Source organism: Nonomuraea salmonea, assembly GCF_042428605.1.
GTDB lineage: Bacteria > Actinomycetota > Actinomycetes > Streptosporangiales > Streptosporangiaceae > Nonomuraea > Nonomuraea salmonea.
This window is the reverse complement of sequence record NZ_JBHMCF010000011.1, coordinates 1,246,750-1,302,134: the sequence shown is the minus strand read 5'-3', so window position 1 is coordinate 1,302,134 and position 55,385 is coordinate 1,246,750. Positions and strand designations below refer to the sequence as shown.

54 protein-coding genes and 1 tRNA gene (2 of these 55 only partly in view) are annotated in these 55,385 nt (G+C 70.5%); 28 read left to right on the top strand and 27 right to left on the bottom strand.

Annotated elements, in window-relative coordinates:
• Together ACFFR3_RS16450 and ACFFR3_RS16445 are read left to right on the top strand one after the other, a co-directional pair.
• Nucleotides 1-837, top strand: partial view of an ABC transporter ATP-binding protein gene (locus ACFFR3_RS16450; RefSeq protein WP_345400410.1) — the final stretch only. The gene continues 963 nt to the left of window position 1, outside the view; only the last 837 of its 1,800 coding nucleotides appear in the window; its start codon lies off the left edge, out of view; the stop codon is at nt 835-837.
• On the top strand, nt 834-2,537 hold the full coding sequence (locus tag ACFFR3_RS16445) for an ABC transporter ATP-binding protein (RefSeq protein WP_379483373.1): 1,704 nt from the start codon (nt 834-836) through the stop codon (nt 2,535-2,537). The genes ACFFR3_RS16450 and ACFFR3_RS16445 overlap by 4 nt, the downstream gene beginning before the upstream one ends.
• Here the strand turns inward: ACFFR3_RS16445 and ACFFR3_RS16440 are convergent.
• The gene (locus tag ACFFR3_RS16440; RefSeq protein ID WP_345400413.1) at nt 2,515-3,162 is read right to left on the bottom strand and encodes a TetR/AcrR family transcriptional regulator; all 648 of its coding nucleotides are present in this window, start codon (nt 3,160-3,162) and stop codon (nt 2,515-2,517) included. The genes ACFFR3_RS16445 and ACFFR3_RS16440 overlap by 23 nt on opposite strands.
• Before the next feature lie 127 nt (nt 3,163-3,289).
• Between ACFFR3_RS16440 and ACFFR3_RS16435 the strand changes: the two genes are divergently transcribed.
• The 5 genes from ACFFR3_RS16435 to ACFFR3_RS16415 are packed head-to-tail and all read left to right on the top strand — an operon-like array spanning nt 3,290 to nt 9,116.
• The gene (locus ACFFR3_RS16435) at nt 3,290-4,363 is read left to right on the top strand and encodes a Gfo/Idh/MocA family protein (protein ID WP_345400416.1); all 1,074 of its coding nucleotides are present in this window, start codon (nt 3,290-3,292) and stop codon (nt 4,361-4,363) included.
• 38 nt (nt 4,364-4,401) lie between these two features.
• Nucleotides 4,402-5,160: a phytanoyl-CoA dioxygenase family protein gene (locus ACFFR3_RS16430; RefSeq protein WP_345400419.1), complete on the top strand. Its 759-nt coding sequence runs from the start codon at nt 4,402-4,404 to the stop codon at nt 5,158-5,160.
• Between the two features lie 5 nt (nt 5,161-5,165).
• Entirely contained in the window at nt 5,166-6,083 is a 918-nt protein-coding gene (locus ACFFR3_RS16425) for a sugar phosphate isomerase/epimerase family protein (RefSeq protein ID WP_345400422.1), read from the top strand.
• Between the two features lie 13 nt (nt 6,084-6,096).
• Nucleotides 6,097-8,166 carry a type 1 glutamine amidotransferase family protein gene (locus ACFFR3_RS16420; RefSeq protein ID WP_379483372.1) on the top strand — a complete coding sequence of 690 codons (2,070 nt, stop codon included), beginning with the start codon at nt 6,097-6,099 and terminating at the stop codon, nt 8,164-8,166.
• Nucleotides 8,163-9,116, top strand: coding sequence for a zinc-binding dehydrogenase (locus tag ACFFR3_RS16415; protein WP_364369665.1), 954 nt, complete (start codon nt 8,163-8,165; stop codon nt 9,114-9,116). The genes ACFFR3_RS16420 and ACFFR3_RS16415 overlap by 4 nt, the downstream gene beginning before the upstream one ends.
• 62 nt (nt 9,117-9,178) lie before the next feature.
• Here the strand turns inward: ACFFR3_RS16415 and ACFFR3_RS16410 are convergent, their stop codons facing one another.
• Nucleotides 9,179-10,201 carry a LacI family DNA-binding transcriptional regulator gene (locus tag ACFFR3_RS16410; RefSeq protein WP_364383334.1) on the bottom strand — a complete coding sequence of 341 codons (1,023 nt, stop codon included), beginning with the start codon at nt 10,199-10,201 and terminating at the stop codon, nt 9,179-9,181.
• 220 nt (nt 10,202-10,421) lie between these two features.
• Between ACFFR3_RS16410 and ACFFR3_RS16405 the strand changes: the two genes are divergently transcribed.
• From ACFFR3_RS16405 to ACFFR3_RS16390, 4 genes are read left to right on the top strand one after another with little or no spacing between them, the layout of a single operon-like run.
• On the top strand, nt 10,422-11,735 hold the full coding sequence (locus tag ACFFR3_RS16405) for an ABC transporter substrate-binding protein (protein ID WP_379483371.1): 1,314 nt from the start codon (nt 10,422-10,424) through the stop codon (nt 11,733-11,735).
• 40 nt (nt 11,736-11,775) lie between these two features.
• On the top strand, nt 11,776-12,735 hold the full coding sequence (locus ACFFR3_RS16400; protein WP_345400440.1) for a carbohydrate ABC transporter permease: 960 nt from the start codon (nt 11,776-11,778) through the stop codon (nt 12,733-12,735).
• On the top strand, nt 12,732-13,640 hold the full coding sequence (locus ACFFR3_RS16395; protein WP_364383340.1) for a carbohydrate ABC transporter permease: 909 nt from the start codon (nt 12,732-12,734) through the stop codon (nt 13,638-13,640). The genes ACFFR3_RS16400 and ACFFR3_RS16395 overlap by 4 nt, the downstream gene beginning before the upstream one ends.
• Nucleotides 13,641-13,643: 3 nt before the next feature.
• Complete coding sequence (locus ACFFR3_RS16390) at nt 13,644-14,834, top strand: hypothetical protein (RefSeq protein ID WP_379483370.1); 1,191 nt, start codon at nt 13,644-13,646, stop codon at nt 14,832-14,834.
• A gap of 77 nt (nt 14,835-14,911) precedes the next feature.
• Here ACFFR3_RS16390 and ACFFR3_RS16385 read toward each other — a convergent pair whose 3' ends face one another.
• The gene (locus ACFFR3_RS16385; protein WP_364383346.1) at nt 14,912-15,262 is read right to left on the bottom strand and encodes a Rieske (2Fe-2S) protein; all 351 of its coding nucleotides are present in this window, start codon (nt 15,260-15,262) and stop codon (nt 14,912-14,914) included.
• 87 nt (nt 15,263-15,349) lie between these two features.
• Here ACFFR3_RS16385 and ACFFR3_RS16380 point away from each other — a divergent pair, with 87 nt between their 5' ends.
• On the top strand, nt 15,350-16,480 hold the full coding sequence (locus ACFFR3_RS16380; protein ID WP_345400458.1) for an amidohydrolase family protein: 1,131 nt from the start codon (nt 15,350-15,352) through the stop codon (nt 16,478-16,480).
• A gap of 45 nt (nt 16,481-16,525) precedes the next feature.
• On the opposite strand, the gene ACFFR3_RS16375 is transcribed toward ACFFR3_RS16380, so the two are convergent.
• Nucleotides 16,526-17,773, bottom strand: coding sequence for an endo-1,4-beta-xylanase (locus ACFFR3_RS16375; protein WP_379483369.1), 1,248 nt, complete (start codon nt 17,771-17,773; stop codon nt 16,526-16,528).
• Between the two features lie 117 nt (nt 17,774-17,890).
• On the opposite strand from ACFFR3_RS16375, the gene ACFFR3_RS16370 reads away from it, so the two are divergent.
• Nucleotides 17,891-18,274 carry a DUF6578 domain-containing protein gene (locus tag ACFFR3_RS16370; protein WP_345400470.1) on the top strand — a complete coding sequence of 128 codons (384 nt, stop codon included), beginning with the start codon at nt 17,891-17,893 and terminating at the stop codon, nt 18,272-18,274.
• Nucleotides 18,275-18,336: 62 nt separating this feature from the next.
• On the opposite strand, the gene ACFFR3_RS16365 is transcribed toward ACFFR3_RS16370, so the two are convergent.
• From ACFFR3_RS16365 to ACFFR3_RS16355, 3 genes are all read right to left on the bottom strand, one after another.
• The gene (locus ACFFR3_RS16365; RefSeq protein ID WP_364383355.1) at nt 18,337-18,729 is read right to left on the bottom strand and encodes a hypothetical protein; all 393 of its coding nucleotides are present in this window, start codon (nt 18,727-18,729) and stop codon (nt 18,337-18,339) included.
• A gap of 252 nt (nt 18,730-18,981) precedes the next feature.
• Complete coding sequence (locus ACFFR3_RS16360) at nt 18,982-20,577, bottom strand: AAA family ATPase (RefSeq protein ID WP_379483368.1); 1,596 nt, start codon at nt 20,575-20,577, stop codon at nt 18,982-18,984.
• 2 nt (nt 20,578-20,579) lie between these two features.
• A complete protein-coding gene (locus ACFFR3_RS16355) occupies nt 20,580-20,825 on the bottom strand; it encodes a hypothetical protein (protein WP_379483367.1) in 246 nt (81 codons plus the stop codon).
• A gap of 385 nt (nt 20,826-21,210) precedes the next feature.
• Between ACFFR3_RS16355 and ACFFR3_RS16350 the strand changes: the two genes are divergently transcribed.
• A complete protein-coding gene (locus tag ACFFR3_RS16350; protein ID WP_345400482.1) occupies nt 21,211-21,723 on the top strand; it encodes a DUF305 domain-containing protein in 513 nt (170 codons plus the stop codon).
• A gap of 158 nt (nt 21,724-21,881) precedes the next feature.
• Here the strand turns inward: ACFFR3_RS16350 and ACFFR3_RS16345 are convergent, their stop codons facing one another.
• Nucleotides 21,882-22,976: a hypothetical protein gene (locus tag ACFFR3_RS16345; RefSeq protein ID WP_364383368.1), complete on the bottom strand. Its 1,095-nt coding sequence runs from the start codon at nt 22,974-22,976 to the stop codon at nt 21,882-21,884.
• 194 nt (nt 22,977-23,170) lie between these two features.
• Here ACFFR3_RS16345 and ACFFR3_RS16340 point away from each other — a divergent pair, with 194 nt between their 5' ends.
• Nucleotides 23,171-24,505 (top strand): MGH1-like glycoside hydrolase domain-containing protein, encoded by a 1,335-nt coding sequence (locus ACFFR3_RS16340; RefSeq protein WP_379483366.1) that lies wholly within the window; start codon nt 23,171-23,173, stop codon nt 24,503-24,505.
• A gap of 344 nt (nt 24,506-24,849) precedes the next feature.
• Here the strand turns inward: ACFFR3_RS16340 and ACFFR3_RS16335 are convergent, their stop codons facing one another.
• Nucleotides 24,850-25,740, bottom strand: coding sequence for an MmyB family transcriptional regulator (locus tag ACFFR3_RS16335; RefSeq protein ID WP_345400494.1), 891 nt, complete (start codon nt 25,738-25,740; stop codon nt 24,850-24,852).
• A 157-nt stretch (nt 25,741-25,897) separates the two neighbouring features.
• Here ACFFR3_RS16335 and ACFFR3_RS16330 point away from each other — a divergent pair, with 157 nt between their 5' ends.
• On the top strand, nt 25,898-26,968 hold the full coding sequence (locus ACFFR3_RS16330; protein ID WP_379483365.1) for a Kelch repeat-containing protein: 1,071 nt from the start codon (nt 25,898-25,900) through the stop codon (nt 26,966-26,968).
• 33 nt (nt 26,969-27,001) lie between these two features.
• Here the strand turns inward: ACFFR3_RS16330 and ACFFR3_RS16325 are convergent, their stop codons facing one another.
• From ACFFR3_RS16325 to ACFFR3_RS16305, 5 genes are all read right to left on the bottom strand, one after another.
• Nucleotides 27,002-27,595, bottom strand: coding sequence for a hypothetical protein (locus tag ACFFR3_RS16325; RefSeq protein WP_379483364.1), 594 nt, complete (start codon nt 27,593-27,595; stop codon nt 27,002-27,004).
• A 124-nt stretch (nt 27,596-27,719) separates the two neighbouring features.
• Nucleotides 27,720-28,526, bottom strand: a complete 807-nt coding sequence (locus ACFFR3_RS16320; protein ID WP_379483363.1) for a TIGR03619 family F420-dependent LLM class oxidoreductase — start codon at nt 28,524-28,526, stop codon at nt 27,720-27,722.
• A 440-nt stretch (nt 28,527-28,966) separates the two neighbouring features.
• Complete coding sequence (locus tag ACFFR3_RS16315) at nt 28,967-29,788, bottom strand: alpha/beta fold hydrolase (RefSeq protein WP_379483362.1); 822 nt, start codon at nt 29,786-29,788, stop codon at nt 28,967-28,969.
• 19 nt (nt 29,789-29,807) lie between these two features.
• Nucleotides 29,808-30,377 carry a DJ-1/PfpI family protein gene (locus ACFFR3_RS16310; RefSeq protein ID WP_345400512.1) on the bottom strand — a complete coding sequence of 190 codons (570 nt, stop codon included), beginning with the start codon at nt 30,375-30,377 and terminating at the stop codon, nt 29,808-29,810.
• Nucleotides 30,378-30,470: 93 nt separating this feature from the next.
• Nucleotides 30,471-31,211, bottom strand: a complete 741-nt coding sequence (locus ACFFR3_RS16305; protein WP_379483361.1) for a GntR family transcriptional regulator — start codon at nt 31,209-31,211, stop codon at nt 30,471-30,473.
• A 357-nt stretch (nt 31,212-31,568) separates the two neighbouring features.
• Here ACFFR3_RS16305 and ACFFR3_RS16300 point away from each other — a divergent pair, with 357 nt between their 5' ends.
• The 7 genes from ACFFR3_RS16300 (at nt 31,569) to ACFFR3_RS16270 (ending at nt 39,799) form a co-directional block, all read left to right on the top strand.
• Nucleotides 31,569-32,984: an extracellular solute-binding protein gene (locus tag ACFFR3_RS16300; RefSeq protein ID WP_379483360.1), complete on the top strand. Its 1,416-nt coding sequence runs from the start codon at nt 31,569-31,571 to the stop codon at nt 32,982-32,984.
• The gene (locus ACFFR3_RS16295; RefSeq protein WP_379483359.1) at nt 32,981-33,931 is read left to right on the top strand and encodes a carbohydrate ABC transporter permease; all 951 of its coding nucleotides are present in this window, start codon (nt 32,981-32,983) and stop codon (nt 33,929-33,931) included. Before ACFFR3_RS16300 ends, ACFFR3_RS16295 begins: the two co-directional genes overlap by 4 nt.
• Entirely contained in the window at nt 33,931-34,842 is a 912-nt protein-coding gene (locus ACFFR3_RS16290; RefSeq protein WP_364383399.1) for a carbohydrate ABC transporter permease, read from the top strand. Before ACFFR3_RS16295 ends, ACFFR3_RS16290 begins: the two co-directional genes overlap by 1 nt.
• Complete coding sequence (locus ACFFR3_RS16285; RefSeq protein ID WP_364383402.1) at nt 34,842-35,909, top strand: ABC transporter ATP-binding protein; 1,068 nt, start codon at nt 34,842-34,844, stop codon at nt 35,907-35,909. Before ACFFR3_RS16290 ends, ACFFR3_RS16285 begins: the two co-directional genes overlap by 1 nt.
• Nucleotides 35,909-36,985: an ABC transporter ATP-binding protein gene (locus ACFFR3_RS16280; protein ID WP_345400537.1), complete on the top strand. Its 1,077-nt coding sequence runs from the start codon at nt 35,909-35,911 to the stop codon at nt 36,983-36,985. The genes ACFFR3_RS16285 and ACFFR3_RS16280 overlap by 1 nt, the downstream gene beginning before the upstream one ends.
• Before the next feature lie 71 nt (nt 36,986-37,056).
• Nucleotides 37,057-38,517: an NAD-dependent succinate-semialdehyde dehydrogenase gene (locus tag ACFFR3_RS16275; protein WP_379483358.1), complete on the top strand. Its 1,461-nt coding sequence runs from the start codon at nt 37,057-37,059 to the stop codon at nt 38,515-38,517.
• Nucleotides 38,518-38,560: 43 nt separating this feature from the next.
• Nucleotides 38,561-39,799, top strand: a complete 1,239-nt coding sequence (locus tag ACFFR3_RS16270) for an iron-containing alcohol dehydrogenase (RefSeq protein ID WP_345400540.1) — start codon at nt 38,561-38,563, stop codon at nt 39,797-39,799.
• Between the two features lie 111 nt (nt 39,800-39,910).
• Here ACFFR3_RS16270 and ACFFR3_RS16265 read toward each other — a convergent pair whose 3' ends face one another.
• From ACFFR3_RS16265 to ACFFR3_RS16235, 7 genes are all read right to left on the bottom strand, one after another.
• A complete protein-coding gene (locus ACFFR3_RS16265; RefSeq protein ID WP_379483357.1) occupies nt 39,911-41,455 on the bottom strand; it encodes a cellulose binding domain-containing protein in 1,545 nt (514 codons plus the stop codon).
• 611 nt (nt 41,456-42,066) lie between these two features.
• Nucleotides 42,067-43,464, bottom strand: coding sequence for a serine hydrolase domain-containing protein (locus ACFFR3_RS16260; protein ID WP_364383415.1), 1,398 nt, complete (start codon nt 43,462-43,464; stop codon nt 42,067-42,069).
• 646 nt (nt 43,465-44,110) lie between these two features.
• Nucleotides 44,111-45,310 carry a cytochrome P450 gene (locus tag ACFFR3_RS16255; RefSeq protein WP_345400547.1) on the bottom strand — a complete coding sequence of 400 codons (1,200 nt, stop codon included), beginning with the start codon at nt 45,308-45,310 and terminating at the stop codon, nt 44,111-44,113.
• 9 nt (nt 45,311-45,319) lie between these two features.
• On the bottom strand, nt 45,320-46,084 hold the full coding sequence (locus ACFFR3_RS16250; RefSeq protein WP_345400550.1) for an ABC transporter permease: 765 nt from the start codon (nt 46,082-46,084) through the stop codon (nt 45,320-45,322).
• Between the two features lie 12 nt (nt 46,085-46,096).
• A complete protein-coding gene (locus ACFFR3_RS16245) occupies nt 46,097-46,861 on the bottom strand; it encodes an ABC transporter ATP-binding protein (RefSeq protein WP_364383424.1) in 765 nt (254 codons plus the stop codon).
• Nucleotides 46,861-47,250 carry a DUF1048 domain-containing protein gene (locus ACFFR3_RS16240; RefSeq protein ID WP_364383427.1) on the bottom strand — a complete coding sequence of 130 codons (390 nt, stop codon included), beginning with the start codon at nt 47,248-47,250 and terminating at the stop codon, nt 46,861-46,863. Before ACFFR3_RS16240 ends, ACFFR3_RS16245 begins: the two co-directional genes overlap by 1 nt.
• Before the next feature lie 2 nt (nt 47,251-47,252).
• Entirely contained in the window at nt 47,253-47,582 is a 330-nt protein-coding gene (locus ACFFR3_RS16235; protein WP_364383430.1) for a PadR family transcriptional regulator, read from the bottom strand.
• A gap of 135 nt (nt 47,583-47,717) precedes the next feature.
• On the opposite strand from ACFFR3_RS16235, the gene ACFFR3_RS16230 reads away from it, so the two are divergent.
• A complete protein-coding gene (locus tag ACFFR3_RS16230) occupies nt 47,718-48,245 on the top strand; it encodes a tyrosine-type recombinase/integrase (RefSeq protein ID WP_379483389.1) in 528 nt (175 codons plus the stop codon).
• A 358-nt stretch (nt 48,246-48,603) separates the two neighbouring features.
• Here ACFFR3_RS16230 and ACFFR3_RS16225 read toward each other — a convergent pair.
• Together ACFFR3_RS16225 and ACFFR3_RS16220 are read right to left on the bottom strand one after the other, a co-directional pair.
• A tRNA-Ile gene (locus ACFFR3_RS16225) sits at nt 48,604-48,677 on the bottom strand.
• 280 nt (nt 48,678-48,957) lie between these two features.
• Complete coding sequence (locus ACFFR3_RS16220) at nt 48,958-49,890, bottom strand: LysR family transcriptional regulator (protein ID WP_364383433.1); 933 nt, start codon at nt 49,888-49,890, stop codon at nt 48,958-48,960.
• Between the two features lie 96 nt (nt 49,891-49,986).
• On the opposite strand from ACFFR3_RS16220, the gene ACFFR3_RS16215 reads away from it, so the two are divergent.
• Both ACFFR3_RS16215 and ACFFR3_RS16210 read left to right on the top strand, forming a co-directional pair.
• Nucleotides 49,987-50,214, top strand: a complete 228-nt coding sequence (locus tag ACFFR3_RS16215) for a DUF6158 family protein (RefSeq protein ID WP_345400556.1) — start codon at nt 49,987-49,989, stop codon at nt 50,212-50,214.
• Nucleotides 50,211-50,447 carry a hypothetical protein gene (locus ACFFR3_RS16210; protein ID WP_345400559.1) on the top strand — a complete coding sequence of 79 codons (237 nt, stop codon included), beginning with the start codon at nt 50,211-50,213 and terminating at the stop codon, nt 50,445-50,447. Before ACFFR3_RS16215 ends, ACFFR3_RS16210 begins: the two co-directional genes overlap by 4 nt.
• A 185-nt stretch (nt 50,448-50,632) precedes the next feature.
• Here the strand turns inward: ACFFR3_RS16210 and ACFFR3_RS16205 are convergent, their stop codons facing one another.
• The 3 genes from ACFFR3_RS16205 to ACFFR3_RS16195 are packed head-to-tail and all read right to left on the bottom strand — an operon-like array spanning nt 50,633 to nt 53,531.
• Entirely contained in the window at nt 50,633-51,361 is a 729-nt protein-coding gene (locus tag ACFFR3_RS16205) for a hypothetical protein (RefSeq protein WP_345400562.1), read from the bottom strand.
• Complete coding sequence (locus tag ACFFR3_RS16200) at nt 51,358-52,479, bottom strand: vWA domain-containing protein (RefSeq protein ID WP_379483356.1); 1,122 nt, start codon at nt 52,477-52,479, stop codon at nt 51,358-51,360. The genes ACFFR3_RS16205 and ACFFR3_RS16200 overlap by 4 nt, the downstream gene beginning before the upstream one ends.
• Complete coding sequence (locus tag ACFFR3_RS16195; RefSeq protein ID WP_379483355.1) at nt 52,476-53,531, bottom strand: AAA family ATPase; 1,056 nt, start codon at nt 53,529-53,531, stop codon at nt 52,476-52,478. The genes ACFFR3_RS16200 and ACFFR3_RS16195 overlap by 4 nt, the downstream gene beginning before the upstream one ends.
• Before the next feature lie 116 nt (nt 53,532-53,647).
• Here ACFFR3_RS16195 and ACFFR3_RS16190 point away from each other — a divergent pair, with 116 nt between their 5' ends.
• Nucleotides 53,648-54,427 carry a putative hydro-lyase gene (locus ACFFR3_RS16190; protein ID WP_345400573.1) on the top strand — a complete coding sequence of 260 codons (780 nt, stop codon included), beginning with the start codon at nt 53,648-53,650 and terminating at the stop codon, nt 54,425-54,427.
• On the opposite strand, the gene ACFFR3_RS16185 is transcribed toward ACFFR3_RS16190, so the two are convergent.
• A complete protein-coding gene (locus ACFFR3_RS16185) occupies nt 54,390-54,983 on the bottom strand; it encodes a P-loop nucleotide/nucleoside kinase family protein (RefSeq protein WP_345400576.1) in 594 nt (197 codons plus the stop codon). The genes ACFFR3_RS16190 and ACFFR3_RS16185 overlap by 38 nt on opposite strands.
• Nucleotides 54,984-55,068: 85 nt before the next feature.
• Between ACFFR3_RS16185 and secY the strand changes: the two genes are divergently transcribed.
• A protein-coding gene (gene secY / locus ACFFR3_RS16180) for a preprotein translocase subunit SecY (RefSeq protein WP_379483354.1) crosses the window boundary here: on the top strand, nt 55,069-55,385 show its beginning. It continues 973 nt past the right edge of the window; 317 of the gene's 1,290 nt are visible here — the first part of the coding sequence; the start codon lies at nt 55,069-55,071; its stop codon lies beyond the right edge, outside the window.

The window sequence follows — 55,385 nt, the reverse complement described above, 5'->3', positions numbered from 1 at the left end:
CTGACCGCCGCGGGCCGCGCGCTCGGCCGGGTCAAGGACGTGCTCGCCGTACGCCCCCTGCCCGAGCCCGCCGCCCTCGTCACGCCGCACGGGCACCGGGTGGAGCTGCGCGGCGTGCGCTTCGGCTACGAGCCGGGCCATGAGGTGCTGCGCGGCGTCGACCTGGTGCTGGAGCCCGGCACCACGACCGCCGTGGTGGGCCCGTCGGGCGGCGGGAAGTCCACGCTGGTCCGGCTGCTGCCGCGGTTCTTCGACCCGGAGCACGGCGCGGTCCTGCTGGGCGGCGCCGACCTGCGCGACATCGACGCTGACGAGCTCTACCGGCGGGTCGCGTTCGTCTTCCAGGACGTGCGGCTGCTGCGCGCGCCGGTCGCCGACAACATCGCGCTCGCGGTGCCGTACGCGAGCCGCGACGCCGTCGTCCGCGCCGCCCGGCTGGCCGGCATCCACGACCGGGTCATGGAGCTGCCGCGCGGCTACGACACCGTGATCGGCGAGGAGGCGCGGCTGTCGGGTGGCGAGGCGCAGCGCGTCGCGCTCGCCCGCGCGCTGCTGGCCGACGCGCCCGTCCTGGTGCTCGACGAGGCCACCTCCTTCGCCGACCCGGAGACCGAGCAGGCGGTACGCCGCGCGCTCGCCGGCCTCGGCGGCGACCGGACGATCCTGGTCATCGCCCACCGCCAGGAGACCGTGGCCGGCGCCGACACCGTCGTCCTGCTGGAGGACGGCGTGATCACCGAGCGGGGAGCGCCCGCCGAGCTGCTGGAGCGCGGCGGCAGGTTCGCCGCCTTCTGGCACGCCCGGAATCCCGCGCGCCAAGAGGAGGAGCTGCGATGATCACCACGCTGCTGCGGGTGCTGGGCGACGCCTACGCCCGCCCGATGCGCCGCACCCTGGCCCTGATGACGGTGGCCGCCGTCGCGGAGGGCCTGGCGTACGCGCTGCTCGTCCCCGTCCTGCGGGCGCTGCTCGGGGGCGAGCCGGCCACGCCCTGGCTGGTCGCGTTCGGCGCGGCGGTGGCCGGCTACGCCGTGCTGCGCTACGCCGCCGACCTGTCCGGCATGCGCGTCGGCACCACCCTGCTGCGCGGCATGTACCACCGCCTCGGGGAGCACCTGGCGAGGCTGCCCATCGGCTGGTACGACACCACCCGCGTCGGCGAGGTCTCCGTCATGGCGGGCCGCGGCCTGCTCCAGGCGATGGGCGTGGCCGCGCACCTGCTGGGGCCGTTCGTCTCCGCGCTGGTGACGCCGCTGACGATCGTGGCCGTGATGACCGCGTTCGACTGGCGGATGGGCCTGGCCGCGCTCGCCGCGGCGCCCGCCGTCGCCGTGGTGCAGGCGCGGGCCGCCCGCGCGACGGCGGCCGCCGACGCCGACCGGCACGAGCGCGACAAGGAGGCGACCGGCCGGGTCATCGAGTTCCTCCAGGCCCAGCCGGTGCTGCGGGCGGGCGGCCGGAGCGGTGAGCGGTTCGCGCTGCTCGACGACGCGCTCCGGGGCGTGCGGCGGGCCTCCCGCGCCACGGTGCTGGCCACGGTGCCCGCCGCCGTGGGCCTGACGCTCACCGTGCAGGTGGTCTTCACCGCGCTGCTGGCACTCGGTGCCTACCTGGCGCTGGGCGGGAGCATCGGCGCCGCCGAGCTGCTGGCGATCCTGGTGCTGGCGGCCCGCTGCGCCGACCCGCTGCTGTCGCTGTCGGAGATCGGCGGCAAGTTGCGCGCCGCGCGCGCCGAGCTGGACCGGCTGGACGCCGTGCTGCGCACCGAACCGCTGCCCGAGCCCGCGACGCCGGTCCTCCCCGACCGGCATGACCTGGAGCTCGAGGCGGTCACCTTCAGGCATGGCGGCCGCACGGTGCTGGACGGCGTGTCGCTGACCGTGGCGCAGGGCGAGCGGCTCGCCGTGGTCGGGCCGTCGGGCGCGGGCAAGAGCACGCTGCTGCACCTGCTCGCCCGCTTCTACGACGTGGACGCGGGCGCCGTACGGGTCGGCGGCGTGGACGTGCGCGACATCGGCGCCGAGGCTCTCGTGTCCCGCGTCGCCATCGTCTTCCAGGACGTCTACCTCTTCGACGGCACCATCGAGGAGAACGTCAGGCTCGGCCGCCCCGGCGCCACCGACGCCGAGGTCAGGGCGGCGGCGCGGGCGGCCCGGCTGGACGAGGTCGTCGAACGCCTGCCCGGCGGCTGGTCGGCGCACGTCGGCGAGGGCGGCGCGCTGCTGTCCGGCGGCGAGCGCCAGCGCGTCTCGATCGCGCGGGCGCTGCTCAAGGACGCCCCCATCGTGCTGCTCGACGAGGTGACCTCCGCGCTCGACCCGGTCAGCGAGGCCGCGGTGCACGCGGGCATCGAGCGGCTGATGGCCGGCCGCACGGTGGTGATGGTCGCGCACCGCATGCGGACGGTACGGCGGGCCGACCGCATCGTGGTCCTCGACGGCGGCCGGGTGGCGGAGGAAGGCGGCCACGACGAGCTGGTGCGCCTGGGCGGCCGGTACGCCGCGTTCTGGGCGGTCAGCGCAGCAGACCGTCGATGAGCGCCGCCAGCGCCTCCCGGTGCGTGTCGCGGGCGTTGAGCTCGGCCCAGCGCCCGGCCAGCGCCGCCAGCCTCGGATGCGTGCCGCCGCGCAGCCCGGCGACCACCCGGTCCTCGTACGCGGGGACGCCGGCCCGGCGGCGCGCGCCCTTCACCCGGATCGTCAGGTCGCCGACGATGTAGAACCAGATCGACCGGTAGACGAACAGCGCGCGTTCAGGCGGGTTGCCGCACTCGACGGCGGCGTCGATCATCTCTTCGACGAACCACAGCGCGGAGGGCGCGATGAGGTCGCCGCCCGCCAGCACCTCGACGATCCAGAGCCGCTCGGCGAGCTCCTCGTACAGCAGGGCCGCCACCGCCAGCAGCCGCTCGCGCGGATCCGCCGGCAGCTCGGGGCGGGGGAGGGCCTTGGCCTGCTCCTCCATCAGGAGCAGCAGCAGCTCGTCCTTGTCGCGTACGTGGTAGTAGAGCGTCATCGGCGCGCTGCCCAGCTCCTGGGCCAGCCGGCGCATCGACAGCTTCTCCGGGCCCTCCGAGCGCAGGATGCGGTCGGCCGCCGCCAGGATCGCCTCGAGGGTGAGGCGCGGCGGGCGGCCGACGCCCTTCGCGCGGTCCTGTGCCATGGTCACCAGCCTATGGGGGGCGGTCCCGCCCGTCGCACGGGCGTTGACCCGACGGTGCGCGTCCCTTTACCGTGGCCTTGCAAACCGATTTGCGTCACTGGGGGACACCACACCGAAAGGCGAAGAGTTGAGCAAACTGCGCGTCGGCGTCATCGGGCTGGGCGAGGTCGCCCAGGTCATCCACCTGCCCGTCCTCGAATCGCTGCCCGACCGCTACGAGCTCGCCGCGATCTGCGACATCTCGCCCGGCCTGCTGGAGCGGATGGGCGAACGCCATCGGGTCGGGCGCCGCCACACCGACTACCGGGAGATGATCGCCGCCGGCGGCCTCGACTGCGTGATCGTGCTGAACAGCGACGAATACCACGCCGACTGCACGATCGCGGCACTCGACGCGGGCCTCGACGTGCTCGTCGAGAAGCCCATGTGCCTCAGCCCCCGCGAGGCGCAGGACATCATCGCCGCCCGCGACCGGTCGGGCAGGACCGTGATGGTCGCCTACATGCGGCGCTTCGCCCCGGCGTTCACCGAGGCGGTCGAGCGGCTGCCCGAGCTCGGCCCGATCCGCTACGCCCGGGTGCACGACGTGATCGGCGAGAACCGGCTCATCGTCGACCAGACCTCCTACGTCGACCGCCCGGACGACGTCCCCCAGGAGGCGATCGACGACAAGTGGACGCGCAGGTCCGCGCTGGTGAAGGAGGCGATCGGGGACGTCCCGCAGGAGCTGGAGTGGACGTACGGGCTGCTGTGCGGCCTCGGCAGCCACGACCTGTCGGCCATGCGCGAGCTGCTCGGCCGCCCCGAGGAGGTCTCGGCGGCCAAGATGTGGCGCAGCGGCGGCTACGTCGTCGCCCTGCTCGATTACGGCGACTTCGCCGTCACGTACGAGACGGGCGTGGACCAGCAGCTGCGCTACGACACCTACATCGAGGTGTACGGCGCGAGCGGCACGATGAAGGTGCGCTACGACACCCCGTACGTGCGGCACTTCCCGACGACGCTGCACCTGGAGCTGACCGACGGCGACTCCTACGAGCGCTCGGTGCGCCGCCCGCACCTCAAGGACCCCTACACCTATGAGCTCGAGTACTTCCACGAGGTCGTCACCACCGGCGCGACGCCGAAGACGACCCCCGAGGACTACCTGCAGGACATGGAGCTCTTCATCGACATCATCCGGGCCCTGGACAAGAGCTGACCCCCCGTGACCGCAACCCCCGGAAAGGGGCCACCGCGATGACCGACACCCTGACCGACACCGACGTCGCCTTCTTCCGCGCGAACGGCTACCTGCTGCCCGGCCGTCAGCTGCTCACCGAGGAGCGCCTGGCCCGGCTCGAACTGATCTTCAACGAGCACCTGAGCGCCAAGGGCGACAAGCTCTCCGACGAGCTGGACACGCCGCACTACCGCGACGCCCGGCTGCTGGACTTCCTGCTCTGCGACGAGGTGCTCGACTGGATCGAGCCGCTCATCGGCCCCGACATCGCGCTGTGGTCGAGCCACTTCATCTCGAAGGACCCCTTCACCGGCCGGGCGACCCCCTGGCACGAGGACAGCGCGTTCTGGGAGGGCCGTTTCGACACGTACGACAGCATCGTCACGATCTGGCTGGCGCTGGAGGAGGGCTCGTTCAAGGAGAACGGCTGCATGCGCGTCATCCCCGGCTCGCACCTCAACGGCGGCTTCTCCGACGGCTACCGGCCGACCGACATGACCGAGCAGACCTTCCACGCCGAGCTGTCGGGCGTGGACGAGTCGAAGGCGGTCTCCTTCGAGCTGCGGCGCGGCGAGTTCTCCATGCACGACGGCCGCATCGTGCACGGCGCCCGCGCCAACACCAGCGCCACCCGCCGCACCGGCTACACCATGCGCTACTTCCCGAGCTCGGTGAAGATGCAGGACGTCCCGCAGAACGAGGGCTGGAAGATCTGGCTGGCCAGGGGACGTGACCTGGCCGGCAACGACTACGCCAACGTCCCGGCCGGCCGGTGAGCCGGATGAGACTGGGGCTGCTGACCGCCTGCCTGCCTGGCGAGCCGCTGGAGGACATCGCCCGCTGGGCCGGCGGCCACGGCTACGCCGCGCTGGAGATCGCCGCCTGGCCCGACCGGCCCGGCCGCGACTGGGAGGCCAGTCACCTGGACGTCGAGTCGTTCGGGAAGGACGACGCCGCCCGGGTGAGCGCGATGCTCGACCGGCACGGCCTGAGCGTGTCGGCGGTCGCGTACTACGAGAACAACCTGCACGCCGACCTCGAGGTCAGGGAGGCGACGCACGAGCACCTGCGCCGCTGCGTAGACGCCGCGCAGCTGCTCGGCGTGGGGCTGGTCGGCACCTTCGTGGGCCGCGACGTGACGCTGACCGTGGCGGAGAACCTGCGGCTCGCCGAGCGGGTGCTGCCGCCGCTGGTCGAGTACGCCGCGGCCAGGGACGTCCGGCTCGTCATCGAGAACTGCCCGATGGAGGGCTGGCACCCCGACGGCTACCCGGCCAACCTCGCCTACTCGCCCGAGCTGTGGGGCCGGCTGGCCGAGCTCGGCCTGTGGCTCAACTACGACCCCTCGCACCTGGTCTGGCTCGGCATCGACCCGCTGGCCGCGCTGGAGGCGCACGCGGACAGGATCCTGCACGTGCAGGCCAAGGACGTCGAGGTGCAGGCCGCCGCCCGCGACAGGTACGGCGTCTTCGGCCGGGTGCTCGACCGGCGGCCCTGGGAGAGCGGCTGGTGGCGCTACCGCATCCCCGGGCTCGGCGAGGTGGACTGGCGGCGCCTGATCGACGCGCTGCATCAGCACGGGTACGACGGCGTCGTCTCCGTCGAGCACGAGGACCCGGTCTGGAGCGGCAGCCCCGAGCGGGTCCGCCAGGGCCTGACCATCGCGCAGCGCACCCTCGACCCGCACGTCAACGTCTAGGAGGGCCCTGCCCATGCACCGCGGTGTCTACTTCGACGCCTGGTTCCCCCGCCAGCACTGCTATCACCCGAGCCTGCCGCCCCGCCGCCTGCGCATGATCGACGACCTTGAGGACTACCGCGCGACCGTGCTGGTGTGGGCGTCCATGGGCGGCGGCTCGCTGTCCCTGCCCTACCTCGAACAGGAGGCGTTCGGCCCGGTCGACGCCCGCTCGCGCTTCTACGGCTTCGTCAACGACAGCGAGTTCGTCGCCGCCTGCCACGAGCGGGGCATCAAGGTGCTCGGCATCGTCTTCGAGGCTCAGGGCTGGGAGTTCCCCGTCGAGCTGACCGAGGAGGAGGACGCCGTCCTCGCCATCAACGAGCTGCGCGGCGCGGGCAGGCGCGGCTGGATGGGGCTGCGCGAGTTCAGCGCCAACCGCTACCCGAAGCTGTGGAAGCCGGTCGAGCACTACTTCCCCGGCGGGCTGGTCAACTCCGACGGCGAGCCGGTCACCGACCTCATCGAGGAGTGCGTGGCCCGCGACATCCACGGCGAGCCCTGCCACGCCCACTGGGTGGAGTGCCCCGACCGCGAGCACCAGTGCTTCTACATGGACCGCAACAACCCGGTCTGGCGCGAGTACCTCAAGGCCGTGATCAGGATCCAGATCGACGCCGGTGTGGACGGCATCCAGCTCGACGAGGCCGAGCTGCCCATGGGGGCCTTCCAGTACGGCGCCTGCTTCTGCAAGGACTGCATGAAGGGCTTCCGCGCCCACCTGCAACGGCTCCCCGAGGCGGACCCGGCGCTCGACGGGGTGGACCTGGAGACCTTCCACTACGGCGAATGGCTGCTCGCCCAGGGCCACGACTTCAAGACCGGCCGCGAGTCCACGCCGCTGTTCGGCGAGTACTACGCCTTCCAGTGCCTGTCGATCAAGAAGTACTTCGCCGAGCTGGCCGGCTACGCCCGCGACCACGCCCGTTCGCGGGGCCGGGAGATCATCGTCTCCGGCAACTTCTTCAACTGCGAGCCGATGTACCTCGCGCTCGCCGACGACGTCGATCTCGTCATCACCGAGATGCGGAACACGACGTACCGGCAGCCGGAGTGGTACCGCTACGTCGCGGCGTTCGCCGGCGACAAGGACGTCGTCGTGGTCGAGAACCCGTACGGCGGGGTCGTCCCCGAGCTGATCGGCCTGCTCGGGGAGGGCAAGGGCTACGACCTGTTCCGGCTGTCGCTGTACGAGGCGGCGGCGATGGGCGTCAACATGTCGGTGCCGTACGGCTCGTGGATGGGCAGCGTCATCGAGGACTCCTTCTCCGCGCCGCACGGCCTGGCCGTCGAGATCCAGGACTTCCTGGCCGGGCACGAGGGGCTGTTCGCGCGCCGGACGGCCAACGAGGTCGCGGTGGTCTTCAGCGTCGCCAGCACGCGCGAGCTGATCGGCAAGGCGGACGTCAGCGACAACACGGCCAACGCCCGCGACGAGTCGGTGGTGGTGCCGTACCGCGTGGTGACGGGGACGCTGTCGGAGTCCGCGGTGCCGTACGACGTGGTGATCTGGGCGGACGGCGTCACCGCGCCCGACCGGGCGGACGGGAGCGGGCTGCTGCGCTACTCGACCGTCATCCTGCCGGACGTCTTCGCGCTGACCGAGGGCCAGGCCGCCGCCGTCCGGCGCTACCTGGCGGCCGGCGGGACGGTCGTCGTCACCGATCGGGTGGCGGACGCGCTGTCGCGGCACGACAACGTCCGCACCGCGCGCCACGACGTGCTCGGCGAACTGCTGCCGCACGGGCGGCAGGTGGAGACCCCGGCGCCGGTGGCCGCGAACCTGCACCGCCTGGCCGGCGGCTCCTACGCGCTGCACCTGGTCAACTACGACTACGACCGCTCTGAGGACGCCGTGCGGGTGCGGACCGGCGTGCCGCTGCGCGTGCGGCTGCCCGAGTCCAGGCCGCACGCGACCGCGGTGGCGAGCGACGGGACGCGGACGCCGCTGGAGGTGACGCAGGAGGACGGCGTGCACGTCGTCCGGGTGGACACGCTGGGCGTCTACACGATCGTCGTCTTCCACGACGGGGAGCCGGCATGAGGATCGCGGCGCTGCGCGGGCGCGAGAAGTGGGTGGTCGAGGAGGCTCCCGTGCCGGTGATCGGGCCTGACGAGGTGCTGGTCAGGGTCGTGGCGTCGGGCGTGTGCGCCTCGGAGCTGGAGCCGTGGCTGACCGGCCCGCCGCAGGGCGCGGCGCGCTACCTGGGCCACGAGGTCAGCGGCGTCGTCGCCGAGGCCGGCGCCGACGTGAGCGCGTTCTCTGCCGGTGACCGGGTCGGCGTGTGGGTGACCGAGCGCGGTTTCGCCGAGTACGTCGCGGTACGCGCCGAGCACTGCTTCCCCGCCGGGTCGGGGCCGCTCGACGAGGCACTGGCCGAGCCCCTCGCCTGCGCGGTCAACGCCGTGGAGGCCGCCGGCGTCCGGCTCGGCGACGACGTGGTGGTCATCGGGGCCGGGTTCATGGGGAACCTGGTACAGAAGCTGGCAGCCCTGCGCGGGCCACGGCAGCTCATCGTGGCGGACGCGCGCGCCGACGCCCTGGAGCGGGCCGCCCGGCTCGGCGCGACCAGGACCGTGGACGTGACCAGGGAGTCGCTGCCCGACGTCGTACACGCGCTCACCGGCGGGCGCGGCGCCGACGTCACCTTCGAGTGCACCGGCACCCAGCGCGCGCTCACGGCGTGCGGCGACACCACCCGCATGAGCGGCACGATCGCGATCGTCGGCTTCCACCAGGGGGCCGACCGGTCGGTCCCGCTGGCGTACTGGAACTGGATGGCCTTCACCCTCGTCAACGCCCACTTCAGGGACGTGAACGTCATCATGCGCGGCATGGCGACCGGCATGCGCCTGCTCGCCGGCGGGGTGCTGTCGATGGACGGGCTGGTCAGCCACCGGTTCCCGCTGGAGGAGATCAACGCCGCGTTCGCCGCGCTGCGCGACAAGCCCGACGGCTTCGTCAAGGCGGTGGTGACGTTCCCCGAGGAGTGACGCCGGCGCGGCCTGCGCGCCCGCGCGCGCCGACGCGGGCGGGCGCGCGCGGCCGCCCCGGCTCAGGCGGTGCCGCGCTCGACCAGGGGGCAGGGCAGCACGACCGTGCGGCCGGTGCCGGTGTAGCGGCCGGACATGCGGCTCAGCAGCAGGTCGCCGGCCGTGCCGCCGGCCTCGTACGCCGGGTTGCGCACGGTCGTCAGGAGGGGCGTCACGATGGTCGCGGCGTCGACGTCGTCGAAGCCCACGATGGCCACGTCATCGGGCACCGACAGCCCCAGCTCGTGGGCCACGTCGAGCGCGCCGATCGCCATCAGGTCGTTGGCGCAGAAGACGGCGTCGGGCCGGGAGTTGAGCGCCATGAGGGCCTTCATCGCGGTGTAGCCGCCCCTGCGGGTCCAGTCGCCGCGCACCATGCGCTCGGCCGGCACCTTCCGCTTGGCGGCCTGCATCGCCGAGCGGAAGCCCGCGGTGCGGGTCACGCCGTAGTGGGGCGGGCCCTGGATCATCGCGATGCGCTTGTAGCCGCGCGCGGCGAGGAAGGCGCCCGCCGCGCGCGAGCCGGTCTCGTCGTCGGGGATGACCGCGTCGCACAGCGGATGGTCGAGCTGCGCGCCGATGCAGACGATGGGCGTCTGCTGGTCGACCTCCGCGAGCTGGACCTGCGAGGCGGTCTCGCCGGAGGCGAAGACGATGCCGTCGACCCCGCGGTCCATCGCGTCCTGGAAGAACTTCAGCTCCCTGTCGTGCTGGCCGTCGGTGTTGCAGACGTACGTGCCGAGCCCGGCGGCGTCGACCGCGTCGGCCAGGCCGCGGGTGAGCACGGCGTAGAACGGGTTGGTGATGTCGGGGACGACCACCGCGATCATGTGCGAGCGCCGGGTCCGCAGGTTGCGGGCCACGATGTTCGGCCGGTAGCCGAGCTCGCGGATGGCCGCCAGCACCGTGCCCCTGGTCGCCGCTCCGACCGCACGCTTGCCCGACAGCACGTGGGAGACGGTCGTGGGGCTCACTCCTGCGTGGCTGGCGACCTGGGCGATCGTCACGCGGGAGGGTGGGCCGGACTCAACCTCGCTCCTCGACATGGGGAGCATTCTACTGAGATTCCTGAGGCAAAACGATTTGACGGCGTACTTCGCCGTGACCGGCGGGCGTGGTCTCGGGGCCGTCACAATGTGACGCGAGCCACTGTGCATCCATTGACAACCCGCCCGGACGTTGGCAAGACTTCCCGCCAGGCGCCAATCGATTTGCATCAGTCGAAGCTCCGGACCTTCCACTGAGCGAGCAGCAGGGAGCGGTGTGATGAGAATCCATGGATCCTGGACGGCCCCGGCCGTCATCGTGATGGCGCTCGCGACGACCATGAGCCTGACCGCCTGCGGAAGCGACGCCCCGCCGCAGAACACCGGCATCGGCAAGGGCACGGGCCCGGTCAAGGACCCGGCCTCGCCGCAGACCGTGACGTTCTTCTCCTGGGTCGGCAACGAGCCGCAGATGAAGAAGATGGCCGCCGAGTTCAGCAAGCAGCACCCCAACATCACCATCAAGTTCGAGAACGCCCCCGCCGAGCAGGCGCAGCAGGTGCTCAGCACCCGCATCGCCGGCAACACCGCCCCCGACGTCGCCTACATCAACGCCAGCGACACCAGCGACTACGCCGCCCGCGGCGCGCTCGTCGACCTCGGCGAGTACATGGGCCGCAGCGAGGTCGTCAAGCCGGACGACTACGTCGACGGCTTCAAGACGTTCGTCACCTGGAACGGCAAGATGTGGGGCCTGCCCTTCGACGGCGAGACGACCGGCCTGTTCTACCGCACCGACCGCTTCAAGGAGGCCGGCCTCGCCGGCCCGCCGAAGACCTGGGAGGAGTTCAGGGCCGCGGCGGAGAAGCTCACCGCGAACGGCAAGTACGGCTTCGAGATGTTCGCCTCCGAGGCGGCCTACTACTTCTACCCCTGGCTCTACCAGGCCGGCGGCGAGCCGGTGAGCGCGGACGGCAAGGACATCGCCTTCGACAGCGAGGCCGGCAAGACCGCCGCCGCCTTCTACGTGGACCTCGCCGAATACTCGCCGCGCGACTACCTCAACTCCAACTCCTACGACGGCCGGGTGGCCTTCGCCAGGGGCGACGTCGCGATGTACGTGGCGGGCGCCTGGTTCGCCGGCACGCTGGCCGACGAGTACCCCAAGCTCGAAGGCAAGTGGGCCGCCGCGCCGCTGCCCGAGGGGAGCGCCGGATGCAAGACGACCATCGCCGGCGACTCGCTGGTGATGTTCAGCCAGACGAAGGTCTCCGACGCCGCGTGGCTCTGGATGGAGTTCCTGTCGCGGCCCGAGAACCTGGCCGACTGGACGTACAAGACCGAGGGCACGCTGCTGCCTCCGACGAAGTCGCTGCTCGAAGGCGAGGACCTCGCCAAGGAGAAGCCCGTACTCAAGCCCTTCGCCGACCTGATGGCCTGCGGCGTCGCGAGCGCGGTCGCCAACCCCAAGTATCCGCGGGTCGAGACCATCCTCAACGAGGAGCTCAGCAAGGCCATCTACGGCGACCAGACCGCCGCCGAGGCGCTGGACAACGCCGCCCAGCAGGGCAGGGCGATCCTCGGCCGGGGCTGAGCGGCGGCGCGCGGCGGCGTACGGAGGAAGGAAGAGACAGATGGCGCAGCCGCTGATGACGACCGAGACGGACGCGGCGCCGGCGCGGAGCGGTCCCCGGCCGCCCGGCCGGCCCGGCCTGCCGGCCCGGATGTGGCGGGAACGCTCGGCGTACGTCTTCCTGATGCCCGGCATGCTGATCTTCTCGGTCTTCACGCTGGCCGCCCTGATCTTCGCCGTCTACCTGACGTTCCACCGGTGGAGCATCATCGAGCCGGACAAGCCGTTCGTCGGCCTGACGAACTACCGCGACATGATCCACGACGAGCGGTTCGTCGAGTCGGTGCTGAACACCATCTACTTCAGCGGCGCCTCGGTGCCGCTGTCGATGGCGACGGGCCTGCTGCTCGCGCTGCTGCTCAACCTGCCGCTGCGGCTGCGCGGCCTGTTCAGGGCGGCGTTCTACCTGCCGGTCATCACGCCGTTCGTGGTCTCGGCCATCCTCTGGAAGTGGCTCTACAACGGTGACTACGGCCTGTTCAACTACTACCTGCTGCAGGCGCACCTCATCGACGAGCCGCTGCTGTGGCTGTCGGACAAGAACCTCGCGATGCCGGCGGTCGTGCTGATGAGCGTGTGGGCGGGCGCCGGGTTCTCGATGGTGGTCTACCTCGCCGGGCTGCAGGCCATCCCCAGGGAGCTGTACGAGGCCGCCCGCATCGACGGCGCGGGCCCCTGGCAGCGCCTGCGCTACGTGACGATCCCCAGCCTGCGGCCCACCACCCTGTTCCTGCTGGTCATGGGCATCATCAGCTCCCTGCAGGTCTTCACCCAGATCTTCGTGATGACCAACGGCGGGCCGGTCAACAAGACGACGACGATGGTCTATTACATGTATCTCTGGGCGTTCAAGTACTTCGACATGGGCTACGCCAGCACGCTGGCGTTCGCGCTCTTCCTCATGCTGCTCGTGTTCACGGCGCTCCAGCTGCGCCTCGCCCGGCGGGGCTCCGCCGTATGACCGGCAACCGGTTCGGGCTGCGGCAGAAGCTGCTGACGTACCTGGTGCTCGCGCCGCTCGCGATCCTGTTCCTGGCGCCGTTCGCGTGGCTGGTCAGCGCGTCGTTCCAGCCGATGGGGGAGATCTTCTCCACGACGCCGCACTGGATCCCGCAGGACGGGACGCTGGAGGGCTACCAGGGTTTCCTGAACGTCGGCGACCTCACCAAGGCGCAGCAGGCCCAGGGGCACGGCGACTGGCGGTGGTTCGCCAACAGCGCGTTCGTCGCGCTGTCGATCACCGTGCTGCAGACGTTCTTCAACGCGCTGTGCGCCTACTCCTTCGCCAAGCGCCGCTTTCCCGGACGTAACGGGATTTTCGTCCTCTTCCTGGCGACGATGATGGTGCCGGGGCAGGTCACGCTCATCCCGAACTACCTCATCATCCAGCACATCCCCTTCTTCGGCGGGAACGACTGGACGGGCAGCGGCGGGCACGGCTGGCTCGACTCCTACTGGGGGCTGATCATGCCGGGCATCGTGTCGGCGTTCGGCATCTTCCTGCTGCGCCAGTACATGCTCTCGATCCCCGACCAGCTGCTGGAGGCCGCCCGCATCGACGGGGCCGGCGAGTTCCGGATCTTCCGCTCGGTGGTGCTGCCGCTGTGCGGGCCCGCGCTGGCGGCGAACGCGATCTTCACCTTCCAGGGGGCGTGGGAGGACTTCTTCTGGCCGCTGATCATCATGTCCAGCCCGGACAAGATCACCGCACCGGTGGGTCTTGCCCTGTTCGTGGTGCAGAACCGTACATCCTGGACCTTGTTGTTCGCCGGGTCGGTGATCGCGGTGCTGCCGATGATCGTCGTGTTCCTGGTCTTCCAGCGGAGGTTCGTGCAGGGCATCGCCCTCACCGGGATCAAGGGGTGAATCATGACGGCGCGAAGTCCTGACGAGGTACGCGACCTGCTCGCCCGGCTGCTCGACGCCGGGAACGGCGTGCTGCGCTGTGCGCCCGCCTGGGTCGCGCGCGACTTCCTGCCCCCGGGCAGGCGGCTCGGCCTGCCCGAGGACGCCTACGACGTGGGCGAGCGGGGCGCCGTCTGCGAGCGCTGGCTCGCCTCGACGACCAAGGCCGACAACCGCGTCGGGCCGCCCGACGAGGGGCTCAGCCACGTGGTGGGGGAGCACGGCGAGCGGCTCCTGCTGCGCGACGCGGTCGCCGCCGGCCCGGCCGCCGTCATGGGCGCCGCGTACGCCGCCACGCATCCCGGCGGGCTCGGGCGGCTGGCGAAGATCTTCGACTACGCCTACCGGCTGCCGTACCACATCCATCCGCCCCAGGAGTACGCGGCGCTGGTCGGCAGGAACGCCAAGGACGAGTCCTACCATTTCCTGCCCGGCGTGGACATGGGGCCGCATCCTGAGACGTTCTTCGGGGTGCACCCGTGGATCGCGGAGCAGGGCGCGTACGAGGTGCTGCTGCCGTACCTCGTCGACTGGGACAGCGACCTGATACTCCGGCACGCCCGCGCCGAGCTGCAGGTGCCCGGCGAGGGGTTCCACGTGCCGTCCGGCGTGCTGCACGCCCCCGGCACGGCGCTCACCCTGGAGCTGCAGGAGGACTCCGACGTCCTCGCCATGTTCCAGGCGCTGAACGCCGGCCGGATCATCTCCAAGGACCTGCTGTTCAAGGACGTCCGCCCCGGCGACCGCTCGGAGCACGGGGAGCGGTTCCCGCTCGGCTTCGTGGACTGGCGCACCAACGGCGACCCCTGGTTCTACGAGAACCGCCACCTGACCCCGCAGCCCGTTGCCGACGGGGAGAGCTGGGTCTTCTACAACACCGGCAAGTACGCCGGCAAGCGCCTCGTCGTCCCGCCCGGCGGCGTCCACCGGCTGCGCGAGCCCGGCGTGTACAGCGTGTTCGCCTGGACGGGGACGGGCACGTACGCGGGGCACGAGGTGCGCGGCGGCGAACCGGGGCTTGACGAGCTGGTCGTCACCCACGACGCGGCCGTGCGGGAGCACGAGGTCGTCAACACCGGCGCCGAGGACCTCATGGTGTTCCTCTTCTTCGGCCCCGACCTGCACACGGACGTCCCGTCGATCCCCGGCAGGTGAGTCACAGGTGCAGGACTGGATCACATGTGAAAGGCCGCATCACACGTGCAGGACCGGATCACACGCGCAGGACTGGATCACACGTGCAGGACGACCTCCCCGTCCTGCTGGGACACCCGGTACGTCCTGAGCCCCACGCGCTTCGGCTCCAGCAGCGACCGCCCGCTCTCTACGTCGAACTCCCAGCCGTGCCACGGGCAGCGGACCACCCGCTCGTCCCTGCCGTACACGTACTCGTGCGGCCCGGCGGCCACGAAGGTGCCGCCCAGCGAGCCGGCGCACATCGACGCCCCCATGTGCGGGCACTTGTCGCTGATCGCGAAGAACTCATCGCCCACGCTGATGACCCCGACCCGCCGCCCGTTCACGTCGACGATCCGGCACCCGTCCCTGCGGACGTCCTCGACGCTGCCGACCCGAACGTCCATGTCACCGCTCCACTGTCGCCATGCCAATCGATTTGCTATGCACGACTATGACCGCTCAGCGGCCTCTCGGCAACCACCGGAGCCTCCATGACCGACCCCGTCACCCGTACGCCTCCCCGTTACCGGCTCGTCGACTGCGACGTCCACCCGATCACCAAGCACGGCCTCGCCGACCTGCGCCCCTTCCTGTCCACGGCCGAGCGGCGCCGCCTCGGCCTCGACGAGCGCCGCGCCCTCACCGCGACCGGGCACCGCGAGGCCGTCTCGATCCCGCGCAACATGCTCTACGTCAACCCGGCCGGCGTGCTCCGCGACGACGCCCGCGCCCCCGACGGGTCCGCGCCGGGCGCCGACCCGCTCTTCACCGCGCGGCACCTGCTCGACGCCCACGGCATCGACCGCGCGGTGCTCATCGGCGGCGAGGTGCTCGGCCTCGGCGCCATGCCCGACCCGGACGCCGCCGCCATGATCGCCTCGGCCTACAACCGGTGGCTGGCCGCGACCTGGTTCGACGCCGACGACCGCTACCGCGGCTACATCGTGGCCGGCGCGCAGGACCCGCACCTGGCGGCGCGGGAGATCAGGCGCGCGGCCCAGGACGAGCGCTTCGTCGGCGTGCTGCTGCCGCTCACCGACCTGCTGATGGGGCAGCGGCACCACTACCCCATCTACGAGGCCGCGCACGACCTCGGCCTCCCGGTCGCCGTCCACCCCAACTCGGGCGAGGGCATCTTCCGTACGTCACCGCCCATGGCCGGCGGGACGCCGACGTACTACGTGGAGTGGCACAGCGGCCTCAGCCAGGTCTTCCAGGCGAACGTCATCAGCCTCGTCTGCCACGGCGTCTTCGAGCGCTTCCCCGGCCTCAAGGTGATCATCACCGAGGGCGGGCTCGGCTGGATCCCCGACGTGATGTGGCGGCTCGACAAGAACGTCAGGGGCCTGCGCGACGAGGTGCCGTGGGTCAGGCGGCTGCCCAGCGAGTACATCGTGGACCACGTCCGCTTCACCACCCAGCCGCTGCCCGAGCCCAGGCGTCGGCACCACCTGCACGTGCTCTGCGAGATCGCGCACGCGGAGCGCACGCTGATGTTCAGCTCCGACTACCCGCACTGGGACTTCGACGACCCCCGCTACGCCCTCACCTCGCTGCCGGAGTCGATCAGGCAGCGGGTGAGCAGCGAGAACGCGATCGAGACGTACGGGGATCGCCTCTGAGCCCTTCTGAGCCCCTCTGAGGGACTGAGAAGGGCTCAGAAGGGCTCAGAGGGGCCGGCGTGCCGGGGCCTGCCGGAACGCGCGCAGCATCGCCGCGTACGCCGGCTTCGGCCGCAGGTCCTCGTCGAACGGCAGCGGCCGGCGCGCGGCCCCGTCCTCACGCGGGTAGTCCTCCTGCAGCCAGGTGTAGCGGTCGCTGAGGCCGAAGCTCAGCACCACTTTCACCGCCGGCTCCTGGAGGGCCACGGACAGGTAGCGCGCGTAGACCTCCGCGACGGCCGCGTCCCTGACGGCGACGTCGGCGGGCAGGCCGTCGTCCTGGACGTCCATCTCCGTGATGAAGATCGACAGCCCTCGCGCCGCGACCTGTCTGAGGAAGCTCCGGTACGCCTTCGCGTCGAAGGTCTCGGCGAACCAGGCGGCGTTCAGGTGCGCCTGGACGCCCAGGGCGTGCACGGGGACGTTCCTGCTCTTCAGATGGTCGATGGCCTTGAGCATCGACCTGCGGCGGGCGACCGCGTCATCCCCGGTCTCGAAGCCGAACTCGTTGATGAGCAGCACCGCTCGGGGGTCATGGCGGTGCGCGAGGCGGAACGCCTCCTCGACGTAGGAGGGGCCGATGGTCTGGTACCAGGGCTCCTCCGTCCAGTAACCGTTGGCGTCCTTGTCCTCGCCGTCGGTCACCTCGTTCGCGACCACCCATGCCTTGACCCGGCCCGCGTAGTGGGCGACCTCTCTCTTGATCGTGCCGAAGAGCAGGTCGCGGGCCTCCCGCTCGCCGAGGCCGAACAGGGCGTCCGGCTCCCAGCCGTCGCCCAGGCCCTCGTCCCAGACCAGGTGGGCGGCGAGGACCGGCTGGCCGTTGCCGGCGGCGTACTGCACGATCTGGTCGCCGTACGTGAAGTCGAGCGGCGCGTCGGGGGTTGGTTTGAGCCGGTACCACAGGAGATCGTCCTCGGTGAGCAGCATGCCGCTCTCGCGCGCGTACAACTCCGCGTAGCCGGGGTCCGGCTGCACCTGCCAGGTGGCGGCGGACGAGCCGTACCTGATCCCCTTGGCGAGGGCCGCCCGCCTCAGCGCGCCCGCCGCCCCTGTTCCCGCCCCTGCCCCTGCCCCTGCCCCTGCTGTATTCGCCGCCATACCGGCCGCCGTCCGCCGCGGATCGCCCGCCGGCTCGGCCCAGGCCGTACCCGCCGTCACGATCTGCGCCGCGCCACCGCCCAGCATCGCCATCGCACCCAAGCCACCACCGACGAGGAACGACCGCCTGCGGAGCCCTCCCTGATCTGCCATCGCCTTCCCTCCACCGTTCCGACGGACGCGCGCGCGAGTGATGCAAATCGATTTCCCTACAGATACACCCGCCCGCCACCCGTGGGAAGGCCCAAGGCCGCCGGGTACATTGCCGGAGTGAGATGGAACGTCTGGGTCGACGAGTGGCAGATGGAGTGCTGCGGCGACCCCTTCCACGTCGGATCGGCGGTCACCTGGACCCTCGCCCCGGCGGACCGCGAGTGGCTGACACGCGCCCTGGGCGAGGAGACCGCCGCCACCATCGAGTGGGGCGAAGAACACCACGACGAACCCACCGCAGCCCACATCACCGTCGAAGCCCAGGTCAAGCAGATCTCCGCCGTCCACGCCCGTCACGTACAGGCGGAGGGCGAGACCTACCTCCACCCGGCCGACGCCGTCCTGACCCCGCTCACCTCCGCCGACGGCTCACGCCCGCCGACCTCCGACGACGACCGCGACTTCATCGGCTACGTCGTCACCCTCGAAACCGACCAGTAGCCGCGATGGCACCCCAAGATGAGGGCAGGAAGACGTCATGCCGACCTCTTCCTGCGAGCTATTCACTCGATGGTGGACGCGGACATGGGCATGATGTGCAGAGTTTTCCCTTGCGCTCGCACGTGTGCCGTCGCGCGGCCTTCTCCCACAACGCCCACGAGGCAGGCGCCGAGTGGCGATATTTCCTGCTCCGTTGTGGTCGATTCGGTCGTGCAGGTGATCGACGTGATCGCACCACCGACCCACACCTCAAAAAATCGCACAGAGGTCGCCGCCCCGCCGCGGAACTCGGCCTCGGAAACGAGAGTCTCCGTGACGCCCAGAGGGACGACATCGGACGGATCTCGTAGTTGCGAGAAGAAGTCGGGATACTCGTTCGCGCCCGAGTCCAGCCCCAGGTCTCGCCACTTCCCCGTAGTGTCACGCACGGCAAGGGACAGCTCGGCGGCCAGCATGCCGTCTCGGCGGTGTCTGAGGAAAAGCACTGCTCCGAGGCCGTCAGCGGAGTGCCAGCGAGCGACGGCGCCGACCTCTCCGGGGCCGGGGAGCCGTTGCGTCAGAGGCTCGGCGCCATCAAGGACGTGCGAGATCATCTCTGCCCTGGACATCGGCATGGTGATCCGATCTGGCTCCGGTGGTGGTCAGCGGGCCCAGCATGAGAACCATGCGGCGGCTACGTAGGCATTTTAGCCCGCCACGAACAGCCGTCACACACGCAGGACGGTGACCTGGCGGCCGGACGGGGTGGTGGCCTGGGCGAAGCCGCCGCGTTCCTGCCAGGGCGGGGCCTCGGGACGGCGGTCGAAGATGACCAGGACACCGGTGTCCAGGGTCAGCCGGTCGAGGTAGCGGTCGAGCTGGGCCAGGCCCTCGGGCTTCGGGTCGTCCGCGCCTGGCCGCCACACCTTGAGCTCCATGGCTTCGCGTTGCATCAGTCGTTCGCCTTCCGGACCGCTGTACGGCCAGCGAACGAGCACGTCCAGGCGTTTGGTGCCGGCGGCGTACTCGCGGTCGAGGTAGCCGCCGCCGTTGACCAGGCGGTGCAGGAAGGCCATGAGGATGATCTGACACGCGGCCTCGTGGTAGCCCTCCTGCTGGATGAGCACTTCGCCGTGCTCGCGCCAAAAGACGACGAACTCGCGGAGCAGGCGGGACAGGTCGAACCGGCCGTCGGGGAGCACGAAGCTGTGCGGATCGGCGTGGATGTTCTGCTCCGTGAGGTCGCCCAGCACGCGCAGGATGACCTCCCGGTAGATCGGGTTGGCCACCTGTGGCGGAGGTTGTTGCGTGATCAGGCCCAGATCGCGGGCGTAGGACAGGTCCTCGGAATTGCCGCGGTCAGTGTAGGGGCCGCCGGCCACGATCGGCTCCATCACCCGCTTGACCCGAGGCTCGTACAGCCGAGCCGCCAGAGAGTCCAGGTGGATGGCGCGCGCCCGGATCAACCGCTCCTTCGCCTCCTCCACTTGCTCAGTGGCGATGGTCCCGGTCACGCCCATCTCGGTGATGATCTCATCGGCGAGGGCGTTGACCAGCCAGGGTTGTCCTTGGGTCAGTTCGAAGACGCGGTCCACCGCGTCTTTGGTGAACTCCTGGCCGGTCGCCTGGGTGTGCTGGTCATAGAGTTCGGCGATCTGGCCGGCGGTGAAATCACCCAGGCGTAGCGATTTGCGGATGATGTTGAACGGGCTGGCCGCGTTATACCGGTCAGGGGCGCCGCCCGAAGCGATCTTGTAGTCACGCACGTCCCGCAACCCGCACAGCACCACCGACGCGGGGAACGGATAGCCGTCCGGCCGTATGTTATGACCGTCGCGAAGCTGGCTGAGGACGCTGACCAGGCTCTCGCCCTGCAGGGCGTCGATCTCGTCGAGGAACAGCACGACCCGGCGCGGGCAGCGACTGCACCATGCGCTCAGCGCATTGCCGAACCGGGTGCCCGCCTGCTCCTCCGGCCAGGAGCCCGGCGGCAGCAGCTCCTCGGGCCATCCCGACAAGACGGCGGCCCTGCGGAGCGAGTCCAGCAGAATCGTCTCGGTTGCGGCGACGTCGTTACTGAAGATCTTGGCGCGCTCGCAGGAGAACGACAGGACGGCGATGTCGCCCTCGGTGGCCAGGTCGGAGGCCAGGGTGCGCAGGATGGTCGTCTTACCGGTCTGCCGGGGGGCGTGCAGGACGAAGTAGCGGTCCATCTCGATGAGGGCCCGCGCCTCGGGAAGCCGGGGTGCGGGCGGCAGCATGTAGTGGAGCTGGGGGTCGCAGGGACCTGTGGTGTTGAAATATCTTGCTCGGGGTGGCGGCATGGTCACAGTCTGCCACTAAGTAAGTCTGGGGATCCAAAGGTCCTCATGCGGACCTCGGCCAGCTTCTCGTCGGTGAAAGGTCCCTGCTGTTCCCGGCGTAGCAGGTCGGCGCACAGGGGCGAGTGCCGCAGCAGGAACTGTCGGTAGATCGGATTTGCGATCTCCGGTGCTCCGGTTCTTCGGATCAGGCCCAGATCGCGAACGTAGGAGACGTCGTCGTCCGAGGCCTCATCGACGTGCGTGTTCACCGTGACCACCCTCCAGCACCATGCGGACGGCTTCTTCCTTGAACTCCGGCGAGAACTGCCTGCGACGCCTCGTCACGTACCTACCTCTTCCAGACTGCTGTCAGCTTATGTAGCTGGCTGTCCGGAATCTTCGAGGCACCTCAAGAGGACTTGCCTGGACCGAGTAGTCGATAACGGTCGATATGGCACAACCAAGTGAAGGATGCGGGCCCGGGTAGGTGTCGGATCGGCGTTAGGGGGACGCATGAAGCGACGCTGTACGAAGACCGCGATGGCCGCAGGAGCAGTCCTGGCCGCCGTCGCCGTGGGTCCCGGGGCCACGGCGACGGCGACGGCCCGGAAAGGCTCCCCGCCACCCCAACCGACCTGCCCTGGAGCAGGGCAGATGCATGTCATCACCAGCGAGTACGACTACCTGTCGCAGATGGTGCCGCACCACGAGGACGCCATCACGGCGGCGCGGCAGTTGCGGCGTTCCGAGCGGCCGGAGATGCGGCAGCTCGGGCAGTCCATCGTCACGACGCAGACCGCCGAGGTCGGCGAGATGAAGGGCTGGCTGGAGCGGTGGTATCCGAGAAGCCAGGCGCCGAGCCCGCGCGAAACCACGATGCCGGACCTGTCAGGGCTCTCGGGGGATCAGCTCGACCAGACGTTCCTGCGGCACATGATCCCGCACCACATGATGGCGATCATGATGTCGCAGCAGCTCCTCATGCATGGTGAGGCGCAGCATGCCGAGGTCGCCGGCTTCGCCCGCAAGGTGCGCGACGACCAGTGGGCGGAGGTGCGGACAATGCGGCGGTACCTGGCCCAGTGGTTCGGTGAGCAGAATCCACCCTGCTTCCCGAGAGGCCCGGGCATGCCCGGCATGACACCGGGGCCGCCCGGGCCGGACTGACCGCCCGTGCGGTCACGGCTCCAGGGACTGCGGTACGAAGTCCGCCGGGCAGTCCGGCTGCGCACCATCGAACACCGCACCATCGAACACCGCACCATCGAACACCGCACCATCGAACACCGCACCAGCAGTTCCAGCAGTGACACGTCGGTGGCCCGCTACAGGAGTCTTTCGGGTCTGCTCGCTGCTTCTTCTCGGAGCGCGGTGACGAAGGTTTGGCGGGCTTCCTGTGAGTGCGGGTTCTCGGTGTGGTGCTGGTAGAGGTGCCAGCAGGTGGTGATGGCGTGGAGGAGGTTGTCGAGGAGGTCGGGGGCGGGGCGGGCCGGGTCGAGGGCGGTGAGGGGGAGATGGATGGTGGCGGGGGTGAGGTTCAGTTCGGGGTGGGTGGTGCGGGCCTTGTCGATGAGGTGGTGGGCGGCGGTGAGGCGTTCCTGGACGTCGAGGATGCCGTGCAGGTGCCCGTCGGCGATGTGCAGGGCGTTGCGGATGAGCGGCATGACGACGTGGCGGGCGCGGGTGCCGTCGTCCATGGCGGTGGTGACGTCCGTGAGGCTTTCGATGGCGAGGGGTTTGTCGGGTTGTTCGGCTCCGGCGACGACGTGCAGGGGGTGCATGCCGGTGTGGCGGGCGGTGACGGCGAGGGCGGCGTGAAACCAGTGGGCGGCGGCGATGGCGGCCGCCGTGGGGTCGACTTGGGTGAGGAGGTCCTGGTTGCCGAAGGGGTTGTCGCGGAGCAGGCGGTCGGCTTGGGAGATCTGCAGGGGTGAGGCGTCCTCGCGGCTGAGGGTGGCGGCCTGCTGGGCGCGGTCGGACAGGTCGCCGCGTTCGGCCTGCTCGATGGCGGCGAGTTCGGCGGCGACGTCGGTGGTGACGAGGGTGGTGAGCTGGGAGGCGTCGAGTACGCGCAGGACGCGGGCGAGCGCGAGGGCGGCGTGTTCGACTTTGGTGGTGGCGGGCTGGTCGCTGGGGCGGGTGGCGGTGATGAGGGGAAGGATCCTGGCGAACGCGTCGCGTTCCTGCTGCCGCTGCCTGGCCAGGCCGTTGGGGGCGTCGGGGTCGGCGGCGCTGGCGGGGTGGGTGTAGGAACGCCAGCAGACGTGGGACAGGCGGGTCAGCGCACCGGCGAGTTCGCGGGTGTTGTGGGGGAGCTGGTCGTGGGTGAGCCGGGCCACGATGATGGCGGTGTCGCCGATGCCGGTGCTCCACAGGGCGAGCAGCGTGTTGTGGGCACGGTCGATGGCATACCGAGTCACGGATACCTCTTCAAAGAGAAAGGGGGCCAGAGAAAGAGCTCTGCTCACGGCAGTTCTGGACACGCCCAGGATGCTGGATCGGCCGCTCAGACGAAGCCTTTTTCGCCATTGTTCTGCGTCGCTGATCAGCGCTCTTGCTGGGATACGCGGCATAAATCCTCTCGCAAGGCAAGGGCGACAAGTATCATCCCGGCATGCCTCACCCGCCCGCGCTGATCTGCCCGGATTCCGCCCTTACCCGGATTTATGCGGCAGCCCAGCACACTCTGCTGAACGTCAACACGATCGGCGGCGTCATCCGCGCCGGCGGCGGCTACCCGGACCCGTGGACCAGGGACGCCTCCATCAACGCCTGGTACGCGGCCAGCCTCCTGTCCCCGGACGCCGCCCGCGACACCCTCCTCGCGGTGGCCGGCGACACGCTCGTCCAGCAGGACGACCAGTGGTGGGACCAGATCATCTGGGCGGTCGCCGCCTGGCACCACGTGCTGGTGACCGGTGACGAGGACTTCCTGCGGCGTGCGTACGCGATCGCCGCCGCGACCATGGACGTGCTGGACAAGGAGCGGTACGACACCGCGTACGGGCTCTATCGCGGCCCCGCCGTCATGCAGGACGGCATTTCGGGCTACCCCGAGCCGCCGAACGATCCGCGCATCGACTCCAGCTTCGTGCTCGACTACCCGCGGACCCACATGATCATGTGCCTGTCGACCAACGCCGTCCACGCCGCCGCCCATCGGGCGCTGGCGATGATGGCGGGCGCACTCGGCCGCGACGGGCGCCCGCATCTGGAGCGGGCCGAGGCGACGGCGGCCGCGGTGAACCGGTGGCTGTGGCGCGAGGACGCCGGTCTGTACGGATATTTCCGGCACGAGGATGGCCGCCTGGACCCCCACGAAGAGACGCTCGGCCTCGCCCTGGCCATCATCTTCGGCATCGCCGACGACCGGCAGGCGGCTCTCATCGCGGCGAACACGCACCGCGAGCCGCGCGGCGTCGTCAATGTCTGGCCGCACTTCGACCGCTACGGTCCCGAGCGTCCCGGCCGGCACAACGCGAGCTGCTGGCCCATGGTGATGGCCGTCTGGGGCGACGCCATGGCCAGGATCGGACGTACGGACCGGTTCCTGGAGACGCTGACCGACCTCGTGACGTTGTTCGGCGACGACGGCCTGTACGAGGTCTACCACCCCGTCACCGGCCGCCCGGACGGGGGATGGCAGCAGGGCAGGCAGTGGCCGTCGGAGCCCGACCAGACCTGGTCCGCCACGACCCTGCTCGGCCTGGTCCACCATGGCCTGTTCGGCCTGCGGTTCGAGCGGGAGGGCATCCGCTTCGCGCCCGCCGTACCGAGCGATTGGGGCGAGGCGACCCTGGACGGCTTGCGCTACCGCGACATGACCCTGCGCGTCACGGTGTCGGGGAGCGGTACGACGGTACGGGACTTCCGCCTCGACGGTCACGAGGTGGACTTGCTGCCGGCCACGCTGACCGGCCTTCACCAGGTCAGGCTCACGCTCGCCTGAGCCGATCACAGCGGTCGGGGAGAAGGGAATGAACGGCGTCGAGGGAAGAACGGCCCGTGGGGCGCCCGAAGAGGCGCGTCGTCGCTCTGCCGGCCGTCATCGTCGCGACAGAGTCACCCGGCAGGAAACCGGCAGCCAACCCGTGCCGGACCTCCTGGCGGAGGCAGATGACGGCCGGCTGATCGCGCTTGGCCGCCGGGCAAGTACACCAGTGAATTCCACAACGGGGGTCACCGTGGTCAACAAGAAATCACCCCATTGTCGGCCTACCGCAAGGACGACGGCTGGGACAGCATCTGGCACCCCGTGCTGACCACCCGATGAGAACCGATGGCCCGACCACGTCAGCCCGTCGAAGCGTCCGCGTTCACGCCCGGACCGCTGACGTGCGCGCCCTCCGGGCTCATGTCCTGGGTGCCGATGACCGACAGCAGCTCCAGCTGGGCCGCCCCCTGGCTGCCGGGTGGCGCGGTGAACCACAGCAGGCGCTGGCGGCCGTCCTCGCTGAACAGGCTGTGGCAGTCCACCTCGATGATCCCCAGCACCGGGTGGACCAGGCGCTTGTGGTCGGCGCGGCGCAGCGCCACGTCATGGGTGTCCCATAGGGCGGCGAATTCGGCGCTGCGCCGCCGCAGCGCGGCGACCATCTGCGCCACGTGCGGGTCGCGGCCGCGGCGGGCGGCGACCGCTCGCAGGTCGGAGACGAAGACGCGCGAATGATGCGGGTGCTCCTCCGGTGGATAGAGGGCGCGGGCGGCGGGGTCGGTGAACCAGCGGTAGACGTAGCTGGCCCTCGGGCCCTGCCGCATCGGGTGCCGGCCGATCAGGGCGGCGGCCAGGTCGTTCTGGACGAGGGTCGCGTGCAGGTCGGTGATGATCATCGCGGGCGTCGTGACCAGCCGGTCCAGCATGGCCAGCATGGACGGCTGGACGTGCGTGGTCGTGCCGTGCACCGCCGGGACAGGCCGTTCCGCGAGATGGAACAGGTGATCGCGCTCGTCGCCCCCCAGTCGCAGCGCGCGGGCGAGCGCGGCCAGCGTCTGGGCCGACGGCTGGGCGCCCCGCCCGCGTTCGAGCTCGGTGTAGTAGTCCGCTGACAGGCCCGCGAGCTGCGCGACCTCCTCCCGGCGCAGCCCGGGCACCCGGCGCCGGGTGCCGGCGGGCAGGCCGACGTCCGCCGGACGGACGCGGGCGCGGCAGGTCTTCAGGAACGCGGCGAGTTCGCGGAGGTTCACCTCTCCATCGTGACCTCCAGCGGTGGCCGTAGCCAGGGGGTGACAACCCCTGGGTGAACGCAGCCCTGGCCCGCGGCCGGGTGGCAGGCGAGCGTGAGGGGACCCAAGGCGTTCGTGGCCCCGACGGCCCGAGCACCGACGAAGGCTAGGAGGCATCATGAGACGTGGTATCGCCCTGCTCCTCGGCGCGGTCCTCGCGGCGAGCCCTGCCCTGCCCGCTCACGCGCACCCCGACCACCCGACGCCCACGGCGACCGCGACGGTTCCCGCCGCCGAGCCGGTCTACGGGAAGGGGTGGCGGCCGCGGGCGGCGATCGGCCAGGGGCCCCGCCAGGAGCACAGCGTCGCCGCGGTCGGTCACCGGGTGTACCTCATCGGCGGCATCATCCCTGACGCGGCCGGCGGCGTCGAGACCACCGGGCGGATGGAGGTCTATGACACCCGGCGCGACACCTGGTCGACGGTGGCCCCGCTGCCCGTCCCGATGAACCATCCCAACGTGGCGACCGTCGGCGGCCGGATCTACGTACTCGGCGGGCTGTCCGGCGGCGCGTCGTGGCAGGCACTGCGGGACAGCTTCGTGTACGACCCGCGTACCGACAAGTGGACGCCGCTGCCACCGATGCCCGCCGGCATCGAACGGGGCAGCGCCGCCATGGGCGTGCGCGGGACGAAGATCTATCTGGCGGGGGGCATGCGCACGCTGACGCCCGGCCCCGGCGGCCTGCAGGACACGGTGGACCTCGTGTCGTCGTACGACGTCGCGACCGGCCGGTGGGAGCGGCTGCCGAGCCTTCCGCAGGCGCGCGACCACGTCGGCGGCGCCGTCATCGGCTCGACCTTCTACGTGCTCGGCGGCCGCGACCGGGGCCAGGTCAACGTGCGCGACACCGTGTACGCGCTCGACCTGCGCGCGCGCCGCTGGTCGGAGCGGGCGCCGATGCCGACGGCCCGGGGCGGGATCGCCGCCGCGGCCGTGGACGGCAAGATCTACACGTTCGGCGGCGAGGGACGGCACGACGGGACGAACCCGAACACGGTCTTCTCCGAGACCGAGGCGTACGACACGGCGCACGACCGCTGGGTGCGCCTGGCGCCGATGCCGGTGCCCCGGCACGGCACCGCCGCCGTTGCGGTGGGCGGCACGATCTACATCCCGGGCGGCGGCACGGCGGCCGGCGCGGCCCCGGTGGACGTCAATGACGTCTACCGCCCGGCGGCCTCGTAGCCGCAAAGACGGCCCGGCGGGACAGGAGGGCCCTCACTCCCAGGGGGATCGCGAGATCTCCTGGGGGCGAGGGTCGATGACGTGCAGGCGTCCGGGGCCGGGGTTGTGACCGAGCAGGCGGACCAGGTCGGACGTGCCGCCGGCGCCGTCGCCCGGGCGGCCGTCCCAGACGACGACCGCGCGCGGCTCGGGGTCGAGGGCGCGTGCCAGCCGTACCATCCACTCGTTCGTCCGCGCGAACACCTCGTCACCGCGGCCCGGATCGCCGGGCAGTACGGCGACGCGGGCACGCCGGCACAGCCGCTCGAACCGTTCGCGCCAGTCGGTGCCCTCCAGGTCCACCGACCGGCGGGCGAAACCATCCGGCGGCAGCGCCAGGCACAGGCGTACTGAGGCGCCGCGGAGAAGGGCCTGTTCCGCGCCGATGATGTCCGCGCCGCGCGCGCCGCCGCAGATCACGGTGGTGCCCGGGCCGACGTGCCAGGCGTCGAAGGCGGCGCTCATGGCGGCGGTCACCGCGCCGACCTGCGCCTGGGGGAAGCGCGGCGGGTTCCTGCCGGGGGCGTCGACGAGGTGGCCGCTCACGATGAGCGCGCGGGTCACGTCTTCGTCCGGGATCTGCTGCACAGGGTCCACCACCGCCTCAGGTCACCGGTCACGTTATCCACCATGATCGGCGTTCGTATGCATGGGGGCGGCCGGAAATATCAGGAAATGACGGACAGGGCGACGCGCCCGCACCGCACGTGCGTCACGTGGGCGGGCCCGCCCTCACGCGCTGCATCAGCCGTTCCACCGAGCCCCGGTAGCCGTGGAGGTGTTCCAGCCACCACGTGGCGCCCGCCTCGGCGTAGGCCCGCACCGCCGAGCCCGGCTCGCTCACGCCGATGACCGCCACGTCGAGATCGTCTGCGGTGGCCCGGTGCCGGCGCAGCTCGGCGACCTGAGCGTCCAGGGAGCCGGGCGAGAGCGTCATACGGCCCTCCTGGTCGTCGCCGGCGACGATCCAGCCGTCCCAGCGGGCGGCCCGCCGGAGCGCGCCCGCGGCGGTGCCGCCGACCCACACCGGGACCCGGGGCCGCTGGAGCGGCAGCGGCGCGAGCCGCACCCCGTCCACCGTGTAATGAGCGCCCCGGTGCCGGACCTCGTCACCGGACCAGAGCGAGGACATCACGTCGAGAGCCTCGTCGAGCGCCGCCCCGCCAGGACGCGCCGAACCGAAAGCGGTGAACTCCTCGCGCACGCCACCCAGCCCGGCCCCCAAGATCACGCGGCCACCGCTCAGCCTGTCGAGCGTCGCCACGGTGTGGGCTAGGACCTCCGGCCGATGGCGGGCCACGGCCGTCACCGCCGTGCCCAGCCTGATCCGCGAGGTCGCCTGAGCCGCCGCGGCCAGCGCCACCCACGGATCCGCCGACGGCGTGCCCCAGGCGAAGGCCAGATGATCCCACACCAGTACGGCGTCCCACCCGGCCGCCTCAGCCTCGCGGGCGAGAGCGACCAGCCGCGCCGGCTCCGCGAGCTCACCGAGGATCGCGACGTCGATGCCGTAACGCATGCCCCCACCCAAGCACCCGCCACCGACACTTCCGCCATGAGACTCGACGTCACCGCCATCGGGAGCTCTCTTGTACGGACAGATCGGTACGGGCCTCATGGCAGTGGCATGGTTCTGTCTGTTCGAGCGGCCGATATTCGGGGAAGGTCGCCTGCCCGCGTCCCACGATCCTGCCGGCGCCGTCGCGGATCACAGCGTTGATCGTCCGGCGTGAGTGGTCGGTGGCATCTCCTGACAGCGGGACGAACACGACAGCACGGCCCGCATGGCGCCTGGGCCGAGCAGGCCGCCGGCAGCGCGGCCGCCGCGGCGATCAACAGGGCGGTGAGAGGTGCGAGCGACGCGTACGGCATGGTCGCGGCAGTGTCCATCGCAGGCGGCGCTCCCCAACTGATGGTGAATCCGGAGCTTGCGGACGGGCTGCGGACCCGTCGCAGCGATCAGGAAGCTCGGTCCCGGCCGAGGAAGCACGACAGGAGTCGCCTGAAGTCGTGCGGGTGCTCGAGCGGCGGCACGTGGCCGCACCGGCCGAACACGTGCAGACGGACATCGGGCAGGTGGTCGAGCAGGGGCAGGGCTGCCGTCCCGAGGGGGGTGACTCGGTCCTCGGCGCCGTGGACGAGCAGTACGGGCGCGCGGATTCCGGCCAGCGTCCGCGCCGAGAGGGTGAGGTCGTCGGCCCAACGTGCCCTGGGTGGAGGGAACAACGACGTGTACGCGGCCGCCCCCGCTCGCATCGCGGCCGCACGGGCGGCGACGGCCGACTCGGTCACGAGCGCCTGGTCGAGGACCAGGCGACTCAACATGTCGCGGGCCCCGAGCGGGCCGGGGGCGGCGGCCCAGACCGCGTCGAGTTCGGCGGACAGCGGCGCCCCGGGGGCGCCCATCGTCGAGACCGCCACGACACGGGTGACCTGCCGGGGACGCGCGGCCGCCAGCGCCAGCGCCACGGCGCCGCCCATGGAGTGGCCCACCACGGCGTAGCGCTCGGCGCCGAGAGCGTCCATCAGGCCCGCGGCCTGCTCCGTCCACAGCCGGAGCCCGCCCCTGGAGCCCGGCGGGATCGGCGTACGGCCGAACCCCGCCTGGTCAGGAGCCACCAGGTGCAAGGACGTGCCCAGTGTCTGTGCGGTCGCCGCCCAGGCGCCGGATCCGGTCGTACCGGGTCCGGAGCCGTGCAGCATCAGCACCGCGGGCCCGGTGCCGCTCTCCAGGACGTGGACGGGGGAGCCGCCGACGGTGACGGTCCGCTGTGCCGTCACCGGGACGGGCCAGGCGTGCTCATGACGAGGCGGAGTTGAGTGACTTCGAGAAGACCTCCATCATCGCCCTGCCGAACTGCGGCATGTCCGGCCACCCCCGGCAGGAGACGAGGTTGCCGTCCACGACGTCGGGAGCGTCGATGACCGTCGCGCCCGCGTTCTCCATGTCACCGGTGATGGGCGGGAAGCACGCCGTCTTCCGCCCTTTCAGCAGCCCGTACACGGCCGGCACCTGCGCGCCGTGGCACACCAGCGCGATCGGGAGGTTGCGCGCGAAGAAGTGCTCGGTGATGCGCCTGACGTCGGCGTCGACCCGGATCCACTCGGGAGCACGTCCCCCAGGGATGATGAGGGCGTCATAGCGCTCGACGTCGACCTCGGCCCAGGGCACGTCCACCGGCAGCTTCCGGCCGTTCTTCTCCACGTAGGCGTCGGAGTTGGGGTCGAACTCGTGGATGACCAGCTGAACGTCACGCATCGTCCGTGACGAGACGTCGACGTCCCAGCCGCCCTCCTGCACGCGATAGTAGGGATACATGGTGTCGAGCTCCTCGGCGGCGTCGCCGGTCAGGAGCAGCGCTCTGGGCACCTGTTTCTCCTCGCATCTGGGCGGGTGAGGTGGATCCAATCCGATCCGATCCGATCGGATGTTGAGTTAGCATTCCTCGGTCCGGCCCGCCCGTCAAGCCTCTGCCGCCCTTCCGTCCGCGCCCTCGGCCTCGTCGAACAAGCGCCGGAACCGCTCGCCGGACCGCAGGATGTGCCGGCGCATGGCGTAGGCGGCGGCGTCGGGGTCACGCGCGGCGATCGCGGCCAGCACCTCTTCGTGCTCGGCCATGGCCAGGTGGGTGACCTGGGCGTCGCGGTGCAGCCGGAAGAGGTGCACGTGGGTGTGCAGGCGGGCGAGTGCTTCGCGGATGACCTGGTTCTCCGCGCTCAGGGCGACGAGATCGTGAAAGGCGGCGTCGCGCAGCCCGAAGGCGCCATAGGCCATGGGTCCCTTGCCGCCCTCCAGCTCCGCCATGTCCTCCAGCATCCGTCGCATGCCGGCCACCTGCTCCGAGGATGCGCGTTCCGCCGACCTGCGCGCCGCCGCCGGCTCGAGGAGCAGGCGGAGCTCGAGCATGTCCTCGAATCGGTGGCGGGTGATCTGGGGGGGAATGCGATAGCCGGCATGGGGCACGCGCACGACCAGGCCCTCGGCCTCCATGCGGTTCAGGGCGTCCCGGATCGGCGTCTGTGAGACCCCCAGCTCTCGCGCCAGGACATCGATCGTGACGCGGGAGCCGGGCTCTATCCGGAGCGACATCATCTGTCCGAGCAGCGTGTCGTACACCTCGTCGGCGAGCCGGCCGCGAGATCTTCGCGGCGCTCCGCCCGTCATGGCCTCACGGCGCCACGCGATCACCGCTTCGTCGTCCATCGTGACGTGAGGTCCTTTCTCGCGTCTTCGGGAACCTGTTGTCATCGGTCGCCATACTGCGGGATATTGACGCTCCCCATCGGATCGTATAGGAAAGGTGGCGGATGCCAGCCATCCCTCACCTATCGGGGAACCGTCCGTCATCGCTCCGCTTCGATCAGTTGGAGCTTCCATGAGCATGCTCGACATCCGACTCGGTTCGACTGCTTGAAGCCCATCACGTCGCGGCGCATTCGTGACTCCGGTCCGCGGGTCAGCCCCCGCGCCGCCCGGCGACACGCCTGAACAAGCCGGCAACCGCTCGGCGAAGCACGCAGCAAGGCTCCAAAGCCCCCCGCCCAGAAAGCAGGCGAGAAGATGCGGTATCCCAAGCGAAGAGGACGACTGTCCGTTCCCAGCCGAAAGGTGCGGCTGGCGACGGCGGCCATGGTGGTGGCCACGACCGTGGCGGCCTGCGGCGGCCAGAACGACAGCGCCCCCAAGGCACCGGCGGACATCCCGGAGCTCACCAAAGATCCGCTGACCCTCAGCTTCATCTGGTTCGACTGGCCCCCCGCCCACGCGCTGGAGACCTTCGCGAACGCGGAGTACGCCAAGGAACGGCCGAACGTGACCGTCAAGGTCAAGACCGTGCCGAACGCGAACTGGCACGACGCGATGTTCACCCAGTTCGCCGCGCACAAGACCGACTTCGACATCCCGATCCTGGACTCGCAACACATCGGCGAGGCCGTGACGAACGGCAACATCCTGGACCTCACCGACTTCGTCAAGAAGAACATCGACGTCAATGCCTACAACCCCTACCTCCTGGCGGCCTACGGCCAGTTCCCCCAGGCGGAGACCGGGAAGCGCGACGAGAACGCCAGCCTGTACGGACTGCCGCTGCTCGGCGACACCTGGACGATGATCTACCGCAAGGACCTGATCGGCGACAAGCCACCGCAGACCTGGGACGAGATGATCTCAGTCGCCGAGAGGTGCCAGGCGGACAACCCCGGCGTCAGCGGGCTGGCCTTCCACCAGGCCAACGGCTCCGACGCCGCGGCCGTCACCTACAACACGGTCAACGGCGTCTACGGCGGCAACCTCTGGAACCCCAAGACGCGCAAGATCGACGGCGTCCTCAACGACGCTGCCGGCCAGGAGGCGATGGACGTCCTGGTCAACAAGATGAAGCCGCTGACCGCCAAGGGCTCGGGCAACTGGTTCATCGACGAGGTGAACGCGGCGGTCGCCCAGGGCAAGGCGTGCATCGCGTTCAACTGGATCGCCGCGAGCGGCGGCCTGCTCGACCCGAAGCAGTCGACGCTCGGCACCACGCGGGAGCAGATCCTCGACAAGCTGGGCTTCGCCACCCTGCCGAGCCAGAAGACGAACCTGGTGCCTCTCGGCGGCATGGGGATGCACGTGTCGGCCTATTCCCCCGAGGCGAACCAGGCCGAGGCCCTGAACTTCATGAAGTGGTTCGAGCAGGCCGACATCCAGAAGAAGTGGGCCGCGGCCGGTGGCGTGCCGTCGCGTACGGACGCCCTGGAGTCGCCCGAGTTCCTCGATGCCGCGCCGTTCAACCAGGTGTACACCGACTCGGTGCCGCGGATGCGGGACATGTGGAATGTGCCCGAGTACGCGCGCCTCGTCGACATCGAGAACACCAACGTGAACGCGGCGCTCAACGGCGCGAAGGCGCCGAAGGAGGCGCTCGACGACATCGCGAAGGAGCAGCAGAGCGTGCTCGACGCCGCCAGCGGGAAGGGCGGCGGCGGACTGTGAGTGACTCCGCCCCCCTGACGACCGACCACCCTGAGCAGGCGGCGTCTGCGCCACCGCCTGCTCAGGGCCGGTTCCGCCGCCTCAGCGATCGCGGGCTCGCCGTGGCCTTCACCTCGCCCGCGCTGCTGCTGTTGCTCGCGATGTCGGTGTTTCCGTTGCTGTGGGCGTTGTACCTGTCCTTCACCGACTACTCGGCCACCCGCGGGGGGCCGGCCCAGTTCATCGGGTTCGGGAACTACACCGCCATCCTGGCTTCGGAGCAGGTCCACCTGAGGGCCTTGACGACGTTGATCTACGTGATCGGCGCGGTCACCCTGCAGACCGTGCTCGGTTTCGCCATCGCCTACCTGATCTCCCGGCGCACGCACGGGCGAGGGCTGCTGACCACGCTGTTCCTGGTGCCGATGATGCTGTCGCCGGTCGTGGTCGGGCTGTTCTGGCGATTCATGCTCGACGCGCAGTTCGGCGTGATCAACAGCATGCTCGGCTCGCTCGGCCTGGGGCAGGTGGAGTGGCTCACCGGGCAGCGAACGGCACTGATCTCCCTGATCCTGGTCGACACCTGGCAGTGGACGCCGTTCATCATGCTCATCGCACTAGCGGGCCTCACCGCGGTTCCCAAGTACTTGTACGAGGCCGCCTCGATCGATCGGGCGTCCGAGTGGTTCCGGTTCCGCACCATCACCCTTCCGCTGGTGTGGCCACTGCTCCTCATCGCCGTGCTGTTCAGGGCCATCGAGGCCTTCCGGCTGTTCGACCTCGTCTACATCCTCACCAGCGGAGGCCCGGGGGTCTCCACCGAGACGTTGTCGTTCCACGTCTACAAGGTCGCGTTCCTGGGCTTCAACACCGGAACCGCCTCGGCGTACGGGATCCTGATGATCCTCGTCGTCATCGTCCTCACCCAGCTCTACCTGCGCTACTTGAACAAGCTCAAGGAGGACTGATGGCAGTCTCCGTCGACGAGGCCGTGTCCGCACGGCCTGACCGGGATCGCAGGTCCCCCGCGCGCCGCTTCGGCGGCCGCGGCCGCTCCGCGCTGGAGGTCGCGCTGCTGACCGTGCTGGCCGCCGTGATGCTCTTCCCTGTGTTGTGGATGATCGAGACGTCCATCAAGGAGAACCGGGACGTCTACGCCATCCCGGCCAAGTTCTTCGACTTCAAGGTCACCTTGGACCATTACAAGGACGTGTTCGTCGCCTCCGGCAGCGGTCGTTCGACCCTGTCCGCCGCATTTCTCAACTCCGTGGTGGTCGCCGGGGCCTCCACGGCGCTGGCCACCGTGCTGGGGGTGCCGGCGGCCTGGGCCTACTCACGCTTCGCCATGAAGGCCAAGAAGGACCAGCTGTTCTTCATCCTGTCCACGCGCTTCATGCCGCCCGTGGTGGTCGTGATCCCGATCTTCCTCATGTATCGCCAGGTCGGGCTCATCGACACCAAGCTCGGCCTGATCCTCATCTACGCCGCGTTCAACGTCCCGTTCACGATCTGGATGATGAAGGGGTTCGTCGACGAGGTGCCCGCGGAGTACGAGGACGCCGCCATGCTCGACGGCTACACCCGCTTGCAGGCGTTCTGGCGATTCACCCTCCCCCTGCTCCTGCCCGGCATCGCCGCGACGGCGGTCTTCGCCCTCATCTTCTCGTGGAACGAGTTCGTGTTCGCCATCTTCCTCACCTCCAGCGACAGCGTGCGGACGGCGCCACCCGCCATCGCCGGCCTCATCGGCGGAACCACCGTGGACTGGGGCCTGGTGGCCGCCGCATCCGTGGTGTTCGCCCTGCCGGTGCTCGTCTTCGCCTACCTGGTGCGCAAGCACCTCGTCGCCGGTGTGACGCTCGGGGCGGTGCGACGCTGATGGCGGGCATCGAGGTGAAGGCCCTGCACAAGCGCTACCCGGACGGGACGGTCGCGGTCGATCACGTGGACCTGGCCATCCGCGACGGTGAGCTGTTCGTGATGCTCGGCCCTTCGGGTTGCGGCAAGACGACCACGCTGCGGGCCATAGCCGGCCTGGAGAGGCAGACGACGGGCGACATCCGCATCGGCGACACGCTGGTCAACGACCTGCCGCCCGCCGAGCGCGACATCGCCATGGTCTTCCAGTTCTACGCTCTCTATCCGCATCTGAGAACCCGCGACAACCTGGCGTTCCCCCTGCGGGCCGAGGGACTGCCCAAGGCGGAGGTGCATGAGCGGGTCGAGGAGGCCGCCCGGCTGATGCGGCTCGGTCCGCTCCTGGACCGGCGGCCGCGCCGGCTGTCCGGCGGGGAGCAGCAGCGCGTCGCGCTCGCTCGCGCCCTGGTGCGACGGCCGCGCGCCTTCCTCATGGACGAACCTCTCACCAATCTGGACGCGGAGCTGCGGACGGACATGCGCACGGAGATCAAGCACCTGCAGGGGGAGCTGGGGACGACGATGGTCTACGTCACCCACGACCAGGTCGAGGCCATGTCGCTCGGTCACAGGATCGCCATACTCAACAAGGGCCGCGTCGAGCAGATCGGCACGCCGCTGGAGGTCTACGACCGTCCGGCGAGTCTCTTCTGCGCCGCGTTCATCGGCTCCCCGCCGATGAATCTGATCGAGGTGGAGGTGGCCGACGGGAAGCTGCGCGGTCAGGGCGGACTGGCCCTCATGCCACCGCCGGGCCTGCCGCGCGACCGTCGCCTGGTCGCAGGCGTCCGGCCGGAGGCGCTGGAAGTCACCGAACCCCAGGCCGAACGTTCGGTCCCGGCCCGCGTGGTCTCGGCCGAGTGGCTCGGCGACGAGATCATCTACGTGGTCGACCACGGCGGCCGGCGGGACGTGCGGGTGCGGATGCCGCCGACCGTGCGTTTCGCCGCTGACGCACCGGTCGGGCTGCGGCACACCGGCGGGACCCCGGTGGTCTACGACGCGAGCACGGAAGAGCTGGTGGCCTGATGGGTAGCGTGACAGTGCGCGGGCTGCGCAAGTCCTTCGGCAAAGTCCAGGCTCTGGACGGGGTGACGCTGGACGTGCCGGACGGATCGTTCTTCGTCGTGCTCGGACCCTCAGGGGCGGGCAAGACGACGACCCTGCGAGCGATCGCCGGCCTTGAGAAGCTCGACGCCGGGTCGGTGCATCTGGACGGGAAGGACGCGACCGGTGACGCCCCGGCCGCACGCGACCTGGCCATGGTCTTCCAGAACTACGCCCTCTACCCGCGGCACACGGCGTACGAGAACATCGCCTCGCCGCTGCGGGCACGCCGCCGTTCCGCGAGCGAGATCGCCGCCGCGGTCGAGCGGATCTCGAGCCTGCTGCACATCGAACGTCTGCTGCAGCGTCGTCCGGCGCAGTTGTCGGGCGGTGAGATGCAGCGCGTCGCCCTGGCCCGCGCGCTCGTCCGTCGCCCACGCGCGTTCCTCATGGACGAGCCGCTGACGAACCTCGATCTCAAGCTCCGCGTCGAGATGCGCACCGAGCTCACCCGCATCCACCGCAGCCTCGGAGCGACCTTCGTCTACGTGACCAACGACCAGGTCGAGGCCCTGTCCATGGCCGACCAGGTCGCGGTGCTCAAGGAGGGGAAGGTGCAGCAGGTCGGAACGCCGGCCGAGGTGTACGAGCGTCCGGCCAGCCAGTGGGTCGCGGGATTCGTCGGGAGCCCGCCGATCAGCCTGCTCGCCTGCCATGCCGAGGGAGATCGTCTGGTCGGGGCGGACGGCTGGACGCTGCCGCGGCCCCGCTGGACCACGGCCGAGGACGGTCGTCCGCTGCTGCTGGGCCTGCGCGCGGAGGACCTGTCCGTCGAGCAGCGTGGGGACGCGTCGTTGTCGGGTGAGCTCTACGGCCTTGAGCCGCTCGGTGACCGGACGGTGGTCGACGTCCGCGTGGGGAAGGAGATCCTCAAGGTCAAGGCACGAACCACCGTCACCGGTACGCCGGGCGAGCGGCTGCTCGTCACGGTCGACCTGGACCGTGCGCACCTGTTCGATGCGGGCACCGGGCTGGCGCTGTCCGAAGCCGGGCGATGACCGTCGACGCGCGTGACGCGATCGCTGAGGGCACGCCGGACAGCACCAGGAACATCACAGGAGGCGACGCAATGAGTGACCCGATGAACGTCCTGGCCCCCGAGCACCGGCGGCTCCGGATCGGCGACGCCTGGCGCGACGCCGCCGGCGAAGCCACCTTCGCCGTCGAGGACCCGGCCACCGGCAAGACCATCGCCGAGGTGGCGGACGCCGGCGCCGCTGACGGGCTCGCCGCTCTGGACGTGGCGAGCAAGGCGATGGCGGAGTGGGCGGCGACCCCGCCGCGAAAACGGTCGGAGTTGCTGACCGCGACGTACCGGGCGCTGACCGAGCGATCCGAGGAGGTCGCCCGGCTGATCACGCTCGAGATGGGCAAGCCGCTCGCCGAGGCTCGCGGAGAGGTCGCCTACGGCGCCGAGTTCTTCCGCTGGTTCGCCGAGGAGGCGGTGCGTGTCGAGGGGCGCTACAACACCGCTCCCGCCGGTGGATACCGCATCCTCACCGTGCCCAAGCCGGTCGGGCCGTGCGTCTTCGTGACGCCCTGGAACTTTCCGCTGGCCATGGGCGCCCGCAAGATCGCTCCCGCGCTGGCGGCGGGCTGCACGACGATCACCAAGCCGGCCGCCCAGACACCACTCACCATGCTGCTCCTCGCCCGCATCATGGAGGAGGCCGGCGTCCCCCCGGGTGTCGTCAACGTCGTGACCACCACGCGCGCCGGCGAGGTGGTCTCAGCGCTGCTGGCCGACCGCCGGACCCGCAAGCTCTCGTTCACCGGGTCGACCGAGGTCGGGCGCGTGCTGCTCCGGCAGGCGGCCGACAACGTGCTGCGCACCTCCATGGAACTGGGCGGCAACGCGGCCTTGATCGTCTGTGCCGACGCGGACCTGGACGTCGCGCTCGACGGCGCCATGGTGGCCAAGATGCGCAACATCGGCGAATCCTGCATCGCGGCCAACCGCATCTACGTCGAGGAGCCGGTGCGCGAGGAGTTCACGGCACGCTTCGCCGAGCGGATGGGCGCGCTCTCGATGGGCCATGGTCTCGACGACGGCGTGGACGTCGGGGCGTTGATCGACGAGGCGTCGGTCACCAAGATCGACGAGCTCGTCGCCGACGCGGTCGATCGCGGCGCCCGTGTCCTGGTGGGCGGCGAGCGTCCGGACGGGCCGGGCTACTTCTACCCGCCCACCGTCCTCGTCGACGTGCCCGGAGACGCGCGGCTGCTGGAGACGGAGATCTTCGGCCCGGTGGCGCCGATCATCTCGTTCACGTCCGACGACGAGGTGCTGGCGAAGGCCAACGACACCGAGCACGGGTTGGCCGGATACGTCTTCACCCGCGACCTCCAGCGGGCGATCCGGTTCGCCGAAGGGCTGGAGACGGGGATGCTCGGCATCAACCGTGGCCTGATCTCGGACCCGTCGGCTCCGTTCGGAGGCGTGAAGCAGTCCGGGATCGGCAAGGAGGGGTCGCACGAGGGCGTCCTCGAGTACCTCGACGTCACCTACGCGGCGATCGACCTACCGTGACCGGCACGGATCCGTACCGCCGACGTTCCAGAGAGGCACTGACATGCTTGAGACCGTCCGCGGACCACGCCAGCTGATAGTGGGCGAAGGGGTCGCGCAGAACATTCCACGAGTGGTGGCCGAGTGCGGCTCGCGCGTCCTCATCGTGACCGACCGGGTTCTCCTGGAGCAGCCGGGCGTGGCCGGGATCGTGGCCGCCGTACGGGAGAAGGTCGAGGTCGTCGGGATGTTCGCCGACGCCACTCCGGACGTGCCACTCGCCGATGTCGCCCTGGCCGTCTCGGCCGCCGCAGAGGTGGACGCCGACGTCATCCTCGCCATCGGCGGTGGCACGGTGATCGACCTCGCCAAGATCGTCGGCGTCATCCGGTGCCACGGCGGGACGCCGCGCGACTTCTACGGCGAGTCGAAGGTGCCGGGGCCGACGACTCCTCTCGTCGCGATCCCGACGACGTCAGGCACCGGCTCCGAGCTCACGCCCGTCTCGGTGCTGACCGACCCGGACCGCGAGCTGAAAGTCGGGGTCTCCAGCGTCCACATCGTGCCCGACTTCGCCATCGTCGACCCCGAGCTCACCTACACCTGCCCCGCGACCGTCACCGCCCACTCCGGCATCGACGCGTTCTGTCACGCCGTGGAGAGCTACACCGCGCGGCCCCGGCCCCACGGCCCGCGCGACCCGGTGGAGCAGGTCTTCCTCGGCCGCAACCCGGTCACCGATCACTACGCGCTCCTGGCCGCGGAGCGGATCGCCCGCAGCCTGCCCCATGTCGTCAGGGACGGAGGCGACAAGGGGGCGCGCGCGGACATGTCCTACGGGTCCATGCTGGCCGGGCTCGCCTTCGCCCACGCGGGCAACGCGGCTCCGCACGCACTCCAGTACCCCATCGGCGCGGCCACCCACACACCGCACGGCCTGGGCGTCGGGCTGCTGCTGCCCTACGCGCTGGACGCGGCCAGGGACGCCATCGGCGACCGGCTGGCCATCCTCGCCCGGGTGTGCGGGCTCGACGTGACCGACGCCTCGGAGGCCGAGGCCGCGGACACGTTCCTCACCTGGCTCGACGGGCTCCTTGCCGACATCGGCATCCCTCCTACCTTGGCGGACATCGGCGTGGCACGCGCCGACCTGCCGCGCTTCGCGGAGATGGCCGGCGGCGTCACCCGGTTGATCCAGAACCATCCAGGCCCGACCGACACCGCCAGCCTGACCGCCATCCTCGAAGCGGCCTGGCTCGGGGACCGGACCCGACACGTCCTGACTCCGGAGCAGAGACAGTGACGGGCTTGCGCGTGACGACGAGCTCGCCGCCCTCCCGGCTACGCCTTGATGGCAGCCGCCCCGGGCTCGCCCCTACCGGCGGGCGCCGGTAGGGACGGGATCGCAGGTCGTTCACGGGCTGGTACAGGTGTATCCGGATGGCAGGGCCGTGTTGCCGTCGGGACGGCCGGCCTGGAAGCCGAGGCTGGTGGTGCTGGCTCCGGGGGCCAGCGTGCCGTTGAAGCTCATGCTCTTCGCCGTGACGGTCTGCCCGCTGGTGGTGACGGTGGCGTTCCACGAGCCGGTCAGCGTATGCCCGGCCGGGAGCGTGAAGGTGACCGTCCAACCGGTGATCGTCGAGGTGCTGGTATTGGTGATCGTCAGCGGCTGGACCACATAGCCGGAACCCCACTGGGTCTGCACGGTCGGCGTGGCCGTGCAGACTCCGGTGGTGCCGCCGCTCGTGGTGGTGACCTGGACCGTGTCGGACACCGGCGAGAGGTTGCCGGCGGCGTCCCGCGCGCGGACCTGGTAACGGTAGGTGGTGCTCGGGGTCAGGCCCGTGTCGCTGAACGAGGTCGTGGCCGAGGTGCCGACCTGGGCGAAGGAGCCGCCGCTCGCCCCGGGCGCGCGCAGGACGTCATAGCCGGCCACCCCGACGTCGTCGCTGGAAGCGGTCCAGGACAGGTTGGTGCCGCCGGCGGTGGTGCCGGAGGCCGCCAGCCCGGCGGGGGCGGTGGGCGGCGTGGTGTCGTCCGTGCCCCCCTGGAACTGGTTGAAGAAGTTCCACACCACTGCCTTGGTCCAGGTCCGTGCGCCGTCGTCGGCGGTGGACCCGTCCACTGGACCGGGGGTATGACCCCCGTCGAACGCCGCCCATACGACCGGGTACCCGGACCGGCATCCCGAGTAGGCGGTGACGACGTGACTCAGGCTGCCCTGCGCCGGCTCAGGAGGGTTCTGCGCGGTGCAACCGTTGTTCCTGACGAACCTGTCGCGCAGGGACCGGCCCTGCGAGATGTTGAGCACGTTGTCCCTGAGGCCGTGCAGCCCGATGTAGGCGATGGGTTGGGTGCCGCCGCTGCACCCGCTGAGCTGGGCGCCGGCGTAGACGGCGACCGCGCGGAAGACCGTCGCCCGGGCGCAGGCCAGGGCGTAGCTCATGCCGCCGCCGTAGCTGAAGCCTCCGGCGAACCGCTGCGTGGTGTCGACGCACAGGTCCGCTTCGATCAGCCTGAGCATGTCGTCGACGAAGGTCAGGTCTTCGCCGCCGGAATTGGCCCAGCCGTTGTTCAGACCCTGGGGGGCGACGAAGATCGCGGTGTTGTTCGCCAGCTGCCTGAGCCCGTAGTAGGACCAGGTGAATCCGCTGGAGCCGCCCGAGTCGACGTCGTTGGCGGTGCCGCCCAGCCAGTGGAACCCGAAGATCAACCGATAGGGATTGGCGTTGTTGTAATTGTCGGGGATTCTCAAGATGAAGGAGCGAGTCCGGCCGCCGCTCTGGATCGAGTGCGTGCCGCTTCTGAGCGTTGGAGTCTTGCCGCAGCCTGCCGTCGCCGCGGCGGCGCTCGCCGTGCGTGACGTGGCTTCGCTGCTGCTCAGCGCCGTACCACCGGTGGCCGTCACGAGAAGCGCGGCGACCGTGACGGCGGCGAAGATGGATTTACCGCGTAACATCACTCACCTGCCTGTGGCTTCGCCGAGAGGGGCGGTGCCATGGCCTCGGATAGCGTCAACATGGGGTTGATCAGTCCTCTCGTCCGTGCCGACCTGGTGGCAGGTGAGAGGCGTGACGGTTCATCGTGTTACCGCTAACACAGCTCTCGCGCCTGCCCTCCGCCGATGGGTGGTGGTGCGACCGGAGCAAATACGAGGCGGGCGGGTGCCGTCAAGGCGCCCCGCTCCTCTGTTACGGATGAGTGGCGGCCCATGCCCCTCCTGCTGGCAGGTGATACATCGGTCATCCGGAAACAGACTGAAAGTTTCAAGGCGACAAGCGTGCCACACCTGGCCTACACCGAGACTCCGCAAGGGTCGCGAGCCGATACACGCCGAGCACCGCCAAGCCGCGGCGCTCGCCAACCAGGTCCGCAGCAGCGCAGCAAGGTCGCCGTCGCCGTAGCGACCAGCAACGACGCCGTCCAGAACGTCCATCCAGAAAACGGGGGCCTCCGGCGCACGCGGGTAGACATCCGCGGCCCCCTCATCGCTCAGTGTCCATCAATCGCGGGAACGGACCACGTCGGACGTGCCGGACGGGGTAGTGGTGGTCGGTGAGCCTTCACAGGTCAGCTTGCGGCCGGCTCATCGCAGAACGCCGCCTTGACGAGCCCGTTCAGCAACTTGGGGTAAGTGGCGAGGTCGAATGGGGCGTCGCCGGTGGTCACTGAGGCGGTCAGCGTCTTGCTGCCGTCGGGCGAGCTGTACATCAGCGCGGCGTAGCCCGCCGGAGGGCTGCCGTTGTGGTTGAGAACGGTGCCGCAGGCCGGACCCAGATCCTGCACGAACATGCCCAGCCCGTAGCGGCCGTAGAGGGGGTCGCTCTTCGCGTGCGGCTCGCGCATCTCGGCCTGCAGCTTGGCCGGCAGGAGCTTGCCGCCGTTCAGCGCGGAGAAGAACGTCTGGAGATCCTGGGTGGTCGAGATCATGTCTCCGGCACCTGCCAGCAGGGAGGGGTTCTGGCGGGAGACATCGGCCACCTTCCACTGGCCGGCGTCCTGATAGCGGAAGTAGCCGTGGGCGTACGGGGCGGGCAGCTGTGTCCGGTTGCCCGGCACCACAGTGCCCTTCAACTCGAGCGGCCGCACGATCCGCCGCTTCAGCTCCGCGTCGAACGAACGGCCGGCGACCTTCTCGATCAATAGCCTGGCCAGCGTGTAGTTGGTGTTGGAGTAGCTCCAGTCCGTCCCCGGCGCGAACTTCCTCGGCTTGGACAACGCGAACCGCACCAGCTCCTGCGGCCGGTAGGAGTGGAACCGGTTGTCCAGCCACTCCTTGCCGGTCGCGGGGAGACCGGGCACCCACTTCCCGTCGGGGTCGAGGTCGCCGGTGTAGTTGAACAGGCCGCTGGTGTGCTGCAGCAGCATCCGCACCGTGATCCGCCGGTCCAGCCCGAGCTTGGGCAGGTAGCGGGCTACTGGGGCGTCCAGCCCGATCTTGCCCTCGGCCACCAGCTGCAACACCACGGTCGCGACGAAGGTCTTGGTCACGCTGCCCACCCAGAAATGCCCGTTGCTCGGCGGCTTCGCGCCTGCGCCCAGCTTGCGCGCCCCGGCGCCGCCGACCCACTCGCCCCGCTCATCGTGCACTCGCAGCTGTACCCCGAGGAAACCGGCATCGACGAACGCCTGGATGGCCTGCTGCAGCTCCGGGCGATCCTGTCCCGCGGCGGCCTTCGGCACGGCCGTGTTGCTGTCCGCGGAGGCCACCGCGGGTGCGATCGTCCCGGCCAACAGCCCGGCCGCCAGCGCCGTGACCGCCACCGGCCGGAAGACGGTGTGCCGGCGTCTCGGCCCGGCACCGTCACGGCGCATCGTCCCGATCGCTCCGGCGTGCGCCTGACCGCTCCGGCGGGCGGGCCCGGGAACCCGCCCAGGAATCGGCACCGTTTCGACATGTCGCGCCAGCACGTCGCGCAGTCTGCGCAGCCCTGCTGTGGAAAAGCGGTGGTTGTCGTGTCTCATCATGAATGTCCTTATCTGCAGTGTTCGATCTTGCGAGCCCCGTTTCGGCGCTCATGGGCAGCCGTCAGCGAGGCACGAGGGGCGGACACGCCCAGGACGAGCCGGCAGACAGGCACGTCGCCTGGCGCCATGCCACGTAAGGGCGGTGGCGTCTGCCGGCGGACGTCGACCGGCCGTGCCGCATCCTGCCTGTCGAACGGATGCGCAACGTCTCCGACGTCTTGCTTCCGGCGTGTCTGCTGATCGCCGGCGTGTGGTGCCGCACCGACAGCTCGTTGGCGTCCACCACCATGCCCGGCGACGGGCTCTGACGGCAGCACGAGCCCGCCGGGGCTGCCCGGCACCGGGGCCAGATCGGTGACGAGCGGGCCAGCGCGGCGATGGTGCGGGCGGACAGCGCCGCGATGGTGCGGGCGGACAGCGTCGCACCCAGCCGCTCGACGGCCGGGGGGTCGAGCAGCCGTACCCCGTCTGGAGTGGTCGAATCGACCGGGCCCGCGTCACTGGAGCGGCGGCGTGAGTTGCCGTGGATCCGCATATCAGGGGTGCGGGATGGGACAGGGCAGGTGCTGGTCAGCGTCGTGCGAGTGATGAGGAGTCGGTAAAGCGTCTGGCTCGTACGAGCCCTCGCCCCGACGTCGGTTCGTGGTCAGGCGTCCCAGGTGACCGGGAGGCTCTTGACGCCGTAGATGTCGGCGGCCTCGGGGCGCAGGGCGACCTCGTCGGCGGGCACGGCCAGACGGAGCGTGGGGAAGCGGCCGAGCAGCGCGGGCAGCGCCACCCGCAGCTCGACGCGGGCGAGCTGCTGGCCCAGGCACTGGTGGACGCCGTGGCTGAAGGCCAGGTGGCCGCCCTCCTGCCGGTGCACGTCAAGCCGGTGCGGGTCGGTGAAGCGGTCGGGGTCGCGGTTGGCGGTGGACAGGGACAGGACGACCGTGCTGCCGGCCTTGATGGTGTGGCCGCCCAGCTCGACGTCCTCCAGGGCGACCCGGAAGAACTGCTTGGCGACCGTCAGGTAGCGCAGTAGCTCCTCCACGGCCTGGTCGGCGAGGGAGGGGTCGGCGCGCAGCGCGGCGAGCTGGTCGGGGTTCTGCAGCAGGGCGAAGGTGCCCAGGGCGATCATGTTGGCGGTGGTGTCGAAGCCGGCCGACAGCAGGATCAGGGCCATGCCCTTCAGCTCCTCGTCGGTCAGGTCGCTGTTGAGCAGGTCGCTGAGCACGTCGTCGGTGGGGTCGGCCCGCTTGGCCGTGATCAGCTCGGCGAGGTACTGCTGCGTGGCGAGGTAGGCGGCGAACAGTTCCTCGTCGCCCACCTCGCCGCCGAGGAACTTGTCGATGTTCTCCTGGAAGAAGCCGCGATCCTCGTACGGCACCCCGAGCAGCTCGCAGATCACGATGGCCGGGATCGGCTTGGCGAATGCGGTCACCAGGTCCACGGTCGGCCCGGCCTTCTCCATGGCGTCCAGGTGCTCGGCGGTGACCTGCTCGACGCGCTCGGTGAGCAGCCGCATCCGGCGGACGGTGAACTTGCCGACCAGCGGCTTGCGATAGCGGCCGTGCTGCGGCTCGTCCATCAGCAGGAACTCGCCGGGCGGCGCCGGGGGCACCTCGATGTCGCCGTAGTCGACGGTCGGGTGGTGCTTCATCAGCTCCCGGCGAGAACTGAAGCGCGGGTCGGCGAGGATCTGCCGGGTCAGCTCGTAGCCGGTGACGACCCAGCCCTGGTGGCCGTCGGGGAAGGTGAAGTGGCTGATCGGGCTCTGCTCGCGGGCGTCGATCAGCTCCTTGGGCGGGTCGAAGGGGCAGCCGGGCTGACGGCTGGTGGGCATGGAGGGGAGGGTGTGGGTCATGGGGGCTCCTCAAGAGATCTTGCGGCGGTAGGTGTTCATGGCGAAGGCGTAGGCGACGACGAGGATGCCGACGCACCAGCCCAGGGCGACCCAGATGTCGTTGCCGACCGGCTGGCCGGCGAACAGGGCGCGGATGGCGTTGACGATGGAGGTGACCGGCTGGTTGTCGGCGAAGACGCGCAGCGGAGTGGGCATGCTGTCGGTGGGCACGAAGGCGGAGCTGAGGAAGGGCAGGAAGATGAGGGGGTAGGAGAACGCGCTGGCGCCCTCCATGGTCTTGGCCGTCAGACCGGGGATGATGGCGATCCAGGTCAGCGCCAGGGTGAACAGGACGAGGATGCCCGCCACCGACAGCCAGGCCAGCACGCCGGCGCTGGAGCGGAAGCCCATCAGCAGCGCCACGAGCATGACGACCACGAGCGAGACCAGGTTGGCGACCAGCGAGGTCAGCACGTGCGCCCAGAGCACCGACGAGCGGGCGGTCGGCATGGACTGGAAACGCTCGAAGATGCCGCCCTGCATGTCCATGAACAGGCGGTAGGCGGTGTAGGCGATGCCCGAGGCGACGGTGATGAGCAAGATGCCGGGCAACATGTAGTTCACGTAGGAGGAGTCCGACCCGGTCCTGATCGCGCCGCCGAAGACGTAGACGAACATGAGCATCATGGCGATCGGCATGATCGCGGTGGTGATGATCGTGTCGGGGCTGCGGGTGATGTGGCGCAGTGACCGCCCCAGCAGGACGGTGGTGTCGCCGAAGAAATGCTTGCTCATGGTGGGGGTTCCTTAGGCTTTCGTGCCGACGAGGGAGAGGAAGACGTCCTCGAGGGTGGGCTGCTTCTCGACGTACTCGACCTCGGCGGGCGGCAGCAGCCGCTTGAGCTCGTCCAGGGTGCCGTTGACGAGGATGCGGCCCTCGTGCAGGATCGCGATCCGGTCGGCGAGCTGCTCGGCCTCGTCCAGGTACTGGGTGGTGAGCAGCACCGTGGTGCCGCCCTGGGCGAGCTTGCGAACGGCCTGCCAGACCTCGATGCGGGCCTGAGGGTCGAGGCCGGTGGTGGGCTCGTCGAGGAAGACGACCGGCGGGTTGCCGATCAGGCTCATCGCGATGTCCAGACGGCGGCGCATGCCTCCGGAGTAGGTGGCGACCTTCCGGCCGCCTGCGTCGGTGAGGGAGAAGCGGGCGAGCAGGTCGTCGGCGATCTTGCCGGGGTTCCTGAGGTGGCGCAGGCGGGCGACCAGGACGAGGTTCTCGCGCCCGCTGAGGATCTCGTCCACGGCGGCGAACTGGCCGGTGAGGCTGATCGACTCGCGCACGTCGGCGGCCTGGGTGGCGACGTCGAAGCCGTTGATGCGGGCGGTACCGGCGTCGAGCTTGAGCAGCGTGGACAGGATCTTCACGGCGGTGGTCTTGCCGGCTCCGTTGGAGCCGAGCAGGGCGAAGATGCTGCCGCGCGCCACCTCGAAGTTCACGCCGCGCAGCACCTGCAGGTCCTTGTAGGACTTCTCCAGGCCGTGCACCTGGATGGCGGGGGGTTGCTGGGTCGTCATCACTGTGTCCTGTCTTGTTCTGCGGCGCGGTCGATGGCGCTGGTGAAGCGGTTGCGCTCGCGGGTGCGGTATTGGCCGAGGGGGTAGTTGGCCATGAATGCCTCGACGAACTCCACGGGGTCGTCGCCGAAGATGTCGCGGATGGGGGTGCGGTCGGCGGCGCTCTGCTCGAACAGGTCGGCGAGGTCCTCGTACATCGCCATCGCGCCGGCACCGTCGGCCGGCCCGAAGTGCATCAGGTATCGCTCCAGCGCCTCGACGGCCGTGCGGTAGTTGTCGGGGAGATGCTTGATGCGCGCCTTGTACTGCCACCAGCGCTTCTTCTCCTCCAGCGGCCCGGTGACGAGCTGCAGGTACTGCAGGTAGCGATTTTTCGATTCGTCGGCCACGTCTACTTGCTCCCTTCGCGGAGCTGTTCGAGCCTCTCGGCCAGAAAGCTCCAGGTCCTGTAGAACTCTTCGAGGTACTCCCGCCCCTGGTCGTTGAGGGAGTACACCTTGCGCGGCGGCCCTTTTTCCGACGGGACCTTCTCCACGTCGACGAGGTCGCGCTGCTCGACCCGGACCAGCAGGGCGTAGATGGTGCCTTCGGCGATGTCGATGAAGCCCTGGTCGCGCAGCCTTGCCGTGATCTCGTAGCCGTAGGCGGGACGGGCGGACAGGATCGCCAGGACGATGCCCTCCAGCGTGCCCTTGAGCATCTCCGTCACGAGCTTGCCCATGGAGCACCTCCCTTTCAGCTACTCGGTGACGCTGACTACTGGTATAAAGTAACACTGACTACCAGTACCTAGCAACGCCGAATAGCTGAGGGTTGGTCAGGAATTCCGAGCGTGGAGACGCGGGTTGCCTGATCGCTGTTTCGTGAGCGAGGGCGCATCCTCTGCGGTGGGCGGAAGCAGGAACTGGAGGACCCCAGTGCGCTGCTGGCGCTGGATACCGAGGCCGGCGACCGCACTATCGCCCTGGACGCCGACTCCGTCACCGCACTGCGCAGCCACCGTAAGGCGCAGACCGCCGAACGGCTGGCCGCGAGGGAGACCTGGCAAGACTGCGGATTCGCCCTCACCGACGAGATCGGCCGCCCGCTGCATCCGCAGCACGTCAGCGACCAGTCCTACCTGCTGTCTTATGAGGCGGGTCTACCACCGGTGCGGCTGCATGGCCTCCGGCATGGGGCTGCGTCCCTGATGTTGGCCGCCGGGGTCGACGTGAAGATCGTGCAAGAGACGCTCGGGCTTGTCTCCTCCACCTTCACCCGCGACACCCTCACCAGCGTCTACCCGGAGGTGGCCCGCGCGGCCGCCGAGTCCACCGCCGCTCTCATCAGCGCCGCGCCGGACGCCGGTCACACGCGCTTGATCACTTTGCCTGCTCGCGTCTGAGCATCCGTAGTCCAAATGGGGGCCCGCAGCGCGAGCTGCGGGCCTCGCCTTTCTGAGGCGAGAGACCAGCGGACGAAAAGTCCGCTCGATCACTGGGCGGGGGTGGGGTGAACATGCTCGGGAACCAGAAGGTGACCGCCCCGGTGCTGTGAGTTGGGGGAGTGGGCCGGTGCAGGTGTTCCGGCTTGTCTTCTCTTGATGGTCGCTGAGGTCTGTCGTGACGATGGCCAGCCTAAATGATCTACCACTTACACAACCCGCGCCGCCGAGCGATCAGCGAGCAACCAGCCATAACCAATGACGAGCTCCGAGGTCGGCCAGAACCGAGAAACCCCAGGTCGGACGCAGTGTTGGTGAGTAGGGCGGGTGGGACTTGAACCCACGACCCACGGATTATGAGTCCGATGCTCTGACCGGCTGAGCTACCGCCCCTGGATGAAGTTGTGTCGTGTCTGGCGCGGCGACCGGAAGGATCTTGCCGTGGCCTAGGCGCTAACCAAGGCTAGAGCATCGGATCCGGTCGTGGTGCCGGGCCAGGCGGGGAGAACGGTTCCCCCGACATCATTCCATGTCTGCTGGGGTTGGTGGAGTGCGGAACGATCATATTCTCCGTGGGCGTACTGCCGGGCGGGGGCCGGTCGGGAGGGGGCGGGTGGGGAGGGTTGGGGTGCTTCGCGTGGTCAGGGGGCGCGGCTCCCTGACGTGGGCGGGGTTAGGGGGCGGTGCCGTAGCCGGGGTTGCGGACCAGCCAGTCCGAGTAGACCGGGCTGCGGCGTACGGCGTCCAGATGGGCCTGTTTGGCCTGCGAGATCACCCAGGCGGCTTCGGGGGCGGTGGGGTGGCGGCCGAGGAGTTGCCGCCAGCGCAGCGGCGCGCCCGCCAGCGGCACCATGATCAGCCCCTGGGCGGGCTGGTGGGTGGCCTGGCACAGGACGACGGCCCGGCCGACCTGGGCGAGGTGGGTGCAGGTCGGTACGTCGGTCTCGTAGATCGTTCCCGGCGTGAACCCGGCCCGTGCGCACGCCATCGCGAAGCAGTCGGCGAAGCAGCCGTCGCCCGGCGTGACCGCCCACTGTTCGTCGGCGAGGTCGGCCAGCTGCACCTCCTTCTCCCGCGCGACCGGGTGATCGACGGAGACCAGGCAGAAGACCGGGTCGAGGCTGATGGTCTCCCAGACGAGCGTGCCGGTGGGGGTGCCGGAGTCGCCGCAGGCGCCGGTGAGCACGTAGTCGAGGCGGCCGAGCTCGACCATGCTGTTCAGCTCGTACGTCGACCACGACGTGTACGTGCTGACCTTCCGCTCGGCGGCGAGCCGGTCGACCAGCCCGCCCAGTATCGGCCCGTTGGTGGCGCCGATGCGGAAACCGGGGGAGGGGGCCTGGGCGAAACGTACGGCTTCGTCCTGCAGTTCTTTGGCTGCGGGGAGAAGCACACGCGCGCGGGCGAGCACGAGTTCGCCGAGGCGGGTGGGCCTGGCGCCGTGGCGGTCGCGCTCGAAGAGGGCGCCGCCGAGCACCCTCTCGATGCGCTTGAGCTGCGCGGTCAGGGCCGGTTGTGCCAGCCCGAGCAGGGACGCGGCTTTGCTCACACTTCCCGCGTCCGCGACCGCGCGGACGATCCTGAGGTGCCGTAGCTCGAGGTCCATAACGGGAAGGTAAAGCGGCGGTCTCTTACAGACAATGCCTCTATGTCAGGAATTGTGACAGATATTGGTCGAGGGTTCCTGGGGTAGGGGGAGCGCATGACGACCATGGGAATAGACCCCGCCCAGCTCAGCGACGAAGACGTCGTACGCGAGCTGCGCCAGCTGCACGCCACCAGAAGCGACACGTTCTTCCACGGATCGGACGACGCCCTCGCCCACCACACCTCCCGCACCAGCGAGCTGGAGGCCGAGTACCTGCGTCGCTTCCCCGACCGCGAGGTCGACCCCGCCAGGCTGAGGGAGGGAGCGAGGCAGCGGTCATGACCGAAGGACACGATGTGCAGGCCCTGTCGGACGTGGACTTCCACGTCTACGAGGCCGTCGCCGCCCAGGCCGTCACGTCCGGCGCCGCCCGGCTCGACGGGCTGACGCGCGCGTGCGGGCTGGGCGAGGAGGAGGTGCGGAAGAGCCTCTCGACGTTGATCGAGCATGGGTACGTGGTGCCGCTCGGCGACGAGTACGGGCTGGGGCCGCACACGTTCGAGGTCGAGTACTGACGGGGACGGAGCTCGGCTGGATGCCCCAGACGGCAGCGGCGGGCTCCAAGCGGTGGCCGCGCCCTGGTCCAAGGCGGGTTGGTGCCGGGCGATGGCAGCGCCTCTCATGTGCCGGGCGGCGGCAGCGTCCCTCATGTGCCGGGCGATGGCAGTGCCCCTCATGTGCCGGGCGGTGGCAGCGCCTCTCATGTGCCGGCTGGCGGCGGTGCCCCTTCCGCGCCGAATGACGACAGTGCCCTGAGCACGCCCGCCTGCTCCGCCGTGACGCCCGCCGCCCGCTGGGCGGAGGCCTCCTCCGGCGTGAGCCCGGCCGCGCACCAGGCGGCCACCTCGGCCAGGGGCACCGCGCCCCACCAGGCCGCCATGACCTCCAGGGCGGGACGGCCGAGCGCGGCGGCCTCGGCGGCGGTGAAGCCGAGTGCCCGGAACAGCCGCGCGTCCCCTTGATCCACCCGCCGCCGCGCCCACTCCAGGGCCTCGTCGCCGTCCCAGCCCGCGTCGGCGTACGCGCGGGCCACCGCCGCCGGCACGCCCGCGCGCAGCAGCCGGCGCAGCGCCTCCGTGACGGCCGGGTCGGGCAGCTCGGGCTCGGGCGTGGCCAGGCGGGCCAGCAATCGGACGCGGCGCGGGCGTTCGCCGGCGAGGTGCCTGCGGGCCGCGTCGTGCGGGGCGACGCCCAGCTCGTGCCAGCGTACGGCGTCGGCCGGCGTCATCCCGGCGCGCTGCCACGCGGTGACGGTCGCGGGCGTGGCGGCGGCGGTGGCCCACAGGCGGGCGTCGCCGGGATCGGTCACGCCGGCCTCCCGCCAGGCCGCTGCCTCCTCCCGCCCGAACCCGGCCGCCCGCCACCGACGCAGCTCGCCCAGCGTGCAGGACTGCTCCGCGGAGCGGTCCTCGCGGGGTGTGTCGGTCATGCGGCACTTCCTTCTGTCACGCGTACGGTGTGCGCCCACGGCGGTGGCTCGGGGCCGGTGCCGAACAGGCAGACCACGACCTGGGGGCGTGGCCGGCGGTCAGGCCACGGGGTGTTGCCGTCGGTGAGGACGACCAGCAGGTCCGCGCCCGGGGCCGCGGCCTCGAAGCCGGGGCGCAGGTCCGTGCCGCCACCGCCGGCCAGCTTCACCTGGGCCGCCGACCTGACCCGCTGCGCCGGGTACGCCTGCGTGTCGCAGCACGTCACGTCGACCCACTGGTGGCCGGTCGCGCGGAGGATGCCGTCCAGCTCGGTGAGGGCCCGTTCCAGCGCCGTACGGGCCACGCTGCCCGACGTGTCGACCAGCACCGCGACCCGGGGAAGCGGGCGTACCAGGGCGGGCAGCACGATCGATGGCGCCGCGGAGGCGCGTCTGGACGGGCGGCGGTGGCTGTAGTCGACCCGGCCGGACGCCTGCGCGAGGCCCCTCCTGACCAGGCGGGCCAGCCGCGCCCGCCAGTCCACCTCGGGACGCAGCACCGCCTCGGCCCAGCGCCGCCAGCCGCCAGGAGCCGTCCCTCTGGCGTCGATCTCGGCGGCGACGGCTCTGGCCAGCAGCTCGCGTTCCAGGGACGTCATCGACTCGGGGCCGGTGAACGGCGGCGGCGCGCAGGGAGCCAGGCCGGGCGGGACGTCGATGAGGTCGAGCAGCTCGGCGTAGCGCTCGGCGAGCAGGCCGTCGGGCAGGCCCAGGGTGTCCGGGGTGATGGCGTCGGCGGGGACGGCGTCCAGGCGGGCGAGGTCGTCGTTGATCTCGGCATCGGCGGCCTGGGCCCAGCGCAGGGCCGTCTCCTCGTACGGGCGGGCGCGGGTGTGGTGGTCGCGCAGGACATGGCCGACGTGGTGGAGCAGCCACCAGCCGAGTTCGGGGACGGGCAGGGTGGCGGCGGGGTCGAGGTGCACGTTCCCGTGCTCGTCGGCCGAGGGGCGGGGCGGTGCGGTGTCGTGGACGAGCGGCTGGAGGGCGAAGAGCGCCGAGGTCAGGTACGGCGCCCGCGCCGCCGCCCACAACCGCGCCGCCGCGAACCGCTCACCGATCTCCCGCTCGCGCCCGGTCATGGCAGCAGCCCGGCGGAGCGGAGGATGGGAGTGAGGTGCAGGACCGTGCCCGGCAGGACGGCGTCCCTGGGGCGGCGGGCGGCCAGGGAGCGGGCGGCGGTGGCGGCCACGTCCGGAGTGTGGCGGGCCACGCGGGCGATCAGCGTCCAGGCGCGCTGCCACGTGTCCGCGCTCCCGTCGGCGGCGACGTGCGCGACCACTGAGCCGAGCACGGCGTGCACCCGGTCCACGCGCTCCGGCAGCGGGGCGGTGGGGTCGCTGAGCAGGGTCTCGGGGTCGGGCAGGTCGAGGTCGCGCAGCCAGGACAGCAGCTCGAACCCGGCCGCCTCCCCGACCGCGCCGACCACCAGCTCGGCCCGTACGGCCTCGGACGACCCCGTGTAGGCGAGGGCCGTGGCGGCCAGCTCCCAGGTACGGGGGCTCGGCCAGGCGCGGGAGGGCCCGTCGGGGACGGAGAGCACCAGCTCAGGCCGTACCCGCAGGAAAGCCCCCACCAGCGCCCGCGAACGTGACACGTCGGCGGGACGGACGGCGGCCGGATCGAGCCCGTCCAGGGACGGCGGCGGGAAACCGGCGGTGAACCCGTCGGCGACCGAGGCGGCGCTGACCGTCCAGTCGAGGTGGATGAGCCGGTTGGCCAGCGGCGCCGACAGGTCCCACCCGTCGGCGGCCTGCTCGGGCGGGTTGGCGGCGGCGACGACGCGTACGGAGGCCGGCAGCGTCAGGTCACCGACGGCCCGTTCGAGCACGACCCGCAGCATCGCGGCCTGGACGGCGGGCGGCGCGGTGGTCAGCTCGTCGAGGAACAGGATGCCGGTGCCCGACTCGGCGAGCCGTTCCGCCCACCGGGGCGGCGCGAACCAGGTGCGCCCGTCCCGCAGCACGGGCAGCCCGGCGAAGTCGCTCGGCTCCCTGATCGAGCCGACCACGACCTCGACCGGCAGCCCGAGCCGCTCGCCGAGCGCCAGCACGGCCGACGTCTTCCCGGTGCCCGGCGCGCCCCACAGGAGCACGGGCAGGTTCGCCGACACGGCGACGGACAACGCGTTCACGAAACCCCCTAGAACTCTCGTCAACCCACGTTGACGCTCACAAGGTCAACGTAGGTTGACGAGAGCCGGGATGTCAAATGGTGGACCGCCGCACTCAGGGCTCATAGTGTCGAGAGGTGGACGTCGCCGACCTGAGCCCCGCGCAGGCGCGGGAGCGCTTCCGCACCGGCGAGCGGGTGCCTACCGCCGGCTGGTGCCGGAGCTGGACGCAGGCCAACCTCATCGCCGTGCCCAGCGAGCTGCGTTACGAGCTGCTGCTGTTCGCCCATCGCAACCCGCAGGCGTGCCCGGTGCTCGACGTGGGCGAGCCTGGGGTGTGGTCGACCGAGCTGTTCTCCGGCGACCTGCGTACGGACCTGCCCGGCTACCGCCTCTACCGCGACGGGCGGGCGGTGGCCGACCTGGACGACGTGGTGGCGGAGTGGCGGGCGGACCTGGTGCCGTTCCTCATCGGGTGCAGCTTCACCTTCGAGCGCGCGCTGCTGGCCGCCGGGGTGCCGGTGCGGCACCTGGAGGCGGGGACGAACGTGCCGATGTACGTCACCTCGATCCCCTGCGAGTCCACCGGCAGCCTTGCGGGGCCGCTGGTGGTGTCGATGCGGCCGGTGCCGGAAGAGCTGGTGGCGACCGCCGTCGAGGTGAGCGGCCGCTACCCGAGCGTGCACGGCGCGCCCGTGCACACCGGCGACCCGGCCGCCATCGGCGTCGAGAACCTCGCCGCGCCCGACTACGGCGACCCGGTGGAGGTGCGGGCGGGCGAGGTGCCGCTGTTCTGGGCGTGCGGGGTGACGCCGCAGCAGGCGGTGCTGGCCAGCGGGGTGCCTTACGCGATCGGCCACCTGCCCGGCCACATGGCGATCATGGACGTCCGGGACGACCACTACCGGGTGGCGTGACCCAGGCCGCCGCCGTGAGCTGCTCGCCGATCGGCGCCGCGCCGGGACGGTTGTCGATCTCCAGGTGCGGGACGACCGGCGGCTCGTCCACCCGGATATTACGCAGGTAGTCATCGAACGCGGCGAGCTTGCCCGCGTCGCGCGCCAGACCCCGCGCCACCAGCCGTTCGCGCAGCGTCGGCCCGTCCGAGCGCACCCACAGCAGCCGCACCGGCGGGCCGCCCAGCTCCGCCACCCACCGCTCCCAGCGGGCCGCGTCGTGCACCTGCGTGGTGAACGGGCCGTCCAGCGCGACCGGGCAGCCGTGGCTCCTGATCTGCCGGGCCACCCGGGTCAGGCCGGCGTACTCGTACCGTTTGACGTGCTCGTCGTACCAGGGGCCCTCGCGCTCGCCGTCCGGACGGCCGTGGGCGCGCAGCACCGCGCCCGCGAACTCGCCGTAGACGGTGTCCTTGTCCAGCAGCGCGGGCGCCGGGTCGAGCCGCGCGAGCAGCTCCGCCGCCACCGTCGACTTGCCCGCGCCAGGCGGCCCGCTGATCACCCACACAGTCGTCACGTGATCAACGTACGCGGATCCGCGTACGCCGGTGCCTCGTCTCGGCGGACGACGCCCGGCCCGCCCCCGGTCAGACTTCTTGCCCATGCTGACCGTCTTGACCAGGGCCTTCCGCGTGCCGGAGCTGCGCGGGAAACTGCTGTTCACCCTCGCGCTCATCGGGTTGTTCCGGCTGGGGCAGACGCTGCCCGCGCCCGGCGTGGACGTCGTGGCCGTCCGCGAATGCGCCGGATCCGCCGAGGGCGGCCTCCTCGACATGGTGCAGCTGCTCAGCGGCGGCGCGATGCTGCACCTGTCGGTGTTCGCGCTCGGCGTGATGCCGTACATCACGGCCAGCATCATCATGCAGCTCCTGGCCGTCGTGGTGCCCCGCCTCGACCTGCTGAGGAAGGAGGGGCAGAA

Excerpts from the sequence above, each read along its gene's own strand:
- ACFFR3_RS16445 (WP_379483373.1), top strand. The coding sequence starts at position 834 with ATGATCACCACGCTGCTGCGGGTGCTGGGCGACGCCTACGCCCGCCCG.
- ACFFR3_RS16440 (WP_345400413.1), bottom strand. The coding sequence starts at position 3,162 with ATGGCACAGGACCGCGCGAAGGGCGTCGGCCGCCCGCCGCGCCTCACC.
- ACFFR3_RS16430 (WP_345400419.1), top strand. The coding sequence starts at position 4,402 with ATGACCGACACCCTGACCGACACCGACGTCGCCTTCTTCCGCGCGAAC.
- ACFFR3_RS16425 (WP_345400422.1), top strand. The coding sequence starts at position 5,166 with ATGAGACTGGGGCTGCTGACCGCCTGCCTGCCTGGCGAGCCGCTGGAG.
- ACFFR3_RS16420 (WP_379483372.1), top strand. The coding sequence starts at position 6,097 with ATGCACCGCGGTGTCTACTTCGACGCCTGGTTCCCCCGCCAGCACTGC.
- ACFFR3_RS16415 (WP_364369665.1), top strand. The coding sequence starts at position 8,163 with ATGAGGATCGCGGCGCTGCGCGGGCGCGAGAAGTGGGTGGTCGAGGAG.
- ACFFR3_RS16410 (WP_364383334.1), bottom strand. The coding sequence starts at position 10,201 with ATGTCGAGGAGCGAGGTTGAGTCCGGCCCACCCTCCCGCGTGACGATC.
- ACFFR3_RS16405 (WP_379483371.1), top strand. The coding sequence starts at position 10,422 with ATGAGAATCCATGGATCCTGGACGGCCCCGGCCGTCATCGTGATGGCG.
- ACFFR3_RS16400 (WP_345400440.1), top strand. The coding sequence starts at position 11,776 with ATGGCGCAGCCGCTGATGACGACCGAGACGGACGCGGCGCCGGCGCGG.
- ACFFR3_RS16395 (WP_364383340.1), top strand. The coding sequence starts at position 12,732 with ATGACCGGCAACCGGTTCGGGCTGCGGCAGAAGCTGCTGACGTACCTG.
- ACFFR3_RS16390 (WP_379483370.1), top strand. The coding sequence starts at position 13,644 with ATGACGGCGCGAAGTCCTGACGAGGTACGCGACCTGCTCGCCCGGCTG.
- ACFFR3_RS16385 (WP_364383346.1), bottom strand. The coding sequence starts at position 15,262 with ATGGACGTTCGGGTCGGCAGCGTCGAGGACGTCCGCAGGGACGGGTGC.
- ACFFR3_RS16380 (WP_345400458.1), top strand. The coding sequence starts at position 15,350 with ATGACCGACCCCGTCACCCGTACGCCTCCCCGTTACCGGCTCGTCGAC.
- ACFFR3_RS16375 (WP_379483369.1), bottom strand. The coding sequence starts at position 17,773 with ATGGCAGATCAGGGAGGGCTCCGCAGGCGGTCGTTCCTCGTCGGTGGT.
- ACFFR3_RS16365 (WP_364383355.1), bottom strand. The coding sequence starts at position 18,729 with ATGCTGGCCGCCGAGCTGTCCCTTGCCGTGCGTGACACTACGGGGAAG.
- ACFFR3_RS16360 (WP_379483368.1), bottom strand. The coding sequence starts at position 20,577 with ATGCCGCCACCCCGAGCAAGATATTTCAACACCACAGGTCCCTGCGAC.
- ACFFR3_RS16350 (WP_345400482.1), top strand. The coding sequence starts at position 21,211 with ATGCATGTCATCACCAGCGAGTACGACTACCTGTCGCAGATGGTGCCG.
- ACFFR3_RS16340 (WP_379483366.1), top strand. The coding sequence starts at position 23,171 with ATGCCTCACCCGCCCGCGCTGATCTGCCCGGATTCCGCCCTTACCCGG.
- ACFFR3_RS16330 (WP_379483365.1), top strand. The coding sequence starts at position 25,898 with ATGAGACGTGGTATCGCCCTGCTCCTCGGCGCGGTCCTCGCGGCGAGC.
- ACFFR3_RS16320 (WP_379483363.1), bottom strand. The coding sequence starts at position 28,526 with ATGCGTTACGGCATCGACGTCGCGATCCTCGGTGAGCTCGCGGAGCCG.
- ACFFR3_RS16305 (WP_379483361.1), bottom strand. The coding sequence starts at position 31,211 with ATGGACGACGAAGCGGTGATCGCGTGGCGCCGTGAGGCCATGACGGGC.
- ACFFR3_RS16300 (WP_379483360.1), top strand. The coding sequence starts at position 31,569 with ATGCGGTATCCCAAGCGAAGAGGACGACTGTCCGTTCCCAGCCGAAAG.
- ACFFR3_RS16290 (WP_364383399.1), top strand. The coding sequence starts at position 33,931 with ATGGCAGTCTCCGTCGACGAGGCCGTGTCCGCACGGCCTGACCGGGAT.
- ACFFR3_RS16285 (WP_364383402.1), top strand. The coding sequence starts at position 34,842 with ATGGCGGGCATCGAGGTGAAGGCCCTGCACAAGCGCTACCCGGACGGG.
- ACFFR3_RS16280 (WP_345400537.1), top strand. The coding sequence starts at position 35,909 with ATGGGTAGCGTGACAGTGCGCGGGCTGCGCAAGTCCTTCGGCAAAGTC.
- ACFFR3_RS16275 (WP_379483358.1), top strand. The coding sequence starts at position 37,057 with ATGAGTGACCCGATGAACGTCCTGGCCCCCGAGCACCGGCGGCTCCGG.
- ACFFR3_RS16270 (WP_345400540.1), top strand. The coding sequence starts at position 38,561 with ATGCTTGAGACCGTCCGCGGACCACGCCAGCTGATAGTGGGCGAAGGG.
- ACFFR3_RS16265 (WP_379483357.1), bottom strand. The coding sequence starts at position 41,455 with ATGTTACGCGGTAAATCCATCTTCGCCGCCGTCACGGTCGCCGCGCTT.
- ACFFR3_RS16260 (WP_364383415.1), bottom strand. The coding sequence starts at position 43,464 with ATGATGAGACACGACAACCACCGCTTTTCCACAGCAGGGCTGCGCAGA.
- ACFFR3_RS16255 (WP_345400547.1), bottom strand. The coding sequence starts at position 45,310 with ATGACCCACACCCTCCCCTCCATGCCCACCAGCCGTCAGCCCGGCTGC.
- ACFFR3_RS16250 (WP_345400550.1), bottom strand. The coding sequence starts at position 46,084 with ATGAGCAAGCATTTCTTCGGCGACACCACCGTCCTGCTGGGGCGGTCA.
- ACFFR3_RS16245 (WP_364383424.1), bottom strand. The coding sequence starts at position 46,861 with ATGACGACCCAGCAACCCCCCGCCATCCAGGTGCACGGCCTGGAGAAG.
- ACFFR3_RS16235 (WP_364383430.1), bottom strand. The coding sequence starts at position 47,582 with ATGGGCAAGCTCGTGACGGAGATGCTCAAGGGCACGCTGGAGGGCATC.
- ACFFR3_RS16220 (WP_364383433.1), bottom strand. The coding sequence starts at position 49,890 with ATGGACCTCGAGCTACGGCACCTCAGGATCGTCCGCGCGGTCGCGGAC.
- ACFFR3_RS16215 (WP_345400556.1), top strand. The coding sequence starts at position 49,987 with ATGACGACCATGGGAATAGACCCCGCCCAGCTCAGCGACGAAGACGTC.
- ACFFR3_RS16210 (WP_345400559.1), top strand. The coding sequence starts at position 50,211 with ATGACCGAAGGACACGATGTGCAGGCCCTGTCGGACGTGGACTTCCAC.
- ACFFR3_RS16205 (WP_345400562.1), bottom strand. The coding sequence starts at position 51,361 with ATGACCGACACACCCCGCGAGGACCGCTCCGCGGAGCAGTCCTGCACG.
- ACFFR3_RS16200 (WP_379483356.1), bottom strand. The coding sequence starts at position 52,479 with ATGACCGGGCGCGAGCGGGAGATCGGTGAGCGGTTCGCGGCGGCGCGG.